This is a genomic window from Pseudomonas sp. Y24-6, assembly GCF_020295325.1.
In the GTDB taxonomy this organism is placed as follows: domain Bacteria; phylum Pseudomonadota; class Gammaproteobacteria; order Pseudomonadales; family Pseudomonadaceae; genus Aquipseudomonas; species Aquipseudomonas gregormendelii.
In genome coordinates, this window is record NZ_JACBXG010000020.1 from 1 (window position 1) to 57,124 (window position 57,124).

The 57,124-nt window shown below is 61.2% G+C and carries 48 protein-coding genes, 1 tRNA gene and 2 pseudogenes; 32 read left to right on the forward strand and 19 right to left on the reverse strand.

Going from position 1 to position 57,124, the window contains the following annotated elements:
* Window positions 1-222: 222 nt before the first annotated feature.
* Window positions 223-603: a RidA family protein gene (locus HYI44_RS27060; protein WP_225570978.1), complete on the forward strand. Its 381-nt coding sequence runs from the start codon at window positions 223-225 to the stop codon at window positions 601-603.
* A gap of 249 nt (window positions 604-852) precedes the next feature.
* Window positions 853-927, forward strand: a tRNA-Gln gene (locus tag HYI44_RS27065).
* 133 nt (window positions 928-1,060) lie between these two features.
* Here the strand turns inward: HYI44_RS27065 and HYI44_RS27070 are convergent.
* Window positions 1,061-2,251, reverse strand: a complete 1,191-nt coding sequence (locus HYI44_RS27070; protein WP_225570979.1) for a trans-sulfuration enzyme family protein — start codon at window positions 2,249-2,251, stop codon at window positions 1,061-1,063.
* Window positions 2,248-3,624: a pyridoxal-phosphate dependent enzyme gene (locus HYI44_RS27075; RefSeq protein WP_225570980.1), complete on the reverse strand. Its 1,377-nt coding sequence runs from the start codon at window positions 3,622-3,624 to the stop codon at window positions 2,248-2,250. Before HYI44_RS27075 ends, HYI44_RS27070 begins: the two co-directional genes overlap by 4 nt.
* A 177-nt stretch (window positions 3,625-3,801) precedes the next feature.
* On the opposite strand from HYI44_RS27075, the gene HYI44_RS27080 reads away from it, so the two are divergent.
* The gene (locus HYI44_RS27080; RefSeq protein WP_318653951.1) at window positions 3,802-4,080 is read left to right on the forward strand and encodes a hypothetical protein; all 279 of its coding nucleotides are present in this window, start codon (window positions 3,802-3,804) and stop codon (window positions 4,078-4,080) included.
* A gap of 37 nt (window positions 4,081-4,117) precedes the next feature.
* Here HYI44_RS27080 and HYI44_RS27085 read toward each other — a convergent pair whose 3' ends face one another.
* Complete coding sequence (locus HYI44_RS27085; protein WP_122840319.1) at window positions 4,118-4,648, reverse strand: glyoxalase superfamily protein; 531 nt, start codon at window positions 4,646-4,648, stop codon at window positions 4,118-4,120.
* 232 nt (window positions 4,649-4,880) lie between these two features.
* Here HYI44_RS27085 and HYI44_RS27090 point away from each other — a divergent pair, with 232 nt between their 5' ends.
* Window positions 4,881-5,273 (forward strand): GFA family protein, encoded by a 393-nt coding sequence (locus HYI44_RS27090; protein WP_122840320.1) that lies wholly within the window; start codon window positions 4,881-4,883, stop codon window positions 5,271-5,273.
* Between the two features lie 52 nt (window positions 5,274-5,325).
* The gene (locus HYI44_RS27095; RefSeq protein ID WP_122840321.1) at window positions 5,326-5,832 is read left to right on the forward strand and encodes a DUF1543 domain-containing protein; all 507 of its coding nucleotides are present in this window, start codon (window positions 5,326-5,328) and stop codon (window positions 5,830-5,832) included.
* Window positions 5,833-5,914: 82 nt separating this feature from the next.
* Here the strand turns inward: HYI44_RS27095 and HYI44_RS27100 are convergent, their stop codons facing one another.
* The 3 genes from HYI44_RS27100 to HYI44_RS27110 all read right to left on the reverse strand — a co-directional run bounded on the left by HYI44_RS27100 (window position 5,915) and on the right by HYI44_RS27110 (window position 8,574).
* Window positions 5,915-7,249, reverse strand: a complete 1,335-nt coding sequence (locus tag HYI44_RS27100; RefSeq protein ID WP_225570981.1) for an amidohydrolase — start codon at window positions 7,247-7,249, stop codon at window positions 5,915-5,917.
* 234 nt (window positions 7,250-7,483) lie between these two features.
* Entirely contained in the window at window positions 7,484-8,176 is a 693-nt protein-coding gene (locus tag HYI44_RS27105) for an RES family NAD+ phosphorylase (protein ID WP_122840323.1), read from the reverse strand.
* A complete protein-coding gene (locus tag HYI44_RS27110) occupies window positions 8,170-8,574 on the reverse strand; it encodes a hypothetical protein (RefSeq protein WP_122840324.1) in 405 nt (134 codons plus the stop codon). Before HYI44_RS27110 ends, HYI44_RS27105 begins: the two co-directional genes overlap by 7 nt.
* Window positions 8,575-8,762: 188 nt before the next feature.
* On the opposite strand from HYI44_RS27110, the gene HYI44_RS27115 reads away from it, so the two are divergent.
* From HYI44_RS27115 to HYI44_RS27165, 12 genes and pseudogenes are all read left to right on the forward strand, one after another.
* Window positions 8,763-9,197 carry a hypothetical protein gene (locus HYI44_RS27115; RefSeq protein WP_225570982.1) on the forward strand — a complete coding sequence of 145 codons (435 nt, stop codon included), beginning with the start codon at window positions 8,763-8,765 and terminating at the stop codon, window positions 9,195-9,197.
* Window positions 9,194-10,654, forward strand: a complete 1,461-nt coding sequence (locus HYI44_RS27120) for an ATPase domain-containing protein (RefSeq protein WP_225570983.1) — start codon at window positions 9,194-9,196, stop codon at window positions 10,652-10,654. Before HYI44_RS27115 ends, HYI44_RS27120 begins: the two co-directional genes overlap by 4 nt.
* An 8-nt stretch (window positions 10,655-10,662) precedes the next feature.
* Window positions 10,663-11,682 (forward strand): sensor histidine kinase, encoded by a 1,020-nt coding sequence (locus HYI44_RS27125; protein ID WP_225570984.1) that lies wholly within the window; start codon window positions 10,663-10,665, stop codon window positions 11,680-11,682.
* Between the two features lie 78 nt (window positions 11,683-11,760).
* Window positions 11,761-12,237, forward strand: a complete 477-nt coding sequence (locus tag HYI44_RS27130) for a nucleotidyltransferase family protein (protein WP_225570985.1) — start codon at window positions 11,761-11,763, stop codon at window positions 12,235-12,237.
* A 112-nt stretch (window positions 12,238-12,349) separates the two neighbouring features.
* On the forward strand, window positions 12,350-13,105 hold the full coding sequence (locus HYI44_RS27135; RefSeq protein WP_225570986.1) for a DUF72 domain-containing protein: 756 nt from the start codon (window positions 12,350-12,352) through the stop codon (window positions 13,103-13,105).
* Window positions 13,106-13,184: 79 nt separating this feature from the next.
* Window positions 13,185-13,949: pseudogene (locus HYI44_RS29720) on the forward strand (MCP four helix bundle domain-containing protein); the annotation flags it as partial.
* 132 nt (window positions 13,950-14,081) lie between these two features.
* A complete protein-coding gene (locus tag HYI44_RS29725) occupies window positions 14,082-14,807 on the forward strand; it encodes a methyl-accepting chemotaxis protein (RefSeq protein WP_412548516.1) in 726 nt (241 codons plus the stop codon).
* A 268-nt stretch (window positions 14,808-15,075) separates the two neighbouring features.
* A complete protein-coding gene (locus tag HYI44_RS27145; RefSeq protein WP_263869093.1) occupies window positions 15,076-16,644 on the forward strand; it encodes an ABC transporter substrate-binding protein in 1,569 nt (522 codons plus the stop codon).
* 14 nt (window positions 16,645-16,658) lie between these two features.
* The gene (locus HYI44_RS27150) at window positions 16,659-17,600 is read left to right on the forward strand and encodes an ABC transporter permease (protein ID WP_225570988.1); all 942 of its coding nucleotides are present in this window, start codon (window positions 16,659-16,661) and stop codon (window positions 17,598-17,600) included.
* Entirely contained in the window at window positions 17,597-18,472 is an 876-nt protein-coding gene (locus HYI44_RS27155) for an ABC transporter permease (RefSeq protein WP_122840330.1), read from the forward strand. Before HYI44_RS27150 ends, HYI44_RS27155 begins: the two co-directional genes overlap by 4 nt.
* A gap of 2 nt (window positions 18,473-18,474) precedes the next feature.
* Entirely contained in the window at window positions 18,475-20,103 is a 1,629-nt protein-coding gene (locus HYI44_RS27160) for an ABC transporter ATP-binding protein (RefSeq protein WP_225570989.1), read from the forward strand.
* A gap of 116 nt (window positions 20,104-20,219) precedes the next feature.
* Window positions 20,220-21,503, forward strand: coding sequence for an OprD family porin (locus HYI44_RS27165; RefSeq protein WP_122840332.1), 1,284 nt, complete (start codon window positions 20,220-20,222; stop codon window positions 21,501-21,503).
* 71 nt (window positions 21,504-21,574) lie between these two features.
* Here HYI44_RS27165 and HYI44_RS27170 read toward each other — a convergent pair whose 3' ends face one another.
* The gene (locus HYI44_RS27170) at window positions 21,575-22,453 is read right to left on the reverse strand and encodes a GntR family transcriptional regulator (protein WP_122840333.1); all 879 of its coding nucleotides are present in this window, start codon (window positions 22,451-22,453) and stop codon (window positions 21,575-21,577) included.
* A 190-nt stretch (window positions 22,454-22,643) separates the two neighbouring features.
* Here HYI44_RS27170 and HYI44_RS27175 point away from each other — a divergent pair, with 190 nt between their 5' ends.
* From HYI44_RS27175 to HYI44_RS27185, 3 genes are read left to right on the forward strand one after another with little or no spacing between them, the layout of a single operon-like run.
* On the forward strand, window positions 22,644-24,143 hold the full coding sequence (locus tag HYI44_RS27175) for a serine hydrolase domain-containing protein (RefSeq protein WP_225570990.1): 1,500 nt from the start codon (window positions 22,644-22,646) through the stop codon (window positions 24,141-24,143).
* A gap of 29 nt (window positions 24,144-24,172) precedes the next feature.
* Window positions 24,173-25,480 carry an aminotransferase class III-fold pyridoxal phosphate-dependent enzyme gene (locus tag HYI44_RS27180; RefSeq protein WP_225570991.1) on the forward strand — a complete coding sequence of 436 codons (1,308 nt, stop codon included), beginning with the start codon at window positions 24,173-24,175 and terminating at the stop codon, window positions 25,478-25,480.
* Window positions 25,481-25,489: 9 nt separating this feature from the next.
* The gene (locus HYI44_RS27185) at window positions 25,490-26,917 is read left to right on the forward strand and encodes an aldehyde dehydrogenase family protein (protein WP_225570992.1); all 1,428 of its coding nucleotides are present in this window, start codon (window positions 25,490-25,492) and stop codon (window positions 26,915-26,917) included.
* A 121-nt stretch (window positions 26,918-27,038) separates the two neighbouring features.
* Here HYI44_RS27185 and ilvD read toward each other — a convergent pair whose 3' ends face one another.
* The gene (ilvD, locus tag HYI44_RS27190) at window positions 27,039-28,721 is read right to left on the reverse strand and encodes a dihydroxy-acid dehydratase (protein WP_225570993.1); all 1,683 of its coding nucleotides are present in this window, start codon (window positions 28,719-28,721) and stop codon (window positions 27,039-27,041) included.
* Between the two features lie 385 nt (window positions 28,722-29,106).
* Here ilvD and mqo point away from each other — a divergent pair, with 385 nt between their 5' ends.
* Together mqo and HYI44_RS27200 are read left to right on the forward strand one after the other, a co-directional pair.
* Window positions 29,107-30,756 (forward strand): malate dehydrogenase (quinone), encoded by a 1,650-nt coding sequence (gene mqo, locus HYI44_RS27195; RefSeq protein WP_045057376.1) that lies wholly within the window; start codon window positions 29,107-29,109, stop codon window positions 30,754-30,756.
* Window positions 30,757-31,218: 462 nt separating this feature from the next.
* A complete protein-coding gene (locus HYI44_RS27200) occupies window positions 31,219-31,425 on the forward strand; it encodes a DUF6124 family protein (RefSeq protein WP_263869092.1) in 207 nt (68 codons plus the stop codon).
* A 354-nt stretch (window positions 31,426-31,779) separates the two neighbouring features.
* Here the strand turns inward: HYI44_RS27200 and katG are convergent, their stop codons facing one another.
* From katG to HYI44_RS27230, 6 genes are all read right to left on the reverse strand, one after another.
* Complete coding sequence (gene katG / locus HYI44_RS27205) at window positions 31,780-34,038, reverse strand: catalase/peroxidase HPI (protein ID WP_225570994.1); 2,259 nt, start codon at window positions 34,036-34,038, stop codon at window positions 31,780-31,782.
* 230 nt (window positions 34,039-34,268) lie between these two features.
* On the reverse strand, window positions 34,269-35,282 hold the full coding sequence (locus tag HYI44_RS27210) for a proline racemase family protein (RefSeq protein ID WP_122840342.1): 1,014 nt from the start codon (window positions 35,280-35,282) through the stop codon (window positions 34,269-34,271).
* Window positions 35,283-35,320: 38 nt separating this feature from the next.
* Window positions 35,321-36,109: an ABC transporter permease gene (locus HYI44_RS27215; protein WP_122840343.1), complete on the reverse strand. Its 789-nt coding sequence runs from the start codon at window positions 36,107-36,109 to the stop codon at window positions 35,321-35,323.
* Entirely contained in the window at window positions 36,106-36,948 is an 843-nt protein-coding gene (locus HYI44_RS27220) for an ABC transporter permease (RefSeq protein WP_122840344.1), read from the reverse strand. The genes HYI44_RS27215 and HYI44_RS27220 overlap by 4 nt, the downstream gene beginning before the upstream one ends.
* Window positions 36,945-38,012: an ABC transporter ATP-binding protein gene (locus HYI44_RS27225; RefSeq protein ID WP_225570995.1), complete on the reverse strand. Its 1,068-nt coding sequence runs from the start codon at window positions 38,010-38,012 to the stop codon at window positions 36,945-36,947. Before HYI44_RS27225 ends, HYI44_RS27220 begins: the two co-directional genes overlap by 4 nt.
* A gap of 15 nt (window positions 38,013-38,027) precedes the next feature.
* Entirely contained in the window at window positions 38,028-39,077 is a 1,050-nt protein-coding gene (locus HYI44_RS27230) for an ABC transporter substrate-binding protein (RefSeq protein ID WP_122840346.1), read from the reverse strand.
* 116 nt (window positions 39,078-39,193) lie between these two features.
* On the opposite strand from HYI44_RS27230, the gene HYI44_RS27235 reads away from it, so the two are divergent.
* Both HYI44_RS27235 and HYI44_RS27240 read left to right on the forward strand, forming a co-directional pair.
* On the forward strand, window positions 39,194-40,225 hold the full coding sequence (locus tag HYI44_RS27235; RefSeq protein WP_205896102.1) for a GlxA family transcriptional regulator: 1,032 nt from the start codon (window positions 39,194-39,196) through the stop codon (window positions 40,223-40,225).
* A 147-nt stretch (window positions 40,226-40,372) separates the two neighbouring features.
* Window positions 40,373-41,500, forward strand: a complete 1,128-nt coding sequence (locus HYI44_RS27240) for a sensor domain-containing diguanylate cyclase (protein ID WP_225570996.1) — start codon at window positions 40,373-40,375, stop codon at window positions 41,498-41,500.
* Window positions 41,501-41,531: 31 nt separating this feature from the next.
* Here the strand turns inward: HYI44_RS27240 and HYI44_RS27245 are convergent, their stop codons facing one another.
* The 4 genes from HYI44_RS27245 to HYI44_RS27260 form a co-directional block, all read right to left on the reverse strand.
* On the reverse strand, window positions 41,532-43,751 hold the full coding sequence (locus HYI44_RS27245; protein WP_225570997.1) for an LTA synthase family protein: 2,220 nt from the start codon (window positions 43,749-43,751) through the stop codon (window positions 41,532-41,534).
* Window positions 43,752-43,856: 105 nt separating this feature from the next.
* Window positions 43,857-45,893: an LTA synthase family protein gene (locus tag HYI44_RS27250; RefSeq protein ID WP_122840350.1), complete on the reverse strand. Its 2,037-nt coding sequence runs from the start codon at window positions 45,891-45,893 to the stop codon at window positions 43,857-43,859.
* A 30-nt stretch (window positions 45,894-45,923) separates the two neighbouring features.
* Window positions 45,924-46,535, reverse strand: a complete 612-nt coding sequence (locus HYI44_RS27255) for a hypothetical protein (RefSeq protein ID WP_225570998.1) — start codon at window positions 46,533-46,535, stop codon at window positions 45,924-45,926.
* Complete coding sequence (locus HYI44_RS27260) at window positions 46,532-47,824, reverse strand: sialidase family protein (protein ID WP_412548517.1); 1,293 nt, start codon at window positions 47,822-47,824, stop codon at window positions 46,532-46,534. The genes HYI44_RS27255 and HYI44_RS27260 overlap by 4 nt, the downstream gene beginning before the upstream one ends.
* Window positions 47,825-48,312: 488 nt before the next feature.
* On the opposite strand from HYI44_RS27260, the gene HYI44_RS29465 reads away from it, so the two are divergent.
* The 5 genes from HYI44_RS29465 to HYI44_RS27290 all read left to right on the forward strand — a co-directional run bounded on the left by HYI44_RS29465 (window position 48,313) and on the right by HYI44_RS27290 (window position 53,651).
* Window positions 48,313-50,316 (forward strand): aminotransferase class I/II-fold pyridoxal phosphate-dependent enzyme, encoded by a 2,004-nt coding sequence (locus HYI44_RS29465; RefSeq protein WP_122840352.1) that lies wholly within the window; start codon window positions 48,313-48,315, stop codon window positions 50,314-50,316.
* A gap of 24 nt (window positions 50,317-50,340) precedes the next feature.
* The gene (locus tag HYI44_RS27275) at window positions 50,341-51,123 is read left to right on the forward strand and encodes a transporter substrate-binding domain-containing protein (protein ID WP_122840353.1); all 783 of its coding nucleotides are present in this window, start codon (window positions 50,341-50,343) and stop codon (window positions 51,121-51,123) included.
* A 103-nt stretch (window positions 51,124-51,226) separates the two neighbouring features.
* Complete coding sequence (locus tag HYI44_RS27280; protein WP_045057362.1) at window positions 51,227-51,940, forward strand: ABC transporter permease; 714 nt, start codon at window positions 51,227-51,229, stop codon at window positions 51,938-51,940.
* A 5-nt stretch (window positions 51,941-51,945) separates the two neighbouring features.
* A complete protein-coding gene (locus HYI44_RS27285) occupies window positions 51,946-52,644 on the forward strand; it encodes an ABC transporter permease (protein WP_122840380.1) in 699 nt (232 codons plus the stop codon).
* Entirely contained in the window at window positions 52,644-53,651 is a 1,008-nt protein-coding gene (locus HYI44_RS27290; RefSeq protein ID WP_122840354.1) for a DMT family transporter, read from the forward strand. Before HYI44_RS27285 ends, HYI44_RS27290 begins: the two co-directional genes overlap by 1 nt.
* Here HYI44_RS27290 and HYI44_RS27295 read toward each other — a convergent pair.
* Window positions 53,607-54,092: pseudogene (locus HYI44_RS27295) on the reverse strand (TetR/AcrR family transcriptional regulator); the annotation flags it as partial. The gene HYI44_RS27290 and the pseudogene HYI44_RS27295 sit on opposite strands and share 45 nt — an antisense overlap.
* 163 nt (window positions 54,093-54,255) lie before the next feature.
* Between HYI44_RS27295 and HYI44_RS27300 the strand changes: the two are divergent.
* The 3 genes from HYI44_RS27300 to HYI44_RS27310 all read left to right on the forward strand — a co-directional run bounded on the left by HYI44_RS27300 (window position 54,256) and on the right by HYI44_RS27310 (window position 57,070).
* Window positions 54,256-55,272: a succinylglutamate desuccinylase/aspartoacylase family protein gene (locus tag HYI44_RS27300; RefSeq protein ID WP_225570999.1), complete on the forward strand. Its 1,017-nt coding sequence runs from the start codon at window positions 54,256-54,258 to the stop codon at window positions 55,270-55,272.
* A gap of 154 nt (window positions 55,273-55,426) precedes the next feature.
* Complete coding sequence (locus HYI44_RS27305; protein WP_225571000.1) at window positions 55,427-56,455, forward strand: AbrB family transcriptional regulator; 1,029 nt, start codon at window positions 55,427-55,429, stop codon at window positions 56,453-56,455.
* A 147-nt stretch (window positions 56,456-56,602) separates the two neighbouring features.
* Window positions 56,603-57,070 carry a cupin domain-containing protein gene (locus HYI44_RS27310; RefSeq protein WP_225571001.1) on the forward strand — a complete coding sequence of 156 codons (468 nt, stop codon included), beginning with the start codon at window positions 56,603-56,605 and terminating at the stop codon, window positions 57,068-57,070.
* Window positions 57,071-57,124: the final 54 nt, after the last annotated feature.

Genomic DNA, 57,124 nt, shown 5'->3' on the forward strand with positions numbered 1-57,124 from the left:
GGCGGGCTTTCGCTATCCGGTGATGTGTTTCATCCCCACAGTTCATTAATGCACCTACCACGGATGGGATCCGCGTGCAGCATCCCCATGTCCCCGACTCTGTTGCCAGTCTTCCTGCGCACACAGATCCGTCACGTCAACCATCCACACCACCGTGCAGCCGCTGTAGACTATGCCCGCTCAAGGCGTACCCCAGCCGATCACTTTATGAAAGAGACCCCCATGGCCAATCAAGACATCACCTTCGTCCCTGATCCTGACGCCGATTCCATCTCCTCCGATGTGGCCGGCTTCGGCGGTCTGCTGGTTTCCACGCAGATCCCGACCCACGCTGATGGCAGTCTGGAGTTGGGTGACATCACCCGCCAGAGCGAATGCACCCTGCAGGCACTCAAGGTTGCGCTGGAGCGCGCCGGCAGTTCCATGGATCGCGTCCTGCACCTGACCATCTACCTCACCGACATGGCCGATCGCGCCGCCTTCAACGAAGTCTACAAGCGCTTTTTCGCCAAGCCATGGCCCGTACGCGCCGCTGTCGGCGTGGCCTCGCTGGCGGTGGAAGGGATGCGCGTGGAAGTCACGGCGATGGCGGCCAAGGGCTGAATCCGATCTGTCCGGCGGCCTGGTCAAATGAGCCAAGTCGCCGTTGCAAACCTGCGAATACGATAAGCAGCTGTTTTAAAACAAAATTATTTACACTTTTTGCTTCCAACATGGCGCAGAAGTTGGTAAATTTGCGCCCATTCCTGCACAGGGCCTCAGCGGACTGGCAGCGAACGTAGCAACGCCCGCCGTTGCTCACCCGCTTCACCATCAAAAAAGACAGTGCCCAGCACTCGTCGCGATCGATACAGGGGCGTCGCCAAGCGGTAAGGCAGCAGGTTTTGATCCTGCCATGCGTTGGTTCGAATCCAGCCGCCCCTGCCATTTTTCTGATTCATATTCCACTGCACAGACGCACCCATCGACTGTAAGAGCTTGCTCGCGATGGGCGTTAACGCTGGCGCTGCGTACCTGAATTTCCACATCGCTCTTGCTCACATCGCGAGCAAGCTCGCTTCTATATTGGGTTGTCGATCCTCTGCAACGCCTGAGCCAGATCCGCACGCAGATCCTCCACGTCCTCAACCCCCACCGACAAGCGCACCAGCCCATCGCCGATGCCCAGTCGTGCCCGGGTTTCGGGCGGGATGGTGGCGTGGGTCATGATGGCCGGGTGTTCGATCAGGCTTTCTACACCGCCCAGGCTCTCGGCCAGGGCGAAGATGTGAACGTTCTCCAGGAAGCGCCTGGCGCCGGCCAGGTCGGTGTTAAGGTCGATGGAGATCATGCCGCCGAAGCCGCGCATTTGGCGTTTGGCCAGCTCGTGCTGGGGATGTGAAGGCAGGCCGGGGTAGTAGACGCGGGCGACTTGCGGTTGGTGTTCCAGCCACTGCGCCAGGTCCAGTGCGTTGCTGCAGTGGCGCTCCATGCGCAGGGCCAGGGTTTTTATGCCGCGCAGGGTGAGGAACGCGTCGAACGGGCCGGCAATGGCGCCGACGGCGTTTTGCAGGAAGCCAAGGCGCTCGGCAAGTTCAGGGTTCTGGCCGACCACGGCGATGCCGCCGATGACGTCCGAGTGGCCGTTGAGGTATTTGGTGGTCGAGTGCAGCACGATGTCGAAGCCCAGTTCCAGCGGGCGCTGGATCCACGGACTGGCGAAAGTGTTGTCGGCCACGCAGATGACGCCTCGCGCGCGGCAGATGCGGGCAATCGCGGCGAGGTCGGTCAGGCTCAGCAGCGGGTTAGTCGGCGTTTCGACCATAACCATCCGCGTGTCGTCCTGCAGGGCTGCTTCGAAGGCGGCCAGGTCGGTCAGGTCGACGAAGCTGAAACGGTGCCCGGCGCTGCGTTTGCGAACCTTGTCGAACAGGCGGAAGGTGCCGCCGTACAGGTCATTGCCGGAAACGATGTGGGCGTTGGCGTCGAGCAGTTCGAGCACCGTGGAGATGGTCGCCAGCCCCGAGGCGAAGGCGAATGCCTGGGTGCCACCTTCGAGGTCTGCGACGCAACGCTCCAGGGCAAAGCGCGTCGGATTGTGGGAACGGCCGTAATCCAGGCCCTTGTGCACGCCGGGGCTCTGTTGCAGGTAAGTGGAGTTGGCATAGATCGGCGGCATCAACGCCCCGGTGGATGGGTCCGGCGTCTGCCCCGCGTGAATCACGCGAGTGGCGAAGGCGTGGGCCGGGGCGTTTTCGTCATGCTGGCTCATGCAAGGGATCTCCGTAGGTGGTTGAGCAGGTCGAAGCGGGTGATCAGGCCGTGGAAGCCCGAGGCGTCGGCGATGATCGCCACCAGCCCGCGGTCGAGCTCGGCTTGCAGTTCCGCCAGGCTGGCAGCGGGTGCGAGGGTCTGGACTTTGTCGGTCATGGCGCTGGCGACGCTGAGGCGAAAGTGCGAGGGGTCCTCCTGCATGCCGAACAGGATGTCGGATTCGTCGATGACGCCCACCAGTTGCTTGCCGTTCACCAGCACCGGCAGTTGTGAGACATCGGCCAGGCGCATGCGCTGGAAGGCGGTGAGCAACGTATCGTCCGGGCCCACGCTGATCACCCGGCCGTCTTCGAAACGCCGCGCGATCAGGTCGCGCAGGTCGCCGTAGCGTTTGTACTGAAGCAGGCCCTGATCATTCATCCACTGGTCGTTGTAGACCTTGGACAGGTAGCGGGTGCCGGTGTCGCAGACGAAACTGACCACGCGCTTGGGCTGGGTTTGTTCGCGGCAGTAATGCAGTGCGGCAGCGAGCAGGGTGCCGGTGGACGATCCGCCGAGAATGCCTTCGACCCGCAGCAGTTGGCGCGCGTGATCGAAGCTTTCCTCGTCGCTGATTGAGTAGGCCTTGCGCACGCTGGACAGGTCGCAAATGGAGGGGATGAAGTCTTCGCCAATGCCTTCCACGGCCCACGACCCGGGCGTGCCGAGCGTGCCGCTGCGGCTGTATTCGGCCATGACCGAGCCTGCGGGGTCGGCCAGGACCATTTCCAGGTCCGGTTGCACCCGTTTGAAAAAGCGGGTCAGGCCGGTCAGGGTGCCGGCCGAACCAACGCCGACGACGATGGCGTCCAGGTCGTGCTGGGTTTGCGCCCAGATTTCCGGCGCGGTGCTGCATTCATGGGCCAGGGGGTTGGCCGGATTGTTGAATTGATCGGCGAAGAACGCGTCGGGAATGTCCTTGGCCAGGCGTGCGGCCACGTCCTGGTAGTACTCCGGATGGCCCTTACCGACATCGGAACGGGTGATGTGCACCTCGGCGCCCATGGCCTTGAGGTGCAGGACCTTCTCGGTAGACATCTTGTCCGGCACCACCAGTACCACCCGGTAGCCTTTGGCGCGGCCTACCAGTGCCAGGCCGAGCCCGGTGTTGCCGGCAGTCGCTTCGACGATCGTGCCGCCGGGCCTGAGGCGCCCGTCACGCTCGGCCGCGTCGATCATCGCCAGGCCGATGCGGTCCTTGATCGAGCCGCCGGGGTTCTGGGATTCGAGTTTGAGAAACAGGGTGCAGGGGCCGGTGTCGAATCGGCTGACACGCACCAGGGGCGTGTTACCGATCAGTTCGAGCACGGCAGGGCGGGAGTCGCTTGGCATGTCATCACCTCGCTCGTTTATTGGCAATGGAGGGTCAGTGAGTGGATCGCGATAGGTATGGAAAGGACCATAGGTCGGGATGGCGTGGTTGGCAACCACGGGGCGCACGGACGGGTTGTGGCAATACCCGCGCTGGCATGCAGGGTACCGGCGGTCAGGCCGGTTGAATCTTGCACGATGCCCGCACTCGATGTTGCACAGAGCTTTGCTCTGCAATGGCGGTGCTATCCGCCCGGGGTTCAATCAATGACATCGGTCGAAGACTTCAGAATACAATCGCACGCGCTCCTGATCGAACTGGACGCGGCAACGATGGGCATGATGCTGCTGGTATCTGCTCGATGCGTTTCCGGGCCTGCGTGGGATGAAGCGACCCAAAGGCACCACGACGCTTATGAGCTGTGGAATGCCTTTCTCAATGTTCCGGATTCGGGTCTCGACGCGGCGAATCAGTGAGGAAGCGGACCGCTGTCAGCGGCCCGCCGTGGCAGTGTCAGTCCTGGCAAAAGCGGATGCGGTTGCCGAACGGGTCATGGACTTCAAGGATCTTGCCCCAGCCTTGCTCGACGATATCGGGCCGGCCATAGCCGTAGCGCTTGGCCTGGAGTTCGTCACGGAACATTTCAATATTGTCCATCGGGACAAAGGTCGTCGCGCCCGGGCTCGCATCGCCGTGATGCTCCGAGAGATGCAGTTGCAGACTGCCGCGCTGGATCCCCAGATACAGGGGCAGGTCCGCTTCAAAACGATGCTCGAACTCCACGCTGAAGCCCAGGAAGTCGAGGTAGAACTCCCGCGCCTTGGTTTCGTCGAACATTCGCAGGATCGGAATGGCTTTAGTGAAGGTGACCGCCGTTTGCGGGACTTGCGCAGGCAGCAGCGCCGCAGCGGTGTTCCAGTCCTTGTAGCCCAACTGGTGGGCGACCAGTTCCAGCGCCATGGAATGGGACGCTTGCTGGTCGTGCGCTTGCAGTGAGGCGCGCAGGCGCTTGGCCATTTGCTTGGCTTGTTCGATAGAAATCATCACAGCTCCTTTGATCAAGGCATGTTGGTGCTCGCGTTGCCAAACCTCGACCGTCAAGAGTTGCGACTGGATTTGGGTAATGAATACATGCTTTCACCCTTCCTTACGGAAGCGAGCGGCGGGCAGCATCGGCCCGCGCTGATAGTACACAGCCGCTGGCGTGTGGGGAAGAACCTGGCTGCGATGCGCGCAGCTGCTACTTTTTCAGGAACGCATTCAGAGGATATGCAACATGGACCGGTTCACTGGCGGTTGCCTGTGTGGCAACGTGCGGCTTGAGGCGAGAGGGCGGCCCTACCGCGTCGGCCTCTGCCACTGCCTCGATTGTCGCAAGCACCACGGCGCGTTGTTTCATGCCTCGGCCATATTTCCAGAGGACGCCGTGACCATCCAGGGCGAAACCGGCGACTATGCCGGACGGTTTTTCTGTCCGCGTTGTGGTTCATCGGTGTTCGCCCGCAGCGCTGATGAGATCGAGGTGAACCTGGGCTCCCTGGACGCCCCTGATCAACTGCTGCCCACTTACGAAAGCTGGACCTCGCGTCGTGAGTCGTGGTTGCCCGCCTTTGCGCTGGACAGGCACTATGAACAGGATCGGGAGTCTTCTGGACGCTTTGAGCAATAGCAACTGCGGCGCCTCAGGGGAGCGGTAGTCTGGCGTAATCAGGAGGACGGTAATGCTGTTTGTGGTGATGCTGGGAGGCAAACATCCCAGGGCGCGGATTGAGGTTCATGATGTTGTGTTCGCCGTTGCGGACGACCTTCAGGGTACTTATGGGCAATTGCGAGAAGGCTGGTTTGGCCATCCAGCCGGCGTGCACATCGACTCATGGATGCGCGTTGATGGTGTGGAAGGCTGGAAAGTCGAGTTGAGTCCGCTGGCACCGGCAGCGGATTCACCGCGCCTGTACTTCATCAACCTGGGTGGTTATGAAACATCGGTGTTTGGTGAAGCTCACCATTACCTGCTGGTGGTCGCCCGGAACAGGAAAGAAGCCGCTGCCAAGGGCAAGCGCCAACTGCCGGCACACTGGACCCAGTCGCATACCGATGCGCTGATGGACGTGGATGATTGCCTGCCGATCGACCTGGTGGGCGGGCGGTATATCCATCTGGTCGAGGGTGAGCACGGCGGGATCATCCAGGGGAACGACTACATCGTTCTCCCACAGGGGCATGCGTAACCTTGTGTGGCACATAACCCTGTAGGAGCAAGGCCTGCCCGCGATGAGGCCGCCTCGGTCACCTGATTTCAGCGGTGAATTTTCAGGATTTGCCCTTTGCGCGATCGGGATAGTTCAGCACGAATTGCACGTGCGCCTTCACCCCGGTCGCGAAGGTGGCTTCATCGACGGTGAAGTAGGGGCTGTGGTTGTTGGGCGCTTTGGACATGTCCTGGCCTTCAGGGGTGGCGCCCAGGAATACGAACAGGCCGGGTACCTTCTGGGCGTAGTAGGAAAAGTCTTCGCTGGGCGACAACGACGACTCAAGCCGCTGGACCTTGCCTGGCGCTGCCAGCTTCATTGCCGGCACCATGGCTTCGGTGAGGGTCGGGTCGTTGATGGTCACCGGGGCATTGTTGACCAGCAGCAACTTGGCTTCGGTTCCATAAGCGCTGGCGATGCCACTGACCAGCGGAGGTATTTTCTGCAGGATGCTGTCGCGTATGTCGGCGTTGTTGGTGCGGATGGTCCCGGTCATCTCCAGGGTTTCGGGGATGATGTTCGCCGCCGAGCCGGCATTGATCGTGCCGACACTGATGACCCCCATTCCCTTGGTCAGATCGATGCGTCGACTGACCAGCGTCTGCATCGCGGCAATGATGCCCTGGCTGGTGACGATTGGATCGTTGCCGCTCCAGGGAGCAGAGCCATGGGTCTGCTGCCCCTTGAGCTGGATGCGGAATGAATCGCTGCTGTTGAGCACCGTGCCGGCCTTGTAGAACAGGTGCCCGGTCGGGTAGCCCGCCATCACGTGCAGGGCAAATATCGCCTCGACTTTGGGCGAGTCCATGGCGCCATCGCGAATCATTGCCTGGGCGCCGATCAAGGTATCGGTCTGGAACTCGTCCACATCGGCCGCACCTTCTTCGGCGGGCTGGAACAGGAAAACGACAGTGCCGCGCAGTTGCTCGCGATGCTCGGCCAGTACCTTGGCCGCACCCAACAGCATGGCGGTGTGGGTGTCATGGCCACAAGCGTGCATCACCGGCACGGTCTTGCCCAACCGCACACCGGTGGCCTGGCTGGCGAAAGGCAGGTTGGTCGCCTCCTTGACCGGCAGCGCATCCATGTCGGCGCGCAGGGCCACCACGGGCCCAGGCAGTGCGCCTTTGAGCACGCCGACCACGCCCGTCTTGCCGACCTGGGTGCGCACTTCGATGTTCGAGGCCTTGAGCTGAGCGGCGACCAGGGCAGCCGTCTTGACCTCCTGGTTGCCCAGCTCGGGATGCTGGTGAATGGTGCGGCGCAGATCGATGACTTGCTGGTTGACCGAGCTGACTGCGGAATCCACCCAGTCCAGGTCAGTCGCCTGGCTCGAAGGGGCGCCAAGTGCAGTCAACAATGCCAGGTACAGGGGAGCTAGGATCGGACGTTTCAAGGTGAGGTTCTCACTGTGTTTTTATTATCCGGCAGACATTGCCGCACCCAAGGGTATGGGCTCGCGCGCGCAGCGGCAAAGGCCAATGACCGGTAATCGCACGGCTTTTGCTGTTTTTTGCGAGGTTCGATTCGGGGAAAAAAAGTGCGCAGAATATGGACAGTGATCAGCATTTTCCGGATAGCGTCGAACGGCTTTCTACCGAGCGGGATGCAAGTATCGACCTGTCAGTGATCAGGCCTCGTGTATCTGGTTGACCCCGGTGATCTGCCCGTTCCAGATCATCTCGTAATGGGCGGTCTGGATGATCGACAACACCGGCCTTGGGGTCATCAGTGCCCAGCAGTGGTTACCCTGCAAGCGCACCGACCGGTAGCGCAAGCCGGGACAACCTGCCAGCTTCACGGCCTTGCCCAGGCGCTGGGATGACGCGTAATCGTCGGGCGCGTAAATCGCATCGTTCATCGCCACGGTGGCGGCATCTTTCATCGCCGCATCGACGAACGAACAGGACAATCCACGGAACACAAAACGTTCATAGTTCAAACCATGGACGTTCGACCAGTACAGGCTCTGGTGATGTTGCACTTCCGCCAGGGCAGTTTCCATCGAGGCAGCCAGGTACAACACGCCAAAGCTGCCATCGCTGAAGCGCGAGCCGGCCGGGTTGACGTGGGTGAAGGGGGCAGTGGCGTAGGAGCAGCCGGGAATGCCGAAGGGGATTTCGCTGCGCGCAATCATCTCCAGCTGACCGAGTTCGTTCCTGAGCCTGGGGTTGGTCAGTGCCTGGATCTGATAGAGCGCTTCGAACTCCCGGGCGTCGGCCACGTCATCGAACAAGTCGATGGGCGGGAACTTCGAATTGACCAGGCGATAAGCTTGCACCGGCTCCCCGGCAAGAGTCGGCAAGAGGTCCAGGGTCACCATTGTGCACCCCGCAGGACGTCGATCCGGCGGAAGGTCTCATAGAGCGAGACCATGTCCCCTTGGGACATGATCTCCAGGGGCGAGCGGCCGTTGAAGAACTCGTTGTGATTGGCCATGGCGGGGAAGCCATAAACATTGTCCGGGTTATCAAATACCAGGCGTAGCGCTGCGTGGATGTTGAGGATAAAACTGATGCGTTGCATCTGATCGGCATCCAGCGCCACCGACCAGTCAGCGTCACGCTGTTTGGCGCGGGTGTGGGTGCTGCGGGAAATACGCAGGATCCGGCAGGCCTGCTCGCTGGACGCTGCCCATTTTTCAATGATCCCGACCGCCGCCCGCAGGCCGGCCACGCATTGATCTTTGGAAAAGGCCTGTGCAGGAAGGGCGTTGGCCATGAAATCCACCTCACTTGATAATCTACAGATCAAGTTATAGGCTTTTTGCGTCTACAGATCAAGGCGCCGCTTAAATGGGCCGCTGTCACCCATTAATGCTGCATCCCCCGCCAGCCTCGCGCTTAATTGACTCCCGGCGCGTCCATAGGGTGTACCATCAAGGTCTGCTCATCAGATATCAGTTTGCCATGACCACGCAAAGCCAAGAGAGCCGCCAGATCGTAGCTTCTCTGGCGCACCGTGTGGGCCCCGACGCCGACTCCGCAAGGATTGCCCAGGCGCTGGCCACCACTTTGCAGGATATGGACGCAGCCCTCGCGCCGATCATCGGCAAGCAGGGGGTTGGCGCGCTTTACTGCCGCAGCGTGCATCTTTGCACCGCCAGGCACCCGCACTTGGCCGTCATTTGTGCCAGTGTTCCGCAGTCGCTGGATGTGCTTGCCCTCGAGTCAGTGCTCGTCGAGCAGAGCGATGCCCAAGCGTTGTTTTTCAGCGAAGTCATGCTGACCACTGTCTACGAGCTGTTGACCACGCTGATCGGGCCCTCGCTCACCGCACGTTTGCTTCGTGACGTGTGGGGACCTTCCTTGAGCGACACCCCTTCGCAGGAAATTTCGCCATGAGCACCAAAGTAACTATCAACCGTCTGGCCACGGGCGTGCCAGGACTGGACGAGGTGCTGGGCGGAGGACTGCCGGAATTTTCGTTCACCCTGATCGCCGGTCCTCCGGGCTGCGGCAAGACCACCCTGGCGCATCAGATGATGTTCGCCCTGGCCACCCCTGAGCGACCGGCGCTGTTCTTCACCGTGCTTGGCGAACCACCGCTGAAGATGCTGCGCTATCAACAGCAGTTCGACTTCTTCGACAGTGAGGCTATCAACCACTCGGTGCGCTATATCAACCTGGCTGACGACACCCTGGCCGGGGACCTGGATGAAGTGCTGCGGCGCATTGTCAGCGAGGTGCAAACCCACTCGCCGGCCCTGGTCTTTGTCGACTCGTTCCGCTCGGTGGTATTGGCCAGCCAGACCCAGGACAACCCGAACAACAACCTGCCGCAGTTTGTCCAGCAACTGGGCATGTTGATGACCACCTGGCAGGCGACGACCTTCCTGATTGGCGAGTATTTCACCGAAACCGATACCAATCCGATTTTCACCGTGGCCGACGGCCTGATCTGGCTGCGCCAAAGCGTGCAGCGCAACTCCATGGTGCGCAAGATGGAAATCATGAAGATGCGCGGCCAGCCGACGCTGCCTGGACTGCACACCTTCCGTATCGCCACGTCGGGGATCAAGGTCTTCGCACCGGTTGCGACCGAGCACTTCGAGGTCGCTCGGCCACCTGTCGGCGAGCGCCTGAAAATGGGTGTGCCGCAACTTGACGAGATGCTCGGCGGTGGCCTGCCGCGGGGCTATTCGCTGCTGGTGGCCGGCCCTTCGGGTTCGGGCAAGAGCATCCTCGCCGCGACATTCCTGGCAGAAGGTGCGCGCAATGGCGAAACCGGGGTGATTGCCGTCTTTGAACAGCGTCCCAATCATTCGCAGAACGCCACCCTGGCGGGCCTGATCGAGGCGGGCAAGGTCGGCCTGGTGGATAGCCGCGCGCCGGACCTGTCCATCGATGAGATCGTGCATTTGCTGCTTAGCGAAATCCGTCGCCTGAAGGCGACCCGGGTGGTGATCGATTCATTGTCAGGTTTCGAGCTGGCGCTGGCGCCGACCTTTCGCGAAGATTTCCGCGAGTCGCTGTCGCGGATGGTCACTGCGTTGACCGGTGCCGGGGTCAGCGTGCTGATGACTTCCGAGCTGGAAGACCGCTACACCGACCTGCGATTCAGCCCTTATGGCACGGCATTTCTCACCGACGCGATCATCGTGCAGCGCTACATCGAAGTGCAGAGCCGCCTGCTGCGCATCATGGCGGTGGTCAAGGTGCGTTCCAGTGCGCACTCCGACGAGCTGCGCCTGTACCGCATAGACAACGACGGGCTGCAGATCGGCGATCGCTTGCCGGATCAGGAAGGTTTGCTCGGCGGCCGCCCAACCCGGCGCCACACGGGCCCCGACAATGGATGAGCATTATCATGAACGAGGCTGATGGCCGGCACGAAAAAGCGCTGGCGACTGCCGCTCGCGAATTGTTCGTGCTGGGTCAGAAGACCGTTGAAGCGCGCGCGGTGCTGGGGGCCCTGCAAAAGGAACTGAGCGACGCCAACACGCAGCTGATGGACAATCAGCAGGTCGAGCAATTGATCGAGGCCAATCAACAACTGGTGCTGGCAATCCTGTCAGCGCAGTCCGACGCCCAAAACACCGAGCGTACCGACCGCGAGCAGCGGCTGTTCGTGGAGATGCGCGAAGCCAACGAGCAACTGGTGATTGCCGCCCTGAGCGCGCAACAACTGCAAGCCTCGGCCGAATACACGCTGCAGCAGCAACGCAACACCCTGGCGGTGGTGGCCCACGAGTTGCGCAACCCGCTGACGCCCATCAGCATGATTGCCGGGCGGCTGGCGAGGGTGCCAAGTGCAGAGCTGCCACGCATGCAGCACTTGATCGAGGGGCAGGTCAAGCACATGTCACGGCTGGTGGAGGACTTGCTCGATGTCTCCCGCGCCACTTCCGGGAAGCTGCGTCTGGACTGCAGCCTGATTGATATCGTCCCGGTCATCGAAGACGCCGTCGAAATGTGCCGGTCGTTGATGACCGATCGCGGTCTGCACTTTACGGCTGATGTGCCGCAGCAGCCCCAGATGATAAAGGGTGATGCCGTGCGCCTGACGCAAATCCTCGACAACCTGCTGGGCAACGCCGCCAAGTACACTCCGGCGGGCGGCGTCGTCACGCTGGGCGTCACAGCCCAGGGCCACAACCTGATCATCCGTATTCGTGATAACGGCATCGGTATTTCCGCCCAGGCGCTGCCGTTTATCTTCGAACCGTTCGTGCAAGACAATCATGCCATGGGCTTCAACAGCGCCGGCCTGGGTATCGGCCTGACGGTGGTGCGCGATCTGGTCGAGGCACACGGAGGGCGCGTGACCGGTCGCAGCGAAGGCGATGGCCAGGGCAGCGAGTTTGTGGTGACCTTGCCCCTGATTTGAGACCTCACGGATGAAAAGCTCGCTTGTTCTGCGGTATCGTCCCACTCCAGGGATCTGATCGCTGACAAGGAGTTCGCCATGGTACTGACACCCGATCGTCTGATGAAAATCGCCCGCACCAACCCGGCCAACGTCGAGATCCTCGAGCGTCTGCCGGCCCTTGGCCTGAAGCAGTGCATGCTCACTGCCGGCTGCCTGTTCCAGGCCGTGTGGAACCATCACGACGCAAAACCTGCCGCGTGGGGCATCAAGGATTACGACGTCTTCTACTTTGACCAGGACTTGTCCTGGGAGGCGGAGAACGAGGTCATCCTGGCGGCCGAGGCGCTGTTTCAAGACCTCGACCTCAATATTGAAATCAAGAATCAGGCCCGAGTCCACCTGTGGTACGGCGAGCGCTTCGGCGAGGTGTATGCGCCTTATGGCCTGGATGATATCGAGCAGGGACTGTTGCGGATCAATCCGGTGAACCATCAATTTGATCTGTTCGAAAAGAAAGCGCTCAGCTATCAGGCGCGCTGGCCTTGGCTGGAAATTGTCTATCCGGCTGTTTGAGGCAGGAAAAAACGAACTTGCCTGATCCGCTTTCCTCCAAGAACAAGGATGCACATAGCGAGGAGGGCGCAATGCACGCAACCATCGATGTAGAAACCGCAGCGTCGCGCCAATGAGCCGCTACCAGGCCTGCATCGGCTGCGCCGGCTGGAATCTGCCTCGTGACCAGTGGCCGATGTTTGCTGCTGAAGGCACTCATTTGCAGCGTTATGCATCGCAGCTGACGGCCGTCGAAATCAACAGTTCGTTCTATCGCCCCCATCGGCCGAAGACTTATCAGCGCTGGGCCGAATCGGTACCTGCGGGGTTTCGATTCTCGGTCAAGCTGCCCAAGCGGATAACCCATGTTCAGCGTTTGCAGAATTGCGAGCCGCTGCTGGACGAGTTTCTCGCCCAATGCACGGCACTGGGCGATGCCCTGGGCTGTTTGCTGGTACAGCTACCGCCCTCCCTGGCGTACGACGAAGCCATGGCCACGGCATTTTTTAGCGCCTTGCGCCCGCGTTACGGCGGGGCCCTGGTGCTTGAGCCTCGGCATGCCAGTTGGCAAAACGCTCAGGCGTTGTTGGTCGAGCAGCAGGTCGGGCAGGTGGCGGCTGATCCAGCGGCCATTCCTGGCGGTGACGTGCCGGGTGGCTGGCGGGGGATTGAGTATTGGCGCTGGCACGGCTCGCCCCGTATTTACCACAGCGCCTACGATATCCAGCGCCTGCAGGCACTGGCGCAGCAGGTGCAATTGGCGATCCAGGCAGGACGCGAGGCCTGGTGCATCTTTGACAATACCGCCAGCGGATTTGCCGTGGGCAATGCCTTGGCCCTGCAATCGTTACTCACCCCGGCGAGCAACAAAACGCTCGTTTGCAAATAGCCTTCAATTAGCGCTTCGCGCAGTCGATAACCTGATCAGAACAGCCATCTGCAGCATGGCTGCACCCAACTGATCGGGGATGCACAGAGTGTCGATAAAATTACGTTTGATACTGCTGATTGGTACCGGCTTGCTGACGGCCTTGATCATGAGCCTGGTCAGTTATATGGGAAACACGCAGATGGCGGAGGCGGTGAGCGATAACGAAGTCAGCATGGCCGCGCTGCGCAATCATCTTGAAGCCGACATGATGCATGACGCCCTGCGCGCCGACGTGTTGTCGGCGATGCTGGTCGGCCTGGGAAAGAGCAACAGCAGCCAGGCCGAGGTGCGCAACTCCATCGATGAGCACGCGGGACGTTTCCGTGAAGTGCTGGGCAACAACCTCAAGCTGCCGGTCAACGCCACCCTCCAGGCTGGCCTCAATCAGATCAAGCCGAGCCTCGATACCTACATCAGCGCCGCGGAGCGGATTGTCGGGCTGGCGCTGGAAAATCCTTCGGCTGCGCAACAGGAACTCGGCACTTTTAATGCCGCATTCAGCCAGCTCGAAGACCAGATGGCTGCGCTCAGCGAACTGATCGAAACCGATACCCAGCACACCAGCGTCGGTACGCAACAGGCCATCAGCAACGCCAATTTTGCCCTCGGTGGTGTGCTGATCGCCAGCCTGTTGTTGCTGCTGGTGCAGGGGCACTGGGTGCTGCGCAGTATCATGGGCCCGCTGCAAACCGCCAGTCGCATCGCCGACAGCATCGCCCACGGCCACCTGAGCGAGGCAATTGCCGAACCTGCCGGCAAAGATGAAGCCAGCGCCCTGATTCGCAGCCTGGCGACCATGCAGCGCGACTTGCGCGGCATGATCGAGGTCGTGCGCAGCAACGCCCACGGCGTGAGCGGCATGAGCGAACGGTTAAGCAATGGCTGCCATGAGGTCGCTGACAGCAGTCAACAGCAAAGCAGTGCCGCCAGCACCATGGCCGCAGCCGCGAGCGAAATGACCGCCAGCATCGAGGAGATCACCCGGCATGCCGAGCGTGCGCTGAACATGGCGAACCAGGCGGAAAACCTGGCCAAGGAAGGCGGCCGGGTGATCCATCAAGTGGTCAGCGACATGGATGGCATCGCTCGCTCGGCGCAGCAGTCGGCGCAGGTCATCCGCACCCTGGACAAAGAGTCCGAAGGGATTTTCAGCATCATCCAGGTCATCAAGGGCATTGCCGACCAGACCAACCTGCTGGCACTGAACGCCGCGATTGAAGCCGCCCGCGCCGGAGAGCAGGGCCGTGGTTTTGCCGTGGTCGCTGACGAAGTGCGCAGCCTGGCGGGGCGTACCAGTGCGTCGACCCAGGAAATCGCCGGCATGGTTGCGCGCATCCAGCAAAGCACCCGGGAAGCGGTCAGCAGCATGGAAGCGGGGGTGGCTCAGGTCGACAAGGGGATGGCGGTGACCGCCGAGGTCGAGCGGGCGATCCGGGAAATTCTCGATGCCACGCTCAATACCACCCAACTGGTCAACGACATCACTCGCACCATTGGCGAGCAAAGCCTGGCCAGCAACGAAATTGCCCATCAGGTGGAAATGATTGCCGGGATGTCAGAGGGCAACAGCCGTGTGATTGGCGAGACGGCCAACACTACTGATGAGCTGGCGAGCCTGGCAGGGCAGTTGTCGCAGTCAGTTAACAGGTTCCGGCTTTGAAGCCGCGGCAGGCGCTGGCACAGCCCGCGATCTTTTGAACCGGCGTCTCACACAAAAAAATGCATCTAATGTTTTTAGATGCATAAAAAAACATTTACAAGCAGAATGCATGCTGTGATTATGTTCGTGCGAATTTAAAAAAACAAAATCGCATGCGGCGCTGATTCCAATCAGGCCATAACAAAAACGACATAAACACAGGCTTGAAGCCGGCACTGCCCCTGGCCGGACTTTTCAGCGAAGGAGAACCTCTCCCGTGCATCGCTTATTGAACAGATCCCTCTGCGTCACCCTGCAAGCCCTCAGTGTGGTTGCACTCGGCGCAGCCTTTGCGCAGGCCCAGGCCGCCGGCACCTTGCGAGTTGGCCTCAACGCCGATATCCGCAGCACCGAGCCTGGGGTCAACCGTGACGAGAATACCGATACCGTGATGCTGCACATCGTCGAGGGCCTGGTGGCCCATCGCGAGGATGCATCGGTCGGCCCGTTGCTGGCCAAGGAAGTCCAGGTTTCCAACGAAGGCCAGACCTATACCTTCAAGCTGCGCGACGGGGTCCGTTTTCATAATGGCGCGACGCTGACGGCGGCTGATGTCAAGTGGACCTGGGAGCACTACCTCAATCCCAAGACCCAGTGGCGCTGCCTGGCGGAGTTCGATGGTCGCGGCGGGGCGAAGATCACCGGTATTGCCACCCCCGATCCGCTGACTGTGGTCTTCACCCTTGATCAGCCGAGCGGACTGTTTCTGGCCTCCATGGCCCGTCCTGATTGCGGCGGTGGTGGCATTCTGCACCCGGACTCAGTGGCGGCGGATGGCAAGTGGAAAGCCCCGATCGGTACCGGCCCGTTTACCCTGGCCGAGTGGAAACCCGGGCAGTCGGTGGAGCTGGCACGCTTCAAGGATTACAGCGCCCGTGACGATGCCGGCCCGGATGGCTTCACCGGAAAGAAACAGGCATTGGTCGATGTGCTGCGCTTCATGATCATTCCCGATGCGTCTTCGGCCAAGGCGGCGCTGCTGTCGAACAACATCGACCTGCTGCCGGACGTGACCGCCAGCGATGCCCAGGAGCTCAAGGCACTGCCGGGCGTGCAGGTGTCGGTCAGCCCGATCATGGCGATCTGCGGTTTGCTGTTCCAGACCAACGATCCTCTGCTCAAGGACGTGCGCATTCGCCAGGCCATCGCTCATTCACTGGACTACGGACAGATGGTCACGGCCTTGTCCAACGGCCTGTCCGAGCCGAACAATTCGGCAATACCGCAGACCAGTGCTTTCTACGACGCCACGGCGAAACAAGGCTACAAATATGACCCAGAGCAGGCTCAGCGTCTGTTGAAAGAGGCCGGTTACAAAGGCCAGCCGATCAAGATGATCGTCAACAAACGCTATCAGCAGATGTTCGACATGGGCGTACTGAGCCAGGCCATGGCCCAGGGCAGCGGCCTGAATATCGAGATGGAAACCCTGGAGTGGGGGACCCAGCTGGAGCGTTACCAGAGCGGCAACTACCAGATGATGTCGTTCTCCTACTCATCGCGACTGGACCCGGCCCTGGGTTTTGATTCGCTGATGGGCGACAAGAGCAAGGAGCCGCGGAAGGTGTGGGACAACCCCCAGGCCCAGGGTTTGCTGCGCGAGGCCGTGCGCGAGAGTGACACGGGCAAGCGCCAGGCCTTGTTCGATCAACTGCACAAGATGATGATTGAGGACACCCCGATGGTAATCATCTACAACGGCACCATTATCGGCGCGTTGCGCGACAGCGTCCGTGGCTACCACTCCTGGCCGGTGGCCAAGCCACGCCTGTGGGGCGTGAGCCTCTCGGCTCAGTAAGGCGGAGTCTGATCATGTTGCGTTTTATCCTGCAAAAACTCGGGATGGCGATACCGACACTGTTGCTGATTTCGGTGATGGTGTTTGCGTTGATCCGCTTGATTCCCGGTGATCCGGCGCTGCTGATGCTCGGCGACATGGCCGACCCCCAGAGCCTGGCCGACATGCGCCGCAACCTGGGCCTGGATAACAGCCTGGTGACCCAGTTTCTCATCTGGATCAAGGCCGTGCTCAGCGGTGACCTGGGATTCTCCATCAGTACTAAACAGGCGGTATTGCCGCTGATTCTGGAGCGTTTCAGCGTCAGCGCGATTATCGTCCTGGTGTCGGTGCTGCTGGCCACGCTCATCGCGGTGCCGGTGGGGCTGATCGCCGCCTGGAAACAGAACAGCGCGCTGGACCTGGGGCTGGTGACCACTGCCACCTTGCTGCTGTCGATTCCCAGCTTCTGGCTTGGCTTGCTCCTGCTCCACGCGTTCGGCATCAAGCTCGGCTGGCTGCCGGTGGTGGGGTACGTCAGCTTTGCCCAGGCACCCTGGCAGGCCATGAGTTACCTGGTACTGCCGATCGTCACGCTGACCTTGGTGGAGCTGGGCGCGATCACTCGCATGGCCCGGGCCAGCACCATTGAAGTCCTGCGCCTGGAATACATTGCCCATGCCCGCGCCAAGGGGCTGTCGGAACGCGCGGTTCTCTGGCGGCACGCCTTGCCCAATGCTTTTGCGCCAACCTGGACCCTGGTCGGGCTGATCCTTGGCAACCTGCTGGGCGGCATTGCGGTACTGGAAACCGTGTTCACCCTGCCGGGCATTGGCCGGCTGATGGTGGACGCGATCTTCGCCCGCGACTATCCGGTGCTGCAGGGCTGCCTGCTGCTGATCACCTTCATCTATGTGCTGGTCAACCTTTGTGTGGATCTGCTTTATCCGCTGTTCGATCCAAGGGTGAAGTTATGAGTTCGAATCTACCTGTGGCGCCGCTTGTCGACACCGCCACCCCCGCAGGCAAGCGGCCCCGTGCCTGGCCCGCGGCCAACGCCATGATCGGCGGCAGTCTGCTGCTGATCCTGATCGCCCTGGCCTTGCTGGGACTGGTCTGGACGCCGTTCGACCCATTGCGTCTCGACTTACTGTCGCGGTTGCAGGCGCCATCAGCCACTCACTGGCTGGGCACCGATGAATTCGGTCGCGACGTGTTCAGCCGGCTGTTGATCGGCGCCCGTACCAGCCTGTGGATCAGCCTGCTGGCGGTCAGTGTCGCGGTGATCGCGGGGACCTTGATCGGCATGCTGGCCGGCTACCTGCGCGGCTGGACTGACCGCGTGCTGATGATGTTCAACGATGCGCTGCTGGCCTTCCCCGGCATCCTCATGGCCCTGGGCATCATGGCGATCATCGGCGCGAGCAAGTACGGGATCGTCCTGGCACTGGGCATTGCCTACACCCCGTCGGTGGTGCGCGTGGTGCGCGGCACCGTGTTGTCGCTGCGGGAGCTGGAGTACATCGAAGCGTCGCGGGTAATCGGCAATTCCGAGCTGTACACCATGCTGCGGCACATCGCCCCCAACTGCCTGGCGCCACTGTGCGTACTGGCTACCAGCATGTTCGGCTGGGCATTGCTGTCGGAAAGCGCCTTGAGCTTTCTCGGCCTGGGCGTTCCGCCACCTGCGGCGACGTGGGGCAACATGCTCGCCAGCAGCCGACCCTATATTGCTTCGGCGAGCTGGCTGGGAATCTTCCCGGGGCTGTTCATCTGCCTGGCACTGTTGGCTATCAATCTGTTCGGCGACGCGCTGCGTGATCGTCTCGACCCCCGGATGAGGAAATAAGCATGGCGACTGATACGTTGCTGAGCGTGGAAAACCTGAAGATTCGCGTGGGTGAGCACGGCGCACTGGCGGTCGACGACCTGAGCTTCAGCGTTGCACCGGGCGAGATCGTCGCCCTGGTTGGCGAGTCGGGCAGTGGCAAGACCATGGCGGCCCGTGCGGCGATCGGCCTGCTGCCGCTGCCGATGCAGGTCTGCGCAGGTCGCCTGGAGTTCCAGGGGCGTGATTTGGTGAAGCTCGACACCGCACAGCTGCGCGCCATTCGCGGCGCCAGCATTGGCATGGTGTTCCAGGAGCCAATGGTGTCGCTCAACCCCGCGTTGAAAATTGGCCAGCAGATGAGCGAAGCGCTGCAACTGCACACCGACCTCAGCGCCGCGCAGATCAGCGAGCGTTGCATCACGATGCTCCAGCGCATCGGCATCAAGGACGCCGAACGCTGCCTGGAATCGTACCCGCACCAGTTTTCCGGCGGCATGCGCCAACGGATCATGCTGGCTTCGGTGATGTTGTTACGCCCGGCGTTGCTGATTGCCGACGAGCCGACTACCGCGCTCGATTGCCTGGCGCAGCTGGACGTCATCGAGCTGATGCTGGAACTGACCCGGGAGCAGGGCACGGCTATCCTGTTCATCAGCCATGACCTGTCACTGGTCGCACGCTACGCCCACAAGGTAGTGGTGATGCGTCACGGCAAGTCAGTGGAGCAGGGCAGTATCCAGGACATCCTTCTGGCACCGAAGGCCGAATACACCCGCCAGTTGCTCGAAGCCTTGCCACGGCGCGGCGCATTGGCACCTTTGCCGGCCAGCGACGGCCCGTTGGTAGAAGTCGATCAGGTGTGCATCGAGCATCCCGGGCCTACTTCGTTCTGGGGCAAACGCCACTACAAGCGCGTGGTGCATTCGGCCAGCCTGGCGATTGCGCCGGGGGAAACCCTGGCGCTGGTCGGCGGCAGCGGTTCGGGCAAGACCACCCTGGGGCGTTCACTGGTGGGGCTGATCAAACCCTGTGCCGGGGCCATTCGGTTCAAGGGCGTGGACATTCTCAAGGCGGCCAATCGAACCCATCGGCTGCAATGCCAGATGATTTTCCAGGACCCTTATTCATCGCTTAATCCACGGATGAAAATCGGCGAGATCCTGGCCGAGCCATTGCGCCATGAACCGGCGCTCAATGCCCTGCAGCGCCGGGAGCGCGTGGCACAGACACTGCGCGATGTGGGACTGGCCGAACAGTTTATCGAGCGCTTTCCCCACCAACTGTCGGGTGGTCAGCGCCAGCGAGTCGCCATCGGCCGCGCACTGGTGCGGCATCCGCAACTGGTGATCGCCGACGAGCCGATTTCCGCCCTCGACATGACGATCCAGAAGCAGATCCTCGAACTGTTCGAGCGTCTGCAGGCGCAATACGGCTTCGCCTGCCTGTTCATCTCCCATGACCTGGCGGCAGTGGAGCGCATTGCCCACCGCGTGGCCGTGATGCATCAGGGCGAAGTCGTGGAGGTGGGCGCTCGCGAACAGATCTTCGACCACCCGCAACACCCCTATACCCGACAGCTGCTGGCGGCGGCGAGCCCGCTGGAAAAGCTGAGCGACGGCGGCTACCGAATACGACCCGCAAGCTTTTGATTTAGCACCCTGATGACACCCGGCGCGCCAGCTTCAAAACGGGCGCGAAGGGGGAAGTCATGTCCGAAAAACAATAAGACCTACTCATCCATCACGACTGCCAGGAGCCAATGACAATGCATAAGAACAACCTGAACCTGATCTTCAAGGGCGTAAGCCTCATGAGCGGCGGCTTGCTTTGCGCCCCGGCCTACGCCGATTTCATCAAGGACAGCAAGGCCGACCTGGAGCTGAAAAACTACTACTTCAACCGTGACTACCGCGAAGACGCCGGGCAATCCAAACGCGAGGAGTGGGCTCAGGGTTTCATGCTCAACCTCAAGTCCGGTTTCACCGAAGGCACGGTCGGGTTCGGCGTCGACGCGGTCGGCATGCTCGGCCTGAAACTGGACTCCAGTCCGGATCGCTCAGGGTCGGGCCTGCTGTCGCGCGACAACGAACCTGAGCCCGGGCAACCGAGCTACGTCAAGCGCGCCCACGATGAATATTCCAAGCTGGGTGTGACCGGCAAGGTGCGCTTTGCCAAGAGCGAATTGCGCAGCGGATACCTGGTACCGGACTTGCCGACCTTGCAACCCAACACCAGCCGCCTGTTCCCGCAGACGTTCCGCGGTACTCAGGTCACGTCGGCGGATGTCACCGGCCTGAACCTCACTGGTGGCCAGATCGACCGGACCAAACAACGTGAGTCGACCGACTATGAGGACATGGGGTTGACGGGGCAAAGCGGCGCTTACAAAAGCTCGGCCAAGAGCGATCAGTTCCGTTTCATGGGCGGCGATTACAAGGTCAATCCGAACCTGACGTTGACCTATCACTTTGCCCAGCTGGAGGACATTTACCAGCAGCACTATGTGGGCCTGAAGAACAGTTTTGCCCTGGGCGGCGGCGTGCTCAAGAGCGACATTCGCTACTTCGACGCGGACAAGGCGGGCGCCGGGCTGGCGGGCAAGGTGGATAACCGCGCGCTGAGCACGCGGGTCGCCTACAGCTACAAGGGACACAGCCTGGGCGGCGGGTATCAGGAGCAGTTTGGTGATACGCCGTTCACCTATGTCGATGGCACCAACACCTATCTGTTTTCCGAGTACCAGTTGAGCAACTTCTCCCAGACCAACGAGCGGGTGTGGCACGCGCGTTATGACTTTGATTTCGCTGCGCTGGGTGTGCCCGGGCTGACGTTCTCGACTCGCTGGGCCAAGGGAGATCAGGCGCAAGTGTTGGGTTTTGCCGGGGAAGGGCGTGAGTGGGAGCGGGATATTGACTTGGGGTATGTGTTCCAGTCCGGCGCGCTCAAAGGCGTTTCATTGCGCTGGCGCAACGGGATGAGCAAAGCCAATTACCTGCGCGACATGAACGAAAACCGCGTGATCGTCGGTTACACCGTGGCGCTTTGGTAATGAGCCTGCTGAACAAGATCAAAAGATCGCAGCCTTCGGCAGCTCCTACGGGGGGATGCCTACGGTGCGAGTCAGGCCTTGTTGCGCGCGACGCCCATCTTGCTGGCGACTTCCAGGTGCCGATGCAACAGGGTCGATGCCCATTCGTTGTCGCCCTGTTCCAGCGCATCGAGAATCGCCAGGTGCTCGCGGCAGGAGACCTTGACCCGCTCGACGTTGCTCGCCGAATGGAACTCGGTGAGGCGGCGCAGGCGGTTCTGTTGCTGGATCGCCTGCAGGATGTAGCTGTTGCCAGAGGCCGCAGCCAACAGCTCGTGAAACTCGGCATTGCATTCAAAAAAGCGCTGCCCGTCCACTTGACCTTCAAGCAGCTCCAGCTGCCGCTCCCGGCACCGACGGAATTGCTCGGGGTTGACCTTGAAGGTCGGCTCCAGCAGCCCCGCGGGCTCGAGCAGCATGCGAAAGCGATAACTCTCGAAGCGGGTTTGCGCGCTGCTCAGGGTTGGCAGGAACAACCAGCCGTGACCGTGCCTGCGCTGCATTACGCCTTCATCGGACAGGCGCAACAAGCAACGGCGCAGCACGCTTTTACCGACGCCATAACGGCGCAGCAGGTCGCTCTCGGAGATCTGATCGGGCAGCACCTGGTTAAGTCGGTCATCGATCAGGCGCGTGTACAGGTCGTCCTCCTCGTTGTGCAACTCGCTGACCTGCTGTGCCAGTCCGCTGGCCGTCTGCAGCGGTACGCGAAAACCCTGCTGCGGCAAGGGCTCGATCAACTGCTGCTCGGCCAGGTACGACAGCGCGCTGCGAATGGGCGAGCGGGACACGCCCAGGCGCTGAGTCAGTTCGACTTCCTTCAGATGAGTACCGGGTTGCAGGTCGCCCGACTGGATGGCGGAAAGAATCTGGCCGGCGACTTTGGTCTGCAGCGAGGTGAGTTGAGACATGGCGCGAGGTCGTTCCTGTGGCAGGGGAAGACAAGGATACCCGAAAAGCCCGGGCCGCTTCGATTCGCCCGAAACGGAATTATAGGCGGCGCAAATACATTTAATAAGTAAAAGTCACTATTTGAGCTGTATTACTTTCAATATAAAAACATTGCCGCCGCATCAATGGCAATTATCAGGAAGCGTTGTGATGACCTATGTACCTCTGCCCAGAGCCCTGCCTCAAGAACGGGGCGTCGACCCTCGCGGGATCGTCGAATTTCTCGAGGCGGTGAGTGACGCCGGGATCGAGCTGCACAGTTTCATGCTCTATCGCCAGGGAGCGGTGGTGGCAGAGGCGTTCTGGCAACCTTATTCGGCGCGCCGCATGCACGTGCAGCACTCGGCGACCAAGAGCTGGACGGCCACCGCCGTCGGCCTGCTGGTCGACGATGGACGCCTGCAGCTCGACGCCAAAGTCGTGAGCTTTTTCCCTGAACTGTGCCCGCCACAGATCAGCGCGAACCTCGCCGCCATGACCGTCGAAGACCTGCTCACCATGCGCACCGGCCATCAGCGCGGCATTTCCGGTGGCGCCTGGCGCAATCTGCAAAGCAGCTGGGTCGAGGCCTTCCTGCACGAGCCTGTGGACGAACCCCCGGGCCAGTCATTCATCTACAGCAGCGCCTCAAGCTTCATGCTCTCGGCCATTGTCACCCGTGTCAGCGGGCAGACCATGCATGCCCTGTTGCAGGAGCGGGTCCTGGGTTTTCTCGGGATGGACAAACTGGAGTGGGATCTGGCGCCAGGTGGCTTCAATTCCGGCGGCAATGGTTTGAGCTGCACCACGGAAGACTCACTGAAGTTCGGCGTGCTGCATTTGAACAAAGGGCAGTGGCAGGGCCGGCAGTTATTGTCGCCGCAGTGGATCGCCGCGGCCACTCGCAACCAGGTCGAAGACGTGTGGATGGGCGAATTCGATGGCAAGCAATACCTGCCGCGCAACAAGGACGGTGCCAGCGAAGTGCAACGTGAAGGGTATGGCTACCAATGGTGGATGACCCGTCACGGCGGGTACTACGCGTCTGGGGTTTTCGGCCAGTACTGCATGGTGCTGCCCGACCAGGAAACGGTGCTGGCCTTCACCTGCGGCCTGCAGCTCGGCGAACGCCGTTTGCAGGCGGCCATCTGGGAATATTTGTTCCCGGCCCTTGGGCGTGCAGCGGCGGACCCGCAAGCGTCCCGGTTGCAACTCGATGCAGCGATCGAAGGCCTGCGCCTGCCCATGCTGCAGGGCTTGAGTGAATCTCCCGAGGCTGAAGCCCTGCAGGGGCGTTTCGCCATCGAACCGAACGAGGACGGTGTGCGCGAGATCAGCTTTGATTTCAGCCCTGGCGAATGCGCGTTCAGCCTGGTCGATCATCGCGGAACCCATCGCCTGCGAGTGGGTTTGCAGCAGCCGTTGGAATCGATCACCAGCCTTACCGGTAACTATCTGCATCACCAATACCAACCACCGCAGACCCCGGTAATCGCCCATGGGCGCTGGACCCCTGATGGTGAGTTGCGAATGGACTGGCGCTTCGTCGAAACCGCTTTTGGCGACCATGTCCGTTGCCGTCTGGAAGGCGGTCGCCTGCTGTTTGATCGCGGCGTCAACACCAACGCCGGATCAATGCAGCGGCCGACCCTGACCGGCAAGCGCATCTGAATCTTTTGACACTTTACGGAGCACTGTAGATGAACCAGACCTCGACTTCGGCGCTGTGGGCGCCCTTTACCCCGATGCGCCAGTTCGATCGCCAGCGGCTGTTGATCGACAGCGCCGAGGGCATGCACTACACCACCACCGACGGCCGTCAGGTGCTCGATGCCATGGCCGGGCTCTGGTGTGTCAACGCGGGGCACGGCCAGGGGCAAATCGTTGAAGCGATTCGCGAAGCGGCGGGGCGCCTGGACTTTGTGTCCTCGTTCAAGATGAGTCACCCGGCGGCACTCGCCTTCGCTGACCAGTTAGTGGCGAAGGCTCCGACGGGCCTGGACAAGGTGTTCTTCACCAACTCCGGCTCCGAGGCCGTCGACACGGCGTTGAAGATCGCCCGGGCCTACCATCAGGCTCGTGGCGATTGTCGCCGGACCAAACTGATCGGCCGCGCCAAGGGCTATCACGGCATGGGCTTCGGTGGGCTGTCGGTCTCCGGGATTGGCCGGCAGAAACGTGATTTCGGCCCGTTGCTAGGCGACGTTGCACACCTGCCGCTACCGTACGATGCCAGCTTGCGTTTCAGCCCCGGTCAGCCGGAGCAGGGCGCGCATTACGCCGACGCGTTGCTGCAATTGCTGGAAATTCACGACCCGGCGACCGTGGCGGCGGTCATCGTCGAGCCGGTCACGGGGTCGGGTGGGGTGTATGCGCCGCCACTGGGTTACCTGCAGAAACTGCGCGAAATCTGCGATCGGCATGGCGTACTGCTGATTTTTGATGAGGTGATCAGCGGTTTCGGGCGCCTGGGCGAGTCTTTCGGTGCGCAGGTGTTCGGCGTGACGCCGGACCTGATGACCCTGGCCAAGGGCTTGACCAATGGCGCCGTGCCCATGGGCGGCGTGCTGGTCAGCGGTGCGGTGTATGACGCGTTCATGCAGGGCCCTGACCAGGCCATTGAATTGATGCACGGCTACACCTACTCGGCGCACCCACTGGCGTGCGCCGCCGGGCTTGCGACCTTGGCAGTGCACGATGAGCTGCGCATCAATGCCCATGTGCAGCAGGTCGCGCCAGTCTGGCAGAACGCTGCACTGGCATTGCGCGAGCAGGGCCTGGTGCTCGACGTTCGCGCCATTGGCTTACTGTGCGCGGTTGAACTCAAACCCCGTGAAGGCGCACCGGGTGCCCGCGCCGCCGATGTTGCCCAGCGGTGTTTCGACGCCGGGGTGCTGGTACGCGCGTCAGGGGAGAATATCGTACTGTCGCCGCCGCTGATTATCACGCAAGAACAGATCGCGCTGATCTTCGCCACCTTGCGCCGCGCCATCGACAAGGTCGCCTGAGGAGCCGCCATGAACTTCCTGGATTTCTATATCAATGGCCAGTGGGTCAAGCCGCAGGGTGGTTCTACCCTGGAGGTGATTGACCCGTCCACCGAGCGCTCGGTCGGGGTGATCAGCCTGGGTACCCGGGCCGATCTCGATGACGCGGTGGCAGCGGCAAGGCAGGCGTTTGCAGATTACTCGCAGTGGTCGCGGGCACAGCGCCTGGAACTGCTCGCGGCGATCATTCAAGGTTATGAAGCACAGAGCGAAGCCTTGGCTGAATGGGTGCACAAGGAGATGGGCGCGCCGCTGTCACTGGCCCGCAGCGCCCACGTTCCCGCAGGCCTCGGACATCTGCAACGCGCTTTTGAAGTGCTGCGCACTTATGATTTCGACCGTCCCCATGGCAGCACCCTGATCAGTCGAGAGCCTATCGGCGTCTGCGGCCTGATCACCCCATGGAACTGGCCGCTGAACCAACTGACCTGCAAAATTGCCCCGGCACTGGCGGCCGGCTGCACCCTGGTGCTCAAGCCCAGCGAAAGGGCGCCGCTGTCGGCGATGCTGCTGGCCGACATTCTTCACCATGCCGGGGTGCCGAAGGGGGTGTTCAACCTGGTTAACGGCGACGGCCCGACCATCGGCGACGGCATTGCCCGCCATCGGCATATCGACATGGTGTCGTTCACCGGTTCCACAAGTGCCGGGGTTGCTGTGGCCAAGGCCGCGGCGGACTCGGTCAAGCGCGTGTCCCAGGAACTGGGCGGCAAGTCGGCCAATTTGATACTCGCCGATGCGGATATCGAGGCGGCTGTGCGCCACGGTGTCAGCAGTTGTTTTCGTAACAGCGGCCAGTCCTGCAATGCACCGACGCGATTGCTGATCCCGCGCCACTTGCAGCAACAAGCCGTGGAGATCGCCCGGGCTGTCGCCGCCCAGATCTGTTTCGACGACAGCAATCCCTCCACCGCCATGGGGCCGCTGGCCAACCTGGCGCAATTTGAGCGCGTCCAGGCCATGATCGCCGGGGCGATGGATCAAGGCGCGCGCCTGGTGTGTGGTGGCGTGGGTCGTCCGGTTGGCGTGACCCAAGGGTATTACGTGAGGCCCACGGTATTTGCCGACGTCACCACGGACATGCCGATTGCTCGCGAGGAAGTGTTCGGTCCGGTGCTGGTGATCATGCCATACGACAGCGAGGACGAAGCTGTGGTGATCGCCAATGACAGCCCTTACGGACTGTCAGGGTATGTGACCGCTGGCACTCTGGAGCAGGCTCGTTCGGTTGCTCGAAGGCTGCGCACCGGCATGGTTCACCTCAATGGCAGCAAGGCCGACAACGGCGCGCCCTTTGGTGGCTACAAGCAGTCGGGCAACGGCCGCGAGTGGGGCGTCCACGGACTCGAGGAATACCTGGAGTTGAAGTCGATGTTTGGTTACCAGTCGGGCGCTTAGACATTTTCGGTTCAAAGGCCTCATCGCGAGCAGGCTCGCTCCCACTGATGAACCCTGGCGAGTTCACTGTGGGTGCGAGCCTGCTCGCGATGGCGATAGTTCAAGCAGCCGTCAACTCCGCTCAGAGGTACTTATCCGTCACAGCGCCTTCCGAGGCGCTGGACACGGTCTTGGCATATTTGGCCAACACCCCGCGCTTGTACCTGGCCTCCGGGCGCAGCCAAGTCGTCTTGCGCCTGGCCAATTCAGCCGCCGCAACTTCCACGGTGATCTGCCGGGTTTCGGCATCGATAACAATTCGGTCGCCATCCTCGATCAACGCAATCGGCCCGCCCTCGAATGCCTCCGGGGTGATATGGCCCACCACGAAGCCATGGGAGCCGCCAGAGAAGCGGCCATCGGTGATCAGCGCTACTTCCTTGCCCAGCCCCTTGCCCATGACCGCCGAAGTCGGCGAGAGCATTTCGCGCATGCCGGGCCCGCCCTTGGGTCCTTCGTAGCGAATCACGATCACATCGCCTGCCTGCACCTCGCCGTTGAGAATGCCCGCCAGCGCGCCTTCTTCGCCGTGATAGACCCGGGCAGTGCCTGCAAAGCGCAGGCCCTCCTTGCCGGTGATTTTGGCCACCGCGCCATCGGGGGCCAGGTTGCCGCGCAGCACGACCAGGTGGGAGTCCTTCTTGATCGGCTGGTCGAAGGGCAGGATCACGTCCTGGCCGGCCACGTAATCGGCAACATCGCGCAGGTTCTCGGCCAGTGTCTTGCCGGTCACGGTCATGACATCGCCATGCAGCATGCCGGCGTCCAGCATACGTTTCATCAGCGGCTGAATGCCGCCGATGGCTACCAGTTCGCTCATCATGTACTGGCCGCTGGGCCGCAGGTCGGCCACAACCGGCGACACTTTGCCCAGCTCGGCGAAGTCATCCAGCCTCAGCTCGACGTCCACGGCGTGGGCCATGGCCAGCAGGTGCAACACGGCGTTGGTCGAGCCGGCGAGGGCGATCACCACGCGAATCGCGTTTTCAAAGGCCTTGCGGGTCATGATGTCCCGCGGCTTGAGGTCGAGCTTGAGCAACTCCATGACCTGTTGCCCGGCGCGGAAGCTGTCTGACGTCTTGTCGGTGCCTACCGCATCCTGGGAGCTGGAACCGGGAAGGCTCATGCCCAGGGCCTCGATGGCCGAAGCCATGGTGTTGGCCGTGTACATGCCGCCGCAGGAGCCAGGGCCGGGAATGGCCACTGCCTCGATTTGCTTGACCTGGATCTCATTGATATCGCCGCGCGCATGCTGGCCCACGGCTTCGAATACGGAAATGATGTCGGTATGGCCGGCACCCGGGCGAATGGTGCCGCCATACACAAAGATCGAGGGGCGGTTCAGGCGTGCCATGCCGATCAGGCAGCCGGGCATGTTTTTGTCGCAGCCACCGACCGTGACCAGTCCGTCGAAGCCTTCGCAACCGGCCACCGTTTCGATCGAGTCGGCGATCACCTCCCGCGACACCAATGAGTACTTCATGCCTTCGGTGCCGTTGGCGATGCCGTCGGAGATGGTGATGGTGTTGAAGATCACCCCTTTGGCACCCGCCGCATTCGCCCCGCGTTCGGCCTCCCGCGCGAGCTTGTCGATGTGCATGTTGCAAGGGGTGACCATGGCCCAGGTCGAGGCAATGCCGATCTGCGGCTTGGCGAAATCCTCGTCGGTAAAACCCACCGCCCGCAGCATGGCGCGCCCCGGCGAGCGCTCCACGCCGTCAACTACCTGAGACGAATATTTGCGCAAATCGGGTTTGTCGCTCATTTAGATGCCTCGCCGGCTCTGGTGAAAAAACACCTTGAGTATAGTGGCCCCGACGCCCGCAGCCGGACCAACGAGTCGGGAACAGACGCGCGGGTTTGTCCTGACGTGATATTCTTTGCAGTAACTTGGTTCGATCCATTCAGTTTGCGTGTCCATGCGACGCGCCAACGGAATCACTGTCGCTCAAGCAGCTGAAGCCAATAAAGATAAAAAGTCAGTTCAGTAGGGACATATAAACTGAGGTCGATGCACTCAATCGGCCTTGTGTGCCCACCCTCCAATCCAGCGGCGCGAGCACCCACGACATCCTGCCTGATTGTCGTGAAACACGGGGCCCGAGACTGCGGATGGCAGGGCGGATGGCGTTTTATCATAGGTGCTACAGATGTTTAAGAAAATGAACACGGCCCTGCTGGGGCTGGCTTTGTCGATGGGGATCACGTCCGCTCAAGCGGAAGAGGCAAAGAAAGTCGATGTGCTGCTGATCGGCGGCGGCATCATGAGCGCGACCCTGGGTGTCTGGCTCAACGAGCTGGAGCCCGGCACCTCGATGGAAATGATCGAGCGTCTGGACGGCGTGGCCCTGGAAAGCTCCAACGGCTGGAACAACGCCGGTACCGGTCACTCCGCCCTGGCCGAGTTGAACTACACCCCGGAAGACGACAAGGGCAATGTGTCGATTCCCAAGGCCGTTGAAATCAACGAGGCGTTTCAGATCTCCCGTCAGTTCTGGGCCTGGCAGGTTCAGCAAGGCGTGCTGAAGAACCCGCGTTCGTTCATCAATTCCACGCCACACATGAGCTTTGTGTGGGGCGACGACAACATCAGCTTCCTCAAAAAGCGTTACGAGGCCCTGCAAGCGAGCCCGCTGTTCGCCGGCATGCAGTACTCCGAAGACCCGGCTGTGATCAGCAAGTGGGTGCCGCTGATGATGGAAGGGCGTGACCCGAAACAGAAAGTTGCCGCCACCTGGTCGCCGATCGGTACCGACGTCAACTTCGGCGAAATTACTCGCCAGTTCGTCGCGCACCTGCAGACCACCCCTAAATTCGACTTGAAGCTGTCCAGCGAAGTGCAGGACATCACCAGGAACGAAGACGGTACCTGGCGCGTCAGCTACAAAAACCTGAAAGACGGCAGCAAGTTCGAAACCGACGCCAAGTTCGTCTTCATCGGCGCTGGCGGCGGTGCCCTGCACCTGCTGCAGAAGTCGGGTATTCCTGAAGCCAAGGAGTATGCAGGCTTCCCGGTTGGCGGCTCGTTCCTGGTGACCGAGAACCCGACCATCGCCGAGCAACACTTGGCCAAGGCCTACGGCAAAGCCTCCGTTGGCGCACCACCGATGTCGGTTCCGCACCTGGACACACGTGTCCTGGACGGCAAGCGCGTCATCCTGTTTGGCCCATTCGCGACCTTCAGCACCAAGTTCCTGAAAGAAGGTTCGTACCTGGACCTGCTGACCACCACCACCACGCATAACGTGTGGCCAATGACCAAGGTCGGCATCAAGGAATACCCGCTGGTCGAGTACCTCGCCGGCCAGTTGATGCTGTCGGACGAAGACCGCCTCAACGCCCTGAAGGAATACTTCCCGAACGCCAAGGCTGAAGACTGGCGCCTGTGGCAAGCCGGCCAGCGCGTGCAAATCATCAAGCGTGACGAAGCCGCCGGTGGCGTGCTGAAGCTGGGCACCGAGATCGTGGCTTCGCAAGACGGCTCCATCGCCGGCCTGCTGGGCGCCTCCCCAGGTGCATCGACTGCCGCGCCGATCATGCTGACCGTGCTGCAGAAGGTGTTCAAGGACAAGGTCGCTTCCCCGGCCTGGCAGGAAAAACTGCACCAGATCGTGCCGAGCTACGGCACCCAGTTGAACGGCAGCCCTGAGAAAGTGGCTGAAGAGTGGGCCTATACCGCCAAGGTACTGCAACTGACTCCGCCGCCGGCGATGGGTCAGGTAGCGGCACCGGTGGCTGCTCCGGCTGATGCCGAGAAGGCTGCTCCGAAGGCTAACGCTGCAAGTGACATGGCTTTGTAAGTAGAAGCGCTGTTGCAGAGCCCGCTGAACCGGTGACGGTCAGCGGGCTTTTTTGTGGGTGTTGTTATGGGAGGATCGCCAGCATGGAGGGTTCCAACCACGGCGCTTGCACTTCGCAAGCCTCATCGCTAACCTTGCTCTGCCGCTGCAAATTCAGCGGACGGGTGTGGTAGCCCGGTTGTTTCATAGACCCAGAACGCCTCAGGGCGTTTTTTATGCTGGCTGCTTTGTGGCGGCTGTGCATGGGAGGCTTCGGCCTGCCGGGTTCCTATGACCGGTCTACCACCCTGTGTACAGTCGCCTCCTCACTTTGCGTGGTAGCGGGTGAAGAGGAACTCATGTCATAGGAGTTCCACATGATCAAAGAAACCCCTATATCCTCCGCAAACGGATGGTCACACAGAAATCGATTCAGCGTTTGAATCCCGTAAGCCAGCCATGGCAAAACGCTGTGCTCCTCCAATGTTTATCATCGCCCCTGGTGTAAACACTGAAACTTTACTAGCCCACGCCTGTGAAACCCTGGCCTCGGCCGGCGTCATGGCCAGTGAGTTGGCTTTTCTCCTCAGCGGTCCGAAATGCAATTTGGCATTGGGCATTCTACAGATGATTTCGTTGGCAGAATTGTCGGTGGATCGGTTGTTAGATGAACTTGAACTTGAGAAATAGCCGAAGGTCCTGGAAGGCCTAGCGAAAATAAGCCTGCTGAACCGAAGTGGTCAGCGGGCTTAGCTGGATTCTGCGGTGCCCCTGATGATGAAGGATGAAGCGCGGGTTCAGGCTGTGCGCTGATCCGTATTTTTCATCGCCATCTGCATCTGTAATGCAAACAGTCTGCGGCTCACAATAACTGCATATTGAACAGGCAGGAGCACCCTCATGGGCAAGATGGCGATTTTCCTCGGTGGTTTTCTCGTACTGACGGTGCTGATCGGCGCTCTGGCCACAATCTCGCCGGTGTAGCCTTCGTGCTGTAAAGCAAAACGCCTCCAGCGGGAGGCGTTTGCGTTTCAGGGCTCAGGCTTATTTCACATCAAACCGATCCAGATTCATCACCTTGGTCCACGCCGCAACGAAGTCCTTGACGAATTTTTCCTGGCTGTCGCTGCTCGCATAGACTTCGGCAAGCGCCCGCAACTGCGCATTCGATCCAAACACCAGGTCCACACGCGTCCCGGTCCATTTCACCTGGCCCGTCTTGCGGTCACGTCCCTCAAACTCCTGCGCGTCGTCCGAGGTGGGTTTCCATTCCACGCCCATGTCCAGCAGGTTGGTGAAGAAGTCGTTGGTCAAGGCTTCCGGCCGTTGGGTGAATACACCGTGCCGGGTCTGCCCGACGTTGGTGTTCAGCACCCGCAGGCCGCCAATCAACGCGGTCATTTCCGGGGCCGTGAGGGTCAGCAGTTGGGCCTTGTCGATCAGCAGTGCTTCGGCCGGTACGGTGTAGCGGGTCTTGAGGAAGTTGCGAAAGCCATCGGCGACAGGTTCGAGGAAGGCAAAGGACTCGACGTCGGTCTGTTCCTGGGTGGCATCGGTCCTGCCCGGAGTGAAGGGCACGGTGAGGGTGACCCCGGCATTTTTGGCCGCCTGTTCGACGCCGGCGTTGCCCGCCAACACGATCAGGTCCGCCAGCGAGACTTTCTTGCCCCCGTTGCTGAACTCGTTCCGGATGCTTTCAAGTTTGGCCAGCACGCTGTCCAGTTGCTCCGGCTGGTTGGCCTGCCAGGATTTCTGCGGCTCCAGGCGCAGGCGTGCGCCGTTGGCACCGCCGCGTTTGTCGGAGCCGCGGAATGTCGAAGCCGCCGCCCACGCGGTTGAAACCAGTTGCGAGACGGACAGGCCGCTGGCCAGGAGCTTGCCCTTGAGTGCGGTGACGTCGCTGTCGTTGATCAACTCGTGGTCGACTTCGGGGATCGGGTCCTGCCACAGCAGTTCTTCGCTGGGCATTTCCGGGCCCAGGTAGCGTGAAAGCGGGCCCATGTCGCGATGGATCAACTTGAACCAGGCGCGGGCGAAGGCGTCGGCGAGTTGGTCGGGATTCTCCAGGAACCGTCGGGAAATGGGTTCGTAGATAGGATCGAAACGCAGCGCCAGGTCCGAGGTGAGCATGGTTGGGTTGCGGCGTTTGTTCGGGTCGTGGGCATCGGGAATGATGCCGGCGCCCGCGCCGTTCTTTGGCGTCCATTGGTGCGCGCCGGCCGGGCTTTTGGTGAGTTCCCAGTCGAAGCCAAAGAGGTTTTCCAGGTAGTTGTTGCTCCATTGGGTGGGCGTGGTGGTCCAGGTCACTTCCAGGCCGCTGGTGATGGTGTCCGGGCCTTTGCCGGTACCGAAGCTGTTTTTCCAGCCGAAACCTTGTTCCTCAAGGCCCGCCGCTTCCGGTTCCGCGCCAACATTGTCCGCAGGCCCGGCGCCGTGGGTTTTGCCGAACGCATGGCCACCGGCGATCAGCGCGACGGTTTCTTCATCGTTCATGGCCATGCGGCCGAAGGTTTCGCGAATATCCAGGGCCGACTTGACCGGGTCAGGCTCGCCTTCCGGGCCTTCGGGATTGACGTAGATGAGGCCCATTTGTACGGCGGCCAGGGGTTTTTCCAGGTGGCGACCGGGTTCGACCCGGCTGTCTTCATTTTCTCCGGGCTCGGCAACCAGCGGGCCTTCGCCGGGTTCCTGCATGGGTTCCTTATGGCCTTGATCGTAGCGAGTGTCACCCGCCAGCCACTTGTTCTCCGAGCCCCAGTAGACGTCTTCATCCGGCTCCCAGACATCCGCACGGCCGCCGGAGAAACCAAAGGTCTTGAAGCCCATGGATTCCAGCGCAACGTTGCCGGTGAGGACAATCAGGTCAGCCCAGGAAATGTTGCGCCCGTACTTTTGCTTGATCGGCCACAGCAGGCGGCGGGCCTTGTCCAGGCTGACGTTGTCCGGCCAGCTGTTGAGCGGGGCAAAACGTTGCTGCCCAGAGCCCGCTCCGCCACGACCATCAGCGGTGCGATAGGTGCCCGCGCTGTGCCAGGCCATGCGGATGAACAGCGGTCCGTAGTGCCCGAAGTCCGCCGGCCACCAGTCTTGCGAATCGGTCATCAGCGCGCGCAGGTCTTGCTTGAGTGCCTGGAAGTCCAGGCTCTTGAATGCCTGGGCATAGTCAAAGCCCTCGTCCAGCGGATCGGACAGGGACGAATGCTGGTGCAGGATCTTCAGGTTCAGTTGGTTGGGCCACCAGTCGCGGTTCGTCGTGCCACCGCCAGCGGCGTGATTGAACGGGCATTTCGATTCATTTGCCATGTGTGAGCTACCTTTGGTCGTGATCATCCGGGCTATCCGCGCCCTGTGGGCACGGCCAGCTTGTGGCGCCAGAGCAGCCCTAAGGGTAGACCCGAGTTGGGTACTCAGCTAATAGGTGGAGTGTTAGGGGACGATAGGGAAAGTCTTTTACACAGGGTGTCGGGCGGTTGCGAGGATGCGCGCGCCGCAGAGGGGCATGCCCGGCGTGGTGCGCCGGGCGCGGGCAGTGGTCAGTTAACGACGAAACCGGCACCGACCGGATCATTGCGCTCGATGACCCAGCGCGAGGTCCCCAGGATGCTCGCGGTGCCCTTGACGGTCGGGCGCACCGCACGGGTACCGTTGAGGTCGACTTCACCCAACAGGCAGCCTTCGAACGTGCCGCTGCCCAGCAAGCCTTCAGACAGGATCGGCTGGTTCAACCCGAGTTTGCCCCGGGCTTCGAACATCGCCATCATCGCGCTGGTGCCCGTGCCGCCTGGTGAGCGGTCGAGTTGGCCAGCGCTGAACACGTGGACGTTCTTGTAGAACGCTCCGTCGATGGTTGCCGGGTGCCAGAACGTGATGAAGTTGAGGTCGTTGATGTGCGCCTCGGTGGGGTGCTGGATCTTGAGTTGTTTCTGGATCTGGTCCCGGGCCAGCAGGCCAAGGCGCGACAATTCGCTGCCATTCTCCGGGCTGATGCGCAGGTCGCACTGGGTCAGGTCGATGATGCCGAAGTAATTACCGCCCCAGACCAGGTCTGCCTTGAGGTCGCCATACCCGGGCAGGTGCACGGGTATGTCCTGGGCCGCCACGTAAGCCGGTACGTTTTCGAAGCGGGTCCACAGGACGTTTTCGCCTTCCGAGGCCACTTCCGCAACGACCAGACCTGCGGTGGTCTCAAAGCGAATTTTGGTGATGCCATCGGCGCCGCGTGGGACCAGGCCCAGGGCAACCATCGCCATGCTGACGGCAATCGTGCCGTGCCCGCACATGTGCGAATACACACTGCCGTCCATGTAGATCAGGCCGGCGTCGAATTCACTGCTCGAAGGCGGGGTGAGGAAGACGCCGAACATGTCCTTGTGGCCGCGAGGCTCCTGCATCAGCGCCTTGCGCAGCCAATCGTAGTTCTGCTCAAGAAAGGCACGCTTGGCCAGAATGGTGGAACCTGCGGGGTAGGGGATGCCGCTGTGCACGATGCACAGTGGTTCACCTTCGGTATGGGTATAGATGACATCGAACGTGTCTTGCATACGCATGACTGAACTCCTGGCTTGCGGGATGTAGGGGTGGGGGTTTATTTGCGTTCTGACAAAAGATCGAGACCGATACACAGGTCCAGAATGATGACGGCGATGACGACCACGACGATGGTTGCCCCTGAGGCGGCGGCAATGGTTGGGTCGACGGTGTACTGCACATAGTTGAAAAGCTTCACCGGTATGGTGTTCAGGTCCGGGGTCGTGTTGAAGATCGACAGCTCAACGTTGATCCACGACGAGATGAAGGCAAAGATCGACCCGGTGACGATCCCGGGCCGGATCTGTGGCAGCACCACCAGAAAGAAGGTTGCCCAAGGGGTACCGCCCAGGTCACTGGACGCTTCCTCCAGCGCACGTTGCTCAGGCGTCAGCATCGACAGCACCGAGCGCAACACGAAGGGCGAGATGATGATGGTGTGGCCGATCAGCAGCGCGAGGAAGCTGCGGGTCAAACCGAAGTAGCCACCAAACTGCAGCAGCGCTGCGCCGAGCACGATATGCGGGAACACCAGCGGTGACGTCAGGGCAGCCAGGATCGCCTGTTTACCGGCGAACTCGTAACGCGCAATCGCCAGGGCCGCCGGCACGCTGAGCAGCACTGCAACACAGGTCGCGACCAATGCCAGGACCGTACTGGTGGCAAACGAGGCCACGTAGCTTGGGTCGCTGAGCATCTTGGCGTACCAATCCAGCGTCCAGCCTTGAGGCGGGAATGCGAGGAAAGACGAGGCGGTAAAGGACACGCCCATGATCACCACCAGGGGCAGCAGCATGTAGCCGAGCACTGCCCAGGCCACCAGGCGAACCAGCATTCGCGTGATCATTGATTGCTCCCTCTGACACTGCCAACCCGACCGGCAAGGCCGACCATGACCAGGGTGAAGATCAGCAGCACCACGCTCAGGGCGCCGCCGTAGTTGAAGTCGAATACCGAGCTGTATTGCTGGAAAATCAACATCGACAGCACCGAGATCCTGCCGCCCGACAGCAGTGCCGGGGTGACATAGGCACTGGCTGCCAGGGTGAACACCATGATCGAGCCGGAGATGATGCCAGGCATGGTCAGTGGCAGTACCACGTGGAAAAACGTGGCCCGGGGACTGGCGCCGAGATCTTCGGAAGCTTGCTCGTAGGCCGGGTCGACCTGCGCCAGGGCATTGCCTGCCGCGAGCACGATGAATGGCAGGAGGATGTAGACCATGCCGATCAGGATGCCCAGCTCGGTGCCCAGAAACCGTACTGGAGTGTCGATCAGGCCAGTGTCCATCAGGCTCTGGTTCACCAGGCCCTTGCGCCCCAGCAGCACCATCCAGCCGAACGAGCGGACGATGTTGCTGGTGAACATCGGCACCACCAGCAGGATCACACAGGCGCGCCGCCAGGCCCGCCACTTCACGACACGCACCAGGTACCAGGCCAGCGGATACCCGAGCAGCAAAGACACCAGGGTGGTCAGCGCGGCGATGCGGAAGGTCACCAGGATAACGTCCCAATGGTACTGATCGCCCAACACCCGAATATAGTGATCGAGGGTAAAGGCCTGGTCCGCGCCCTGGGTGAAGCTGGCGAAGATCACCACGGCAAACGGCGCAAGAAAGAACGCCGCGAAAAATGCCAGGGCTGCAAAGAGCATCAGCAGCGGGGCGAGCGTCTTGCGTTTCATACCGACTCCCCGATCAGGTGCAGATGAGCGGGGTTGAAGCCCAGGCGCACCGTGCTGCCGGCAACCATGTGCGGCCCTGGAAAGCCCATGGTGCGCGCGATGATCATCTGCCCGTCAATCAGGGCATGGATCAGCGTATGGCTGCCGACGGTAACGACGTCGCTGACGGTGCCGTGGATTTCGTGGCAGCCGGGCGTCTCGGCAGCAGCTGTTTCCAGCACCTGCAAATGTTCGGGGCGCAGCACGGCCACGCCTTGTGACGGGATGGCACTGGTGTTGCGCGCCAGCGGTTGGTTGCGGATGCCCAGGCGTATTTCATCGTTGCCGGTGACCTGGTAGTCGATGAGATTGGCTTCGCCGATAAAGTCAGCGACGAAACGCGAAGCCGGTGCGCTGTAGATGGCGCTGCTGGTGCCGGTTTGTTCGATGCGGCCGGCATTCATCACCACGATACGATCGGCAATGGTCATCGCCTCTTCCTGGTCATGGGTGACGAAAATAAACGCAATCCCCAACTTCGCTTGCAGATGCTTGAGCTCCAGCTGCATGCGTTTGCGCAGTTTCATGTCCAGCGCCGAGAGCGGTTCGTCGAGCAACAGCAATTTCGGTTTGTTAACGATGGCCCGGGCCAATGCAACCCGCTGCTGCTGGCCGCCGGACATGCCGCTTGGGTAACGATCGCCCAGCGCTTCGAGGCCCACCAGCGCCAGCGCTTCACGAGCCCGTTCGCGGGCTTCGCCACGGTTTACGCCTTGGCGTCGTGGGCCGTAGGCGACGTTTTCCAGCACGGTCATGTGCGGAAACAGCGCGTAGTTCTGAAAGACCGTGTTCAGTGGCCGACGGTAGGGTGGCAGGCGACTGACGTCCTGGCCGTCGATCGCAATGCTCCCGGAATCAGGCTGCATGAAGCCGGCGATCGAGCGCAGCAGGGTGGTCTTGCCACAGCCGCTGGGACCCAGCAGGACGATGAACTCGCCCTGCTCGATGTCCAGGTTGATATTGTCCAATGCCTGGTAAGGCCCAAAGTTCTTGCAGACGCTGTCGATGCTCAATAAAACTGACATTGCAGACCTCTTGAGCTATTTGGCGGTGACTTTGCGGTTCCAGTCGTTGGTGACACTGGCGCGCTGGGCGTTGATCTGCGCCCAGTCGAACAGGCGCAGGTCCTTGATCGATCCGCCTGCGCCCCATGGCAACTTGCGGGCGACCTCCTGCGAGACTTCCACGCCTTTCACCGCCGGGCCCAGGTACAGCTTGCCGGCCAGGCAGGACGCCGCTTCCTGGGTCAATGCGGTATTGATGAATTGCTCACCGGCCTTGGTGTTGCGCGCGCCCTTGATCAGGTGCAGGCGCGCGTCGGTCGCCCATGCGCCCTCCTTGGGAATGGTGAAGCCGATGGGGGCTCCCTTGTCGATCAAGTCCCAGGCACCGACGTTGAAGTGCGCGCCGATGATCGCTTCGCCACTCTGGAAAGCGTTGGTAGCGGCGCCCGAACTGTCGAAGAACAGCGCGGTGTCCAGTGCCCCCAGCTTGCTGTAAAGAGGTGCCAGATCGGCGCGATCGATACCCCAGACATCGGCCATGAAGAACACGAAGGGCACCCCGGAAGAATTGGCGGGCGAGGGCAACGCTATCGCACCGGCGTACTCGGGCTTCCACAAGTCCTTCCAGCTGGTCGGTGCCTCTTTGATTTCCCGGGTGTTGTAGGTCAGGCCCAAAGAGTAGAAGCCGCTGCTGACAGCGAAGGTATGGCCCGCTTCGGAGTACAGTCCTTTTTCCTCGACGTTTTTCAGGTTGGGAATGGCTGCCGGGTCGAGGTCGGCGATCACGCCTGCCGCGTAAGCGAGCTCGCTGATGCCGCCATCCATCCACGCGACGTCGATGGTGGGGCTGGATTTTTGCTGTTGAAGCTTGGCGAGTGTCGTGGTCGAGGTGCCGACTTCCGCTGCCACGGCAATGCCGGTGGCTTTGGTGAAAGGTTCTGCAACACAATTGAGGAACGCGTCTCCCCAGTTGCCGCCGTACAACGCGACGGTCAGTTTTTGCTGATCCGCCATGGCGCCTTGCGAGGAGATGCAGCCCGCCAGCGATAGCGCGACTGTGATTTTAGTGCGGTTTATTGTTCTCATCTCATGTCCTCTGGGGCGTAGTCGTGCTGTTCCCCTTGTCTGCATCTTGCTCGTAACGTCGATACGAGCGCTTGCACACCGGGGTCTTAAAGTTGAATAGTTGGGTCATGCCCAAAATGACTCAGAATCTTCATGATTGCCATGTATCGAGCGGCACCGACGCGCAGGCGAACACTCGCCCGCAGTTGTCGGTGGGACTGGTGTTGCTCGACCAGTTCACCCTGGCGGCGTTCTCCGGATTTGTGGATGTGCTGCGGTTGTCTGCAGATATCGGCGGCGCGAGTCGGCAGATCCATACTGCCTGGCGTGTGATGAGCGTTGACGGCTTGCCCCGAACCTCCAGCGCCGGGATCACGCTGGAGGTTGCCGGCGCACTGGAGCAGGACCTGGACCAGTTCGACTACATTGCCATCTGCGGTGGCAATGATTACCCCAATACCCATTTGCCGGGGCATTTGCGGGACTGGTTGCAGCGCGCAGCAAACAGCCGCACCCGATTACTGGGCATCTGCACCGGCACCTTCGCACTCGCCCAGGCAGGCGTGGTAGGAAACCGCTCGGTCTGTGTGCACTGGAACGTGCTGGACGCGTTTCGCGCGCGGTTTCCGAAAACGCCAGCAGCGGTGGACCATCTGTTCATCGACGAGGGAGATTTGATTACCTGCGCCGGTTCAACGGCGGCGATCGACCTGGGCTTGTACCTGGTAGCGCGCCACTGCGGGCGCGAAAAAGCCCAGCAGGCCGTGCGGCATATGATGTTGCAGGGGATTCGGCAGGGTCGTCAGCCCCAGGCGCATTTCTATGCGAACCTGGCGGACATCAAGGATGAGCGGGTGCGCCAGGCCGCTCACTATATCGAGCAACGCATGGACAGCCTGCCCACGCTGGACGCCATCGCGCGCTATGTCGGCCTTGGGCGCCGGCAGCTGACGCGCGCGTTCCAACAGTCGCTGGGCATTTCGCCCATGGAATTCCAGCGCTCGTTGCGGGTGGAATACGGCAGCTGGTTACTGCTCAACAGTCACAGCAGCATCACGCAAATTGCCATGGACTGCGGGTTCGCCGATGGCGCGCATTTTTCACGGGAGTTTCGCACGCGCTTTGGTTTATCACCGCGTCAGTTCCAGCGTCAGGGACAAGCCGGTTGATGCACTACAATATTGAACGTTGAACCTGTAAGAGCGAGCTAGCTCCCACAACGAATTTTCTTCGCAAATGAGTGTTATTCAATAGCGGGCGTTAGTGGCGGGGTGCCACAATCGCGTTTTTACCGGCAGCATGATCAGGCGGATCACATGGATCGAATTGGGCCTCGGTACGACCAGCAGACGCAGATCGCCGATCAGGTGCGCTCGGACCGGTTGCATCAGTTGTTTCACCAATCGGTGTCTGCGGTATTTGGCAGTTACCTGGCCGCTCTCATGCTGTGCTGGCTGTGCTGGGACAACCTGGATCACAACGTGGTTTTTTCCTGGATCGCCTTGTTGTCGGTGTCGTCATTATTACGCCTGGGAATGTTCATCGCCTATTTTCGCAGCCCTGACCTGGAACGTACCCCGCAACGTTGGGAACTCATGTACTGGCTGACGCTGGTCCTGTCGGCAGGCATCTGGGGTGCCGGGGCCCTGGCGGTGATGCCCACGAACGACCTGTTGTCCCAGGCGCTGGTCATGTTGTTCGCGGTGGGGATGTCGGTCAGCGCCGTGTCCTGCTATTCGTCCTATAGCCACATGACCCTGGCGTCGATAGCGCTGGTGTTGCTGCCCTGTACTGTCTGGCTGTTGTTCCAGTCGTCAACGATTCAGGTGGGCATGGCCCTGGCGGTGCTGGTCTTTGCCTCTTTTGTGGCAGGCGCGACCCGCAAGTTGTCCCAGGCGCTGGAAACTGCCTTTCGCCTGACCCGGGAAATGGAACAGGCGCACAGCATTTCCACCCGCGCCGCGCAGACCGACGAGCTCACCGGATTGAACAATCGGCGTGCGTTCTTCGAGCAAGCGCAGCAGTTGTACAGCCACTGCATGAATCACCGATTGCCACTGTGCGTGGTAATGCTGGACATGGATCATTTCAAACACATCAATGACACCTATGGCCATCAGGTCGGGGACCAGGTGTTGCGGCAGATGGGGGTGGTGATCAGCAAGTCGTTCCGGCCTACGGATGTGTATGGACGCTTGGGTGGTGAGGAGTTCGCGGTGTTGTTGCCCGACACTTGCATCGAGGTGGCGCTGGATATTGCAGAGCAGGTCACGCGCTCGATCGCAGGGTCGATGACCGGGCCGGTGCACTGCATCACGGCCAGCCTGGGGGTCGCGTCGATGGGGAGCGAGGATCATGATTTGCACAGCCTGATGAACAACGCGGACAAGGCGTTGTACCGTGCCAAGGCGCGAGGGCGTAACCAGGTGGCGGTGTCGGAGTAACGCAAGGCTGCTCAAACCGCGCACCCGTCACTCAGCTCGACTCCGCCGTATCATCATCAAGGGTTTCGCCGACCGGTTCTTCCTGCCCCGGCAATTCGGTAATCACGCTGAAGTCACTGACCTCGACGGCGCCCGTGCCGTACCCCAGCAAGTGGAAAGAAAAAGCCTTGCGCGACTCGGGATTGTCGAAGCTGAAGTCCATCTCCAGCGGCTGGTCGGCGGTGACCAGCATTTCAGCCGGCAACCCTACCTGAACGTCCCGTTCGAATTCCTTGGTCTTGAGCAGGATGTAGGCATTGTCCTGGCTGTCGACCGAGCGTACGGTCAGGCGCACCCGGGTGTGCGAGCCCTTGGGCATTTCCAGGTATTGCGCGCCGATGAGGTTGTCGGCCCAGTCATCCTTGATTTGTGCCTGCAGCGGAATGCTTGCCGGGCTGCCGAACTGATAACGCTGGTTCAGCGGTGTCTGCATCAGGCTTTGATCCAGGGCCGTGGCGCGCGCAGCAATCTGCCGGGCACGCTGGCCGCCGTATTGGCCGAGCAGCTTCGCCCGCTCGGCGATGAAGCCTTCACTGGCGTAGTACCGGCAGCGTTGCTGGAAATCGCACTCGGTGAACGTACCCTGGCCATCGTGATAACGCAGGTTGCCGTTGGTGTAGGACATGATCTCGCGCCCGGTGGCGTAGTCGCGAAACAGCGAGCGGCCGCTCAGGGTGGCCGGCACGGGCAGGGCGAAGTAGTCGAGGATCGACGTACTCAAGTCCACATGCCCGTACACCCCGGGTTTGATGTGTGGCAACTGCGTCTGATCCGGTGCGAGGGTCAGGTTGAACCCCCATGATGAAGCGAGGCGCACGCCATCGATGCCATGGGACTCGTCGGAGGTGATCACCACCAGGGTGTCCTTGAGCACGCCCTGGCGCTCCAGGTCGCTGAGGAACTGGTCGAGGGCGTCATCCAGGTAACCGACCGCTGCCTGCTTGGGGGTGTCGTAGCGTTGCAGGTAGTCTTCGGGGGCGGAATAGGGCTGGTGGGTGCCGACGGTGAGCAGGGTCAGCATCCACGGTTGTTTTTGTTTCTTGAGCTGGCCGACATAGTCCAGCGCACCTTCGAAGAAGGCCTTGTCGTCCTTGCCCCACGGGAAGTCCAGGTACGATGCGTTGGTGAACCATTCAAGGCCCAGGGTCGTGTCAAAGCCGATGTGCGGCATGATCTTGTCTTTGGCCATGAAGCGCAGGCCGGCACCTTGGAGGTAATGCGTGGCAAAGCCGTTCTTGCGCAGCTGTGCCGGCAGGCAGTCCTGGTTGCGCGCGCTTTGGGCGAGCATCTCGACGCCTTTGGGCGTGCCGTTGTCGAGTTTGTCGTAGTCACCGCAGAGCATGGCGTAAAGGCCACGGATGGTCTGGTGGCTGTGCAGCACGTAGTCAGGGGTGTTCATGCCGCGTTGCGCCCAGCGACTGAGTCGCGGCATCAGGTCCTCCTGATAGCTGCTGTGCAACGCTTCGCGATTGGCCCCGATGTAGGCACCGGGAATGCCTTCCAGGGCGATGACCAGCACATTACGCGCCTGTCCGCGGCCGGCCAGCAGCCGCTGGCCGTCCAGGTCGAGTTGGACCAGGCCAGCCATCTGCGGCGGCACGTCGACGACGTCGCCCTCCAGCCATTCCTCCACCGTCATCTGCACGTTGCCCATGCCAGCGGCCATCAATTGATGGGGCAGGTTGTAGACCCGCCACTGATCGGCATCGGTAGGCTGCAAGTGCTGCGCCCCCCAGTGGGCGATAAGCAGCAGCAGCGGAGCGCTCCAGGCATGACGGGGCAGGGACGGCGAGGGGGTCGAGGGCGCCAGGCAGTGGCTGAGCAACCATACGCCCAGTGCGACCAGCAACGCGGCTGCCAGCCAGGGCTGGGCGAAGCCGCCACCGGTGGAATTTTCCAGGAACTGCGGGTCGATCAGGTAATGCACATCCGACACGTTGGGCAACCGGCCAACGGCACTGACCAGCTCGGCGCTGGCCACCGTCAGGAAGCCCCATGCCAGCAACACCGGCAGTGCCAGCCACCAGGGCCGACGATGTAACAGCACCAGCAGCAGGCTGCCGATGGCCAGGTCCGACAAATATCCGTGGGGATTTGACCAGCCCAGTGCTGCGCGCAGGCACAGGGGCACGACCAACACCAGGCCGACCAGGGCAATAAGGCGCGCGTAGGGTTGCTGCAACCCGAGACGGAGTTTGTTCACAAAATACATTCCAGCCACTAAATCGTCACACAAGTGTGCTGGATGGTATCAAGTGCCGGCAAAACTGGCCCGGATATATAAGGTCACATTTGTCCGCCGGCACTTGTCAGGCCGTTACTTGCGCACGTTCTGGTAGAGCATCAGCCTCGAAGTTTCGTGCATGCCTCGGGTCAATTGCACGAGGCGCTTGAACTCTTCGGGGTTCTGTCGGGCCACGTCATCGGTCGGGGTCATCGACGCCAGGTCGTGCAAGGTCGGCGAGCTGCCGTCGTGCTCCATTTGCACCATGAAATGCTGGGTAACGCCGGCAATCAGCGGGAAGGTGCCCTCACGCAGGACCAGCGGCACCACGCGTTCGCCTTCGGGGGCGGGTTGCTGGATATCCCGGCCCATGCCGCTGTTGCGAAACTCCAGGCCCGCCATGCCGGCCACGGTGGGCAGCAAATCCACCAGGCCCACGGCTTCCTCGACGGTGCGTGAGCCCAGCAGCGCAGGGGCATGGATGATCATCGGCACTGCGTTGCTTTCCAGGCCCAGCTGTTCGTAGGCCGGGGCCAGAAACGGGATCTGCGCGATGCGGGTGTTGTGATCGCCAAACAGCACGAAAATGGTGTTCTCGTACCAGCCGCCTGCCTTGGCGATTTCCATCAGGCGACCGATGTTGAAGTCCAGCAGGCGCACGGCGTTGTACTGCTCGACACTGCGCGATCCGGCAGCCTGAACTTCGGCCAGGGTCGGGTGCTTGACCTCGAATCCGTCATTGAGCTCGGGGATGGTAAAAGGGCGATGATTGCCGGCGGTTTGCACATAGGCAAAGAACGGTTTGTCCTTGGGCAGCGCCTGCAGGATCTTGTCGGTTTCCTTGAACAGGTCCAGGTCGGAAATGCCCCAGACATCGACGACCGGCGCCTTCCAGTCGCGCTCCTCGTACAGCCGCACGCCATCGATGCTCTGGCGAATCAGCGCGTTCATGTTGGCCCAGCCGGAGTTGCCGCCGATGGTGTAGATCTTCTCGTAGCCGGTGAAGGCGTTGATCAGGGTGTTCTGCTGGGTGATCAGCGGGTTGCGCGTCGCGGTTTCCTGGCGGGTGACGTCGGGCACCCCGGAGATGCTCGCCCACACGGTTTTCGCGGTACCGGTGACTGGCACGTAGAAATGTTCGAAGAACCAGCTCTGCTTGGCAAGTCGGTCAATGTTGGGCGTCGGATCGATCGGGTTGCCGTAGGCCCCGACAGCGCTGGTGCCCAGGGATTCGAGCATCACGAACATCACATTGGGTGGGCGCGAGCCGGGAATCTTGTAAGGTTGAGGTGCCTGGTGCCGTACGAAATTGAGGGTTTGCGCGTCCGGCTGGTCGACGCCCAGGTAGCGGGACATGACTGCGTAGTGCTCGCGCACCTGCTGTTCGTCGTAACGGGACTGACCAACCTTGACCGTGTCGTAGAGGAAAATCACCGGGTTCAGGCCCAATGCCGCGATCTGGTTGTTGCTGGAGAAAAACGCATCGCTCCAGCGCAGGGGAACCGGATTTTCCAGGTTCATGTTTTCTACTCGGCCGAGGATGCCAAGCAGCACCAGCACCACCATCAACGCACTGCCCCAGGTGGCGGAGAGTGGGTGAATGACCTTGCGCGGACGATCCAGCGTGACCCTTTCCAGGCGCACCAGGGCCAGGGTCGCCAGCGCGACCGTGGCCAGCCAGCCGAGGCTGATCCAGATCACCGGGTACGTCTGCCAGACCATGTCGCGGGATATCTGCGCGTCCTCGATGAAGCGCAGCACGGTGGCATTGATGCGCACACCAAGGTAGGCGTAGTGACCAAAATCGATGATGTAGATCAGCAGCAGAACGCTCAGGGCCGCCACCAGATAGACCCTGGCGACCAGGCGCAGCACGCGGCTGGTGGTCAGGTTCCAGCGCGGAATCCACGCCAGCAACGCCAGGGGCAACACCGTGAGGATGGCCAGGCGCAAGTCGAAACGAAAGCCGATGCCCAGGGTTTCCACAATCGCGGGTTGGGCGCTCAGGGCGCTAGCGTCAAACCCTGAAAAGCCGAAGAAGAACACCACTCGCAATACCGCGAACAGCGCAAACACGATCGCGGTCGCGCCCAACCAGTAATGCAAGCGTCTCGATTGCAACCAACCCATCCCTGTTCCCCTGTTTAAAGTCGTTAAATCTCAAATGGACCTGTAGCTCGCCGATCCACGCCGGCTGAGGAACCAGCGATAGGCCTGGCGGGTGCCGAGCACCAGCAGCGCCACGCAGCAATACAGCCCCAGCAGTGGATCCACCAGGTAATCCCAATAGTTGTGCGAAGGTTTGAGCCCCACCATAAAGGCCAGGGTCGCGCCCGCCAGCATGGCCACAGCCAGGCCGTTGCGCAGGTAGTACAGGCCGAGCGTCAGCAATGCAATCAGGGTCAGCAGCACGCGCGGGCTGAAACCCAGCCGGTATGGATCGACGTACGTCCAGCCCAGCGTCGCCGGATACAACAGCACGGCCATGGCGGCGAAGATCACCAGCACGCCGACATATACACGTGGCGCAGGCGCCAGGATTTCCAGGCGGCGCAGGCATGCCCACGCCATCAGGATCATCGTGGTAATTGCCAGGTCATCGATGTGACTGCGCAAATAAGCCGCCACCGTCAAACCGTCCAGCGGGATGAAACTGGCGGCGAGCAAAGCCAGCAGCAGCAACCCGCGCCAGAGCCGGCCGAGGCCAAAGCCGGGCAGCATGAGGAATATGATCATTGCGAAACTGAGATGGGCTTGCCACAGGTTGATCATTTCAGGCGCTCGGACAGCCAGGCTTCGTTGAAGGTGACGTGCTTGATGAAAGTGTTGTTCCAGGAATAAACCAGGTGATACATGCCGTCGGGGCTGCGAATGAAGTAGGGATACTCATACTCGAATTCACACCCGCGGCTGGTGCAGACCCGGGTGTCCAGATTGCTCAGGAACTGCGCTTCCAGGGGCTGGCGCAGCGCACCGCTGGAGTCGCGAAATTCCTGGCCGATGATTTCCTTGTAGGCTTGCGGGGAAAACGGCTCGCCTTCCGGGTCTGGCGATTTATCCAGGTCGCGCAGGGCGCGCCAGTCGTCCATTTTCGCATCGGTGCCGTACAGGCTCAGCTTGAAACGGCCTTCACGCAGGTCATTGAGTGCCACCAGCAAGCCGTGTTCCGGCGTGGCGACCGCTGCCAGCGAAGAGTTTGGGTTGGACGGGTCCAGCGGATAGGGTTCGCTCCAGGTTTGCCCGGCGTCTTCGGTGCGCGTCGCCAGCACTCGGTGGTGGGTCTCGCCGGCATAGCGCAGCAGGGCGACGCCGCGCTGGCCATCCAGCGGCACGACCGTTGGCTGCAAGGAATTGGTGCCACGGCTGATACGGAATTTGTCGATGACGTTGCCGTCCGGGCTCAGGTACAGGTACTCGGCAAACTTGCCCAGAAACTCGTGATACACCGGAAGGCCGATGGAACCATCGGCATGAAACACCGGTGCCGAACGCACCAGGGTACTGATATTCAGAAAGGGCGAGGTGATCAACTGGCGCGGCGTAGACCAGTTATCGCCGAAGTCGTCGGAGACCATCACATTGACTGCACTGCCGGCCCAACCACCCATCGACACCGAGACATAGAAGAGCCACAGGCGATTGTCCGGCGCCAGCGCCACGACCGGGTTGCCAAGCTTGCGAATGTATTTGCGAGTGCCTTGCTGGGTCGACTGGCGAGTCGCCAACACCTGCTCCGCGCCCCATTCACCGGTTTTCGCGTTGAACCGGGCGGAACGCACCTGCACGTCTGCAGCGCCTTCGCGGGTGCCGGCGAACCAGACCGACATCAGGCTGCCGTCAGGCAGTGCGGTAACCGCCGAGGAATGCACAAAGTCCACCAGGCCCGAGGACGCGAAGCGGCTGGTGTAGACGGGCTTGGCCACTTTGTCGGCCACCGCCATCACCGGGCTCATCAGGGCGAAGGAGGAGTGGACTGCGGCAGGGTGGGTAAACCAGGCGCCCGCGAACAGGCACACCAATACAACGTAAACGGCAAGGCGGGGAGGATTGATGCGCATCATACGGCTCGGCATCTCAAGGGGCCTGATCGAGCGGCGTAACCTATCACTAGTAGTTATATATTCGGAGTTAAGCCAGGAGTGTATTTGTAAGGAGATGTTTGTATCTGCTGGGACTTCCGGCGAGCGCATGTACCCAGGAGGGCTGAAAGTCCCGTCGCAGAGACGTCGGTGCTTGAATGGAAAAATTCCTGTGCAGGACTTTCGCGCTATTAGCTTTAGATGCGTGGTACGTAACCATCAACCGAAGGAGGAACAACGTCGGCCTCGGTAGGTGTGCGTCGCCGGGCCTGCTCGTGATACGGCCAGCACAAACACAGCAAAAGCGTACCTTGAAACGGCAGTACTGTCGTAAAAACGACCTCTTGACACTGAACGCGAATCGGCAGGAATTATCTGTTGAACGACTGTTCAGCTTCGATTATGTTGAGACCCACTTCCCCGGCTGGTAGCGCGGGCTTGCGTTTCTTCTTATCGAACGAGGCACTTGCATGCGGTTTTCACCCTTTGTTCAGCGGATAACTGGTGACGGCGTTGCCGCCTGGGATATTCACTACGCAGCGTATGAAGCCCAGCGCCGGGGCGAGGATGTGATTATCCTCAGCGTCGGCGATCCGGACTTCCCCACCCCTGACTTCATCACTGACGCCGCCATTCATGCCCTGCGTGAGGGCGATACTCACTACACCGAAATCGCCGGTCGCCTGAAATTGCGCGAAGCGATTGCCGCCCGCCATAGCCCCCTGTTCCACCGTGAGCTGCACGCGTCCAACGTGATTTTGACGGCAGGGGCGCAGAATGCCCTGTTCGCCGCATCAATGTGCCTGCTGACAGCTGGCGACGAAGTGATCGCCCTGGACCCGATGTACGTCACCTACGAGGCTACCCTGAAGGCGTCCGGCGCGACGCTGGTGCGCGTACCGTGCGCTGCCGATGGCGGTTTTCGGCTGGATGCCGCGGTGCTGGCCAAGGCCATTACCCCGCGCACCAAAGCCCTGTTCCTGTCCAACCCGAACAACCCTACCGGCGTCGTGCTCAATCGCGAAGAATTGCAGGCGATCGCCGAGCTTGCCGTTGTCCATGACTTGTGGGTGGTGGTGGATGAAGTCTATGAAAGCCTGACGTTCGAGCGTGAGCACCTGAGCCTGGCAGCGATGCCGGGCATGGCCGAACGTTGCGTGGTGATCGGCAGCCTGTCGAAATCCCACGCCATGACCGGCTGGCGCATCGGCTGGATCATCGCCAACGAAACCCTGGTGGCCCACGTCGAAAACCTGGTGCTGAGCATGCTCTATGGCCTGCCGGGTTTTGTCATGGAGGCGGCACTCAAGGCCGTGCAGTCCCATGCGGACGTCACCCACGGCATGCGTGACATTTACCGCCGTCGTCGCGACCTCGTGGTGAAGAGCCTGGCGGATTGTCCAGGGATATCGGTACTCAACCCGGACGCGGGGATGTTTGTGCTGCTGGACGTGCGCAGCACAGGCCTGACGTCGCTGGAATTTGCCTGGCGGCTGCTGCGCGAGGCGCATGTCTCGGTATTGGATGCGGCTGCATTCGGTGAGCCGGCCCAGGGTTTTGTGCGGCTCTCGTTTACCCAAGGCGAAGAGCGATTGGCCCAGGCCTGCCAGCGCATTCGCAAATTTGTCCTGGTTTTGAACGGTGAAGCGCCGCGCCCGGTGATCAATCGGGTGGGCAGCGAGGCGACGATCGAGGCGGTGGCCCGCAAGACCATGATCGAAGTCGATCGCCTGCACAAACGCTTTGGCAATATCGAGGTGCTCAAGGGTGTTTCGCTGACCGCTCGTGAAGGTGAAGTGATCTCCCTGATTGGCGCCAGCGGCTCGGGTAAAAGTACCTTGCTGCGTTGCATCAATATGCTCGAAATACCTGACCAGGGCCGCATCCTGGTGGATGGCGAAAGCATCCATCTGAACCAGAATCGGCCGGGGGCGCCATTGGTGTCCGACGCCAAACAGCTGGTGCGGATCCGTTCGAGCCTGGGCATGGTGTTCCAGAACTTCAACCTCTGGCCCCATCGCACCGTGCTGGAAAACCTTATCGAAGCACCGACCCAGGTCCTGCGAGAAAGCCGCGCGGAGGCCACCGAACGGGCCGAAGCCTTGCTCGAGCGCGTGGGACTGGCGGCCAAGCGCAACGAGTACCCGGCGTTTCTTTCTGGTGGGCAGCAGCAACGGGTCGCCATCGCCCGGGCCTTGGCCATGCGGCCCAAGGTCATGCTGTTCGATGAACCCACCTCGGCACTCGACCCGGAACTGGTCGGCGAAGTGCTGCGGGTGATCCGCTCTCTCGCCGAAGAAGGCCGGACCATGATCCTGGTGACCCATGAAATGGCCTTCGCACGCGATGTCTCCTCCAAGGTCGCCTTCCTGCACCAGGGGCTGATCGAAGAAACCGGTTCGCCGGACGATGTGTTCGTACACCCACGCAGCGAGCGTTGCCGACAATTCGTCAACGCTCATCAGACTCGCTGATCAATAAAAAGACGGGGAACAATCATGGGAAATCGACGTTTGGCAAACTGGATGACGGGCGTGGCATGCGTGCTGCTGGCCGGGATGAGCGCAGCCCAGGCTGCACCGATCAGGTTTGCAGTGGCAGCAGAACCTTATCCGCCGTACACCGAGAAGCAGGCGAACGGTGAGTGGAAAGGTTTCGAGGTTGACCTGATCCATAAGCTGTGCAGCGAGATGAAGGCCGAGTGCGAGATCAAGGAAGTGGCATGGGACGGCATCATTCCCTCCTTGCTGGCGAAGAAGATCGACGTGATTTTTTCCTCGATGTCGGTGACTGCCGAGCGCGAGAAACAGATCGCCTTCAGCAAGGCTTACTACGATTCGGCAATCGCGGTGGTTGGGCCCAAGGGCACCACCGTGAGCAAGTTTCCGGATGATCTCAAAGGCAAGATTATCGGCGTGCAGAACTCGACCGTCAGTGCCAGCTACCTGAAGGCCAATTACGAAAAGATCGCCGAGGTGAAGTACTACGACACCCAGGACTCGGCCAACGCCGACCTGATTTCCGGCCGTATCGACTTGATGATGGCGGACGGCACGGCCATGGCCTCTTTCGTCAAGACGGCCGATGCCAGCAACCTGGCCTACCTCGCCACCGTGCCTTACGACCCGATTTTCGGTAAAGGCGTCGGCGCCGGTTTGCGCAAGGATGACACTGAGCTCAAGGCCAAACTGGACCAGGCAATCACCCGCCTGCTGGCAAGCAAAGACTATGACGAACTGTCCCAGAGCTACTTCGGTACGAGCGTGAAACCTGCGTTCTGACGCCGGGCTGCAAGATGACCCGTGGGAGCAGAGCTTTTGGTCCCACAGGGGCTCCTCCCACACGAAGGAGTGGTGATGTCTGGTTCGCCGACTGGAGACCGAAATGCCAGCAATGTTCGATTTGATCAATTTCAGCGAAACAGGCTGGGGCAGCGCATTGCTCAAGGGCCTGTTGATGACCCTGCAGATTTCTGCGGGTGCTTTCGTGGTCGGTTTGTTCATCGGCCTGGTGGTGGCCTGTCTCAAGTTGGGTGCGCCTAAACCCATCGCGGCGCTGATGCGCGGCTACACCACGTTGTTTCGGGCCATTCCGGAGTTGTTGCTGATCCTGCTGCTGTACTACGTCGGCTCCATGCTGCTCAATTCGCTGATGGCCAGGATGGGTTACGACGCGGTCAACGTCAGCGGCCCGCTGGCGGCAATCCTGGTGCTGGGACTGGTCCAGGGCGCCTATGCCTCGGAGATTTTTCGCGCGGCGATCCAGGCGATTCCCTATGGCCAGATCGAGGCGGCGAGGGCGTTCGGGCTCAGCGGGTTCGGCCTGTTCCGGCGAGTCACGCTGCCGATCATGGCGCCCTACGCCATGGCAGGGATGGCCAACCTGTGGATCAACCTGATCAAGGACAGTGCCCTGATCAGCGTGGTCGGCACCAATGAGCTGCTGTACACCGCCAAGCAAGGGGCGGGTTCGACGCGTCACTATCTGTTGTTCTACCTCACGGCTGCGGCGATGTATTACGCCGTGACGTTGGTGTCCAACTACCTCTCGGGACGGCTGGAGCGACGCATCCGTCGCTGGATGCCTTTGGCTGAGTGAATGAAATGATTCCAGCGTGGATAGTTGAATATGCGGCACTCCTGGGCCGTGGATTGCAAACGACCATCAGCATTCTGTTGATCTCGATGGTGTTCGGTTTCGCCCTGGCGGTGCTGGTGGCGTTGGCGCGGATCTCGAAAAACAAGTTCATTGCCAAGGCCAGCCTGTTCTACACCAGCGTGCTGCGGGGCACGCCGCTGCTGATCCAGATCTACATTTTCTACTACGGCCTGGGCAGCCTGTTTGCGCAGTTCCCGCTGATCCGTGGCAGCTTTTTCTGGCCTTATTTGCGCGACGGCTATTGGTACATCGTGTTTGCGCTGGTGCTGTCGGTGGGTGCCTACGTCGGAGAGGTGATTCGTGGTGGGCTGCTGGCGGTGCCCAAGGGTGAAATGGAAGCGGCCTCGGCGTTCGGCATGACTGCGCGCCAGTCCTTGTTGCGGGTGCGCCTGCCGCGGGCGATGCGCCTGCTGTTGCCGACCCTGGCCGGGGAGACGGTGATGCTGCTCAAGTCCACGGCCTTGGCCTCGACCATTGCGATCATCGACCTGCTGGGCGCGGCCAATGTGGTGCGCGCACAAACCCTGCAGGTGTATGAGCCGCTGCTGCTGGTGGCCGGGGTGTATGTGTGCCTCACCTTCCTGATCGAGGCCCTGTTTGCGTTCTTCGAGCGGCGCGGGACGCCCGTGCGCAGGTCGGTGTGATGAGTGCGCCACGGATGGTTGATCGGTCGTTGCAGGGCATCGGCCTGTGCACCCTGGGGTACGCGTTTCTGGCCTTGCAGGACGCGGTGATCAAGGCATTGGTGGCCGATTATTCGGTGGTGACCATCCTGTTCTGGCGCAGCTTGCTGGTCGTGGTGGTCTGCGTGGCTGCGGGGCGCTTGCGCCTGGTGCAGAAAGCCTGGCGTTCACCAAGCCGGCGCTTGCTGGTGGTGCGCGGTTTGCTGTCGATCATCGCCTGGGTGCTGTATTACACCGCTGCCCGAGACCTGTCGCTGGCGGAGATGACCACGCTGTATTTTTCCGCGCCGATCATGGTTACGGTACTGGCGGCGGTGATCCTCAAGGAACGCGCCAACGGGTGGCAATGGTTCACCCTGGTCGTCGGCTTCATCGGCGTGATCATCGCCTGCCGACCAACACGGTTGACCGACCCGTTGCCGGTGGTGCTGACCCTGCTGGCCGCCATGTGCTGGGCGTTCACCTACATCCAGTTGCGGCAGGTGGATGACCAGACATCGGTGCTGGAGCAAATGTTGATCACCAACGTGGTGTTTGTTATTTGCATGACCCTGGCCTTGCCGTGGACTCATACGCCAGCACCGATGCCGGACTGGCTCGGTATGCTCGCAGCTGGCTTGGTGGGTGGTATCGGCCAGTTCCTGCTGTTCGCCAGTTTCCGTCGGGCGACGGCGACCTTGCTGGCGCCATTCGAGTACACCGGGTTGATCTGGGCGTTCCTGCTGTCGAGCCTGATCTGGGGCACCCGGATGGACGTGTCGCTGATGATCGGCGCGGGGCTGATTGCTGTCAGTGGCACCCTGGCGATGATCTTCGGGCGTCATGCCTCACAGGACGTCGTCGGCGCTGAATGCTCCGTTTCGCAACCCCTTTACCCAGCAGCGACAGATATGCAGGCCGTTGGCGGGGCTGAAGGTTTCGGGGTTGAGGCACCACTCGATCCAGAGTCCGTCGAGCGTCGCGGATAGGCCGATGGCGGCCAGGTGAGTGTCGTGGATCACAAACCCTTCGCTGGCCGCCAGGTCGTCGAGCAAATGGCGCAGCAAGTCGAGATAGGCTCGATAGCTTTTTTCGTGAGCCTGGCTGACGTGAACGGAGTGGCGGATCAGGCTCCAGAACACCACCCAGGCGCCGAGTAATTGCGGGTCCATGACCCGGGGGGCAAATGAGCCGGTGAGGAAGGCGTCCATCTTTGCGGCGGGGGTGTCGGCCTGTTCTATTTCCTGCATCAGGGCGCTCGTCAGTTCGTTGGCGAGCTTCTGGTAAGTGTCGGCGATCAGGGCATCGATGCTGCCGAAGTGATGATTGAGCAGGCCTACCGACACCCCGGCCTCCGTTGCGATGCGGCGCACCGACAGCCCGGCGTGGCCGTCGCGCACCAGGCAACGCAGGGCAGCGGCCACGAGCATTTCGCGGCGCGCGTCGGGTTCGGTGCGGCGGTTTTTAGCTGGGGCACGGGTCACGGGTCAGTCCTTGGAGTCGGTTATACGTTGACGAGCTTAGTTGAACGTCTGTTCAATCACCAGCGGCAATGCCTTGGTTTTCTAGTGGTCATGACGGGAGGACAAACGGATGGTGCAGGATATTTCGTTGAATGTTCGCAGCAACAATGGCGACCCGTTGCAAGTGGGGGCCTGGCGTTACCAGGGTGATGGCAGCGGCCCCAAGGTGCACCTGCAAGCCGGGGTGCACGCTGACGAAATTGCCGGGATGCTGGTACTGCACCTGTTGATGCAACGCCTGCAGGTTGCCCAAGCCCAGGGGCGGCTCAGGAGTCAGGTGACGGTTGTGCCCCAGGCCAATCCGCTGGGTATTGGCCAGTTCCGCCAGGGCCGCCTGCTGGGGCGTTTTCATGACGCCACAGGGCACAATTTCAATCGTGGTTTTGACCAGTCGGCGGCGCAGCAACACCCGTCCACCAATGTCCAGGAATGGCAGAAAGCCCTGGTGCAACTGGCCGCCGATGCCGATGTGATGCTCGATCTGCACACCGATGACGAGGCACTGCCGTACCTCTATGTGCACCGCAGCTTTGCCCCCCAAGGCCGCGAACTGGCGGCAGCGATGAAGATGGACGTGGCGATCATCTGGGACGATGGCGGCGATGGTTCGTTTGAGGAAACCATTATTGCGCCCTGGCTGCGCAGAGGGCTCAGTGACCGCAATATGGCGGCAACCCTGGAGTTGCGCGGGCAGGGCGATGTCGGCGACCAACTGGCCGAACAGGATGCCCAGGGACTTTACGCCTGGCTGTGCCGCTGCGGAGCCATTGATGAGGCGCTAGGCCCGGAGGATTGGCCGGTGCAAACCCTGGAAATGGGCCAGATGGAGACCGTCCTTGCACCGACGCCCGGGGTCTTGATCTTCGAAAAACAGCTGGGAGACCCTGTTGCGGAGGGCCAGCGTTTTGCCCGGATCCTGCGCCGGCCCGGTGATCCCTCCAGCGAAGTGGTGTTGTTCGCCGAGCAGGCGGGGCGGATGGTCACCCGTTACCGCGATCGACTGATTGGCCAGGGCATGGTGGTGGCGAAATTCACGGGCACGCGTGTTTCCCGCCACTGGCACGGGGGCCTGCTCGACCCTAACTGACCACTGGCGGGCGCGGGATAAAACCGCCGCTCGCAACGAGCGGCGTTTTTGCAATCGGCGATTATGACTTGACGCTGCACAAGGTTCAGTGGGAAAAAGTCTGAGCAGGGGAGGATTGGATCCAAAAAATCAGCACTGGAATTAAGGACAATTCATGAGAACGCTTGTGTGCTTGCTGATCGCAACCGCTGTCGGTGCCCTGCTGCAGTCGGTTGGTGTGCCCCACGGCTTGTTGCTCGGCTCGATCCTCGCCACCGCCATCATTGCTGCAAAGTCAGGCTTCGCGCCCAGGCTGCGCTTTGGCCTGGGTTACGTGCAAGTCTCCTTGGGAATCGCCACCGGGCTGATGTTCCAGGCCTGGGACAGCAGCACAGCCGCTGCTTTGTTGCCCAGCCTGGGTCTGTTGCTGTTATGCCTGGTGGCACAGATCGTCGTGGCCGGGGTGTGGTTGTGCAGGGGCTGCGGCTGGAACCTGAAGGATTCGCTGCTGGCAGTCTACCCGGGCGCGCTCGCGGCGGTGTTCGATTTACTGGAGTCGGAGCGGGCCTCGAGCAAGGTGATCGTGGTGCACCTGGTGCGATTGCTGTTCATCACCCTGCTGGTAAGCTTTTGCGTGACCGGGCAAACCGCAGTGAGCACTGCCGACAGCAGTCCCTGGCTGGTGAGCACGCTGTTGATCCTGCTCTCGCTGATTGCCCTGTGCCTGGCGCTGGGGCGCTTGCTCCTGCGCTTTGGAGTACCGGCGCCATTCATGTTGACGGCCATTGTCCTGACCGGCGTCTACGTCAGGTCGGGTTATCTCCCGGGTTTCCAGATGCCGCCGTGGAGCATTGATGTTGCCTCGGTGCTGCTGGGTACGTTGATCGGTTCGAAGTTCCGCGACATCAGCCTCAGGGAACTGTTGCGCCACGGCCGCTGCGGATTGATGTCGGTGGGGCTGATGCTGCTGGTGGCGGCAGGCTTCGCTGTAGTGGCGTGGCAGACGCTGGGCAGTGACCCGCTGACGCTGTGGCTGGCGTACATGCCGGGCGCGATCGAGACCATTTCGATCGTCGCGTTCAGTGGCGGGCTGAATGTCGTGTTCATTCTGTCCCACCATCTGGTGCGGATGGTTGTGCTGCATTTTTCCCCCGCGTTGCTGATCCAGGCGCGGCGCTGGCGCGAGAGTGCCGACCGGGGCTGACGTGTCACTGGTTTGTATCCCTGCGTATCAGGTGTGCCTGCAGCCACTTGCGCATACATATCCAGGGTGGCTTGGACACTTGGCTGATACATGGCGGCGTTTGAATGGGGCACACCGCATCTGCGGTACTACCACTGGAGAATCGCGATGTTCCTGTTAAATGTTCGTAAAACCGCTGGCGCACTCGGCCTGGCCATTGCCGCGACCACATTGGCTGCTGTCACGGGCCTGGCCCAGGCCCAGGAGGTCAAGTCGTCCACTCAGGATGCGCCGGCGACCAAGAGCTGGCAGACCGGCCTGCACCGCACCGATCTGCTGCACCGGGACATGGACGTTGCGGGACAGGAAGTGCTGCAGGTGCGCGTGGATTTCGAACCGGGCGTGGTCTCGCCCAAACATTCCCACCCGGGGGTTGAGGTGGCGTATGTACTGGAGGGCACGTTCGAGTATCAGCTTGAAGGGCAGCCTGCAGTGACACTCAAGGCGGGGGATTCGCTCTATATCCCGGCAGGGGTGGCGCATGTTGCGAAGAATACAAGTGCGACTACCAGCTCGGAACTGGCGACCTACATCGTCAAGAAGGGGGCGCCGTTAGTGAAGATTGTTGCTCAATAGGTGATGCGCTCAAGAAGGCGAGCATGCTGGAATTATTCAACATGCTCGCCTCAA

Bases quoted from the DNA above. Each gene is read 5' to 3' on its own strand.
- HYI44_RS27310 (WP_225571001.1), top strand. From the start codon at position 56,603: ATGTTCCTGTTAAATGTTCGTAAAACCGCTGGCGCACTCGGCCTGGCC.
- HYI44_RS27150 (WP_225570988.1), top strand. From the start codon at position 16,659: ATGTTGCGTTTTATCCTGCAAAAACTCGGGATGGCGATACCGACACTG.
- HYI44_RS27120 (WP_225570983.1), top strand. From the start codon at position 9,194: ATGAGCACCAAAGTAACTATCAACCGTCTGGCCACGGGCGTGCCAGGA.
- HYI44_RS27260 (WP_412548517.1), bottom strand. From the start codon at position 47,824: ATGATGCGCATCAATCCTCCCCGCCTTGCCGTTTACGTTGTATTGGTG.
- HYI44_RS27130 (WP_225570985.1), top strand. From the start codon at position 11,761: ATGGTACTGACACCCGATCGTCTGATGAAAATCGCCCGCACCAACCCG.
- HYI44_RS27255 (WP_225570998.1), bottom strand. From the start codon at position 46,535: ATGATCAACCTGTGGCAAGCCCATCTCAGTTTCGCAATGATCATATTC.
- HYI44_RS27085 (WP_122840319.1), bottom strand. From the start codon at position 4,648: ATGATTTCTATCGAACAAGCCAAGCAAATGGCCAAGCGCCTGCGCGCC.
- katG (WP_225570994.1), bottom strand. From the start codon at position 34,038: ATGGCAAATGAATCGAAATGCCCGTTCAATCACGCCGCTGGCGGTGGC.
- HYI44_RS27200 (WP_263869092.1), top strand. From the start codon at position 31,219: ATGTTTATCATCGCCCCTGGTGTAAACACTGAAACTTTACTAGCCCAC.
- HYI44_RS27090 (WP_122840320.1), top strand. From the start codon at position 4,881: ATGGACCGGTTCACTGGCGGTTGCCTGTGTGGCAACGTGCGGCTTGAG.
- HYI44_RS27115 (WP_225570982.1), top strand. From the start codon at position 8,763: ATGACCACGCAAAGCCAAGAGAGCCGCCAGATCGTAGCTTCTCTGGCG.
- ilvD (WP_225570993.1), bottom strand. From the start codon at position 28,721: ATGAGCGACAAACCCGATTTGCGCAAATATTCGTCTCAGGTAGTTGAC.
- HYI44_RS27250 (WP_122840350.1), bottom strand. From the start codon at position 45,893: ATGGGTTGGTTGCAATCGAGACGCTTGCATTACTGGTTGGGCGCGACC.
- HYI44_RS27305 (WP_225571000.1), top strand. From the start codon at position 55,427: ATGAGAACGCTTGTGTGCTTGCTGATCGCAACCGCTGTCGGTGCCCTG.
- HYI44_RS27290 (WP_122840354.1), top strand. From the start codon at position 52,644: ATGAGTGCGCCACGGATGGTTGATCGGTCGTTGCAGGGCATCGGCCTG.
- HYI44_RS29465 (WP_122840352.1), top strand. From the start codon at position 48,313: ATGCGGTTTTCACCCTTTGTTCAGCGGATAACTGGTGACGGCGTTGCC.
- HYI44_RS27300 (WP_225570999.1), top strand. From the start codon at position 54,256: ATGGTGCAGGATATTTCGTTGAATGTTCGCAGCAACAATGGCGACCCG.
- HYI44_RS27110 (WP_122840324.1), bottom strand. From the start codon at position 8,574: ATGGCCAACGCCCTTCCTGCACAGGCCTTTTCCAAAGATCAATGCGTG.
- HYI44_RS27180 (WP_225570991.1), top strand. From the start codon at position 24,173: ATGAACCAGACCTCGACTTCGGCGCTGTGGGCGCCCTTTACCCCGATG.
- HYI44_RS27075 (WP_225570980.1), bottom strand. From the start codon at position 3,624: ATGCCAAGCGACTCCCGCCCTGCCGTGCTCGAACTGATCGGTAACACG.
- HYI44_RS27220 (WP_122840344.1), bottom strand. From the start codon at position 36,948: ATGAAACGCAAGACGCTCGCCCCGCTGCTGATGCTCTTTGCAGCCCTG.
- HYI44_RS27185 (WP_225570992.1), top strand. From the start codon at position 25,490: ATGAACTTCCTGGATTTCTATATCAATGGCCAGTGGGTCAAGCCGCAG.
- HYI44_RS27285 (WP_122840380.1), top strand. From the start codon at position 51,946: ATGATTCCAGCGTGGATAGTTGAATATGCGGCACTCCTGGGCCGTGGA.
- HYI44_RS27175 (WP_225570990.1), top strand. From the start codon at position 22,644: ATGACCTATGTACCTCTGCCCAGAGCCCTGCCTCAAGAACGGGGCGTC.
- HYI44_RS27060 (WP_225570978.1), top strand. From the start codon at position 223: ATGGCCAATCAAGACATCACCTTCGTCCCTGATCCTGACGCCGATTCC.
- HYI44_RS29725 (WP_412548516.1), top strand. From the start codon at position 14,082: ATGGCCGCAGCCGCGAGCGAAATGACCGCCAGCATCGAGGAGATCACC.
- HYI44_RS27080 (WP_318653951.1), top strand. From the start codon at position 3,802: ATGCCCGCACTCGATGTTGCACAGAGCTTTGCTCTGCAATGGCGGTGC.
- HYI44_RS27225 (WP_225570995.1), bottom strand. From the start codon at position 38,012: ATGTCAGTTTTATTGAGCATCGACAGCGTCTGCAAGAACTTTGGGCCT.
- HYI44_RS27280 (WP_045057362.1), top strand. From the start codon at position 51,227: ATGCCAGCAATGTTCGATTTGATCAATTTCAGCGAAACAGGCTGGGGC.
- HYI44_RS27235 (WP_205896102.1), top strand. From the start codon at position 39,194: ATGACTCAGAATCTTCATGATTGCCATGTATCGAGCGGCACCGACGCG.
- HYI44_RS27245 (WP_225570997.1), bottom strand. From the start codon at position 43,751: ATGTATTTTGTGAACAAACTCCGTCTCGGGTTGCAGCAACCCTACGCG.
- HYI44_RS27230 (WP_122840346.1), bottom strand. From the start codon at position 39,077: ATGAGAACAATAAACCGCACTAAAATCACAGTCGCGCTATCGCTGGCG.
- HYI44_RS27210 (WP_122840342.1), bottom strand. From the start codon at position 35,282: ATGCGTATGCAAGACACGTTCGATGTCATCTATACCCATACCGAAGGT.
- HYI44_RS27155 (WP_122840330.1), top strand. From the start codon at position 17,597: ATGAGTTCGAATCTACCTGTGGCGCCGCTTGTCGACACCGCCACCCCC.
- HYI44_RS27125 (WP_225570984.1), top strand. From the start codon at position 10,663: ATGAACGAGGCTGATGGCCGGCACGAAAAAGCGCTGGCGACTGCCGCT.
- HYI44_RS27105 (WP_122840323.1), bottom strand. From the start codon at position 8,176: ATGGTGACCCTGGACCTCTTGCCGACTCTTGCCGGGGAGCCGGTGCAA.
- HYI44_RS27240 (WP_225570996.1), top strand. From the start codon at position 40,373: ATGGATCGAATTGGGCCTCGGTACGACCAGCAGACGCAGATCGCCGAT.
- HYI44_RS27070 (WP_225570979.1), bottom strand. From the start codon at position 2,251: ATGAGCCAGCATGACGAAAACGCCCCGGCCCACGCCTTCGCCACTCGC.
- HYI44_RS27095 (WP_122840321.1), top strand. From the start codon at position 5,326: ATGCTGTTTGTGGTGATGCTGGGAGGCAAACATCCCAGGGCGCGGATT.
- mqo (WP_045057376.1), top strand. From the start codon at position 29,107: ATGTTTAAGAAAATGAACACGGCCCTGCTGGGGCTGGCTTTGTCGATG.
- HYI44_RS27160 (WP_225570989.1), top strand. From the start codon at position 18,475: ATGGCGACTGATACGTTGCTGAGCGTGGAAAACCTGAAGATTCGCGTG.
- HYI44_RS27135 (WP_225570986.1), top strand. From the start codon at position 12,350: ATGAGCCGCTACCAGGCCTGCATCGGCTGCGCCGGCTGGAATCTGCCT.
- HYI44_RS27275 (WP_122840353.1), top strand. From the start codon at position 50,341: ATGGGAAATCGACGTTTGGCAAACTGGATGACGGGCGTGGCATGCGTG.
- HYI44_RS27215 (WP_122840343.1), bottom strand. From the start codon at position 36,109: ATGATCACGCGAATGCTGGTTCGCCTGGTGGCCTGGGCAGTGCTCGGC.
- HYI44_RS27170 (WP_122840333.1), bottom strand. From the start codon at position 22,453: ATGTCTCAACTCACCTCGCTGCAGACCAAAGTCGCCGGCCAGATTCTT.
- HYI44_RS27165 (WP_122840332.1), top strand. From the start codon at position 20,220: ATGCATAAGAACAACCTGAACCTGATCTTCAAGGGCGTAAGCCTCATG.